The sequence below is a fragment of the Pseudomonas sp. genome, from assembly GCF_017744435.1.
In the GTDB taxonomy this organism is placed as follows: domain Bacteria; phylum Pseudomonadota; class Gammaproteobacteria; order Pseudomonadales; family Pseudomonadaceae; genus Aquipseudomonas.
Genome location: NZ_JAGIBG010000036.1, coordinates 51,805 through 106,314 on the forward strand (window position 1 = coordinate 51,805; position 54,510 = coordinate 106,314).

Below are 54,510 nucleotides of genomic sequence, written 5' to 3' on the forward strand. Positions count from 1 at the left end.
CCTGAAGTGGCCAACCATGCCCTTGAGGTCATTACCCAGCTGCGCCAGTTCGATACTGGACCGGGCATTGTCCTGCATCGCCAGCGCCGCCTGGTCGGCACTGCCCCGGATCTGCGTCACGCTACGGCTGATCTCTTCGGCCACCGAACTCTGCTGCTCCGCCGCCGCCGCAATCTGCTGGTTCATCTGCTGAATCAACGACACCGCCAGCGCAATGCTGCCCAGCGCGCTTTCGGTCTGCAGCGCATCGGCCACGGCCAGGCGCACCAGCTCGGTACTGCCGCGGATCTGCGCCACCGATTGCTGGGCATTGCCGCGCAGGCTGGCGACCAGGCGCTCGATTTCCTCGGTCGACTGCCGGGTACGCCGGGCCAGTGCCCGTACTTCGTCGGCCACCACCGCAAAACCCCGCCCCTGCTCACCCGCCCGGGCCGCTTCGATGGCTGCATTGAGCGCCAGCAGGTTGGTCTGCTCGGCGACGCTCTTGATCACCTCCAGCACATCGCCAATGGTGTGGATCTCGGCACTCAGGCTGTCGATGCCGGCGCTGGCCGTGTCCGCTGCCGTAGCCAATTGCTCGATACGCTGCATGCTCTCGCGCACCACGCGCTGCCCGGCGTCGACCTTGTCATCGGCAGCCTGCGCCGCCTGTGCGGCCTCTTCGGCATTGCGCGCCACGTCGTGCACGGTGGCGGTCATCTGCTGCATGGCGGTGGCCACCTGCTCGGTCTCTTCCTTCTGGCTGCCGACTTCGCGGTTGGTCTGCTCAGTCACCGCCGACAGCGCCTGGGCGCTGCCGGCCAGCTGCTCGATACCCTGCTGCAGGCCACTGACCACGCCGGACAACCCGGCGGCCATCTGCTGCATGGCCTGCATCAGCTGGCCAACTTCATCACTGCGCGCCGCCTCGTGTTCCAGGCTCAACTCTCCTGCGGCAATGCGCTGGGCACGGCCGATCACGCGCTTGAGCGGGCCAACCACGGCGCGGGTGATCAGCCAGGCGGCGAGCAGGCCCACCAGTAACGCCAGCCCGGTGGCGAAGGCGATGGCCAGGCTGTTGCGCGTCAGTTCTGCCTGCATGGCCTGCTGATCGACGGCATAGGCCTGGTCGACCCGGCCCGTGACTTGCTCGGCACGCGCCTGCAGCTGCGCCTTGATGCCTTGCTCCTTGCCCAGCAGGTCGGTGTATTCGTTGAGTTTGTCGGAGAAACTGGCAATGTGCCCGGCCACCTCGCCGAGCACACTCTGGTAGCCTGCATCACCGACGGCGGCCTTGAGCTGCTCGACCAGCTGCGCCGCCTCGACCGTCTGGGCGATGCGGCCTTGCTCCCCCTCCTCGCCCTTGCGGCTCTTGTCCAGGCGTACCCGCGCTTCGTCCATGGCCTGCAGCATCAGCCGCGACACTTGCGCCACCTGCCCGGCCTGTTCAAGAAACTCGCCACCTTGCTGGCCCTGGGACTGCTTGAGCGTGTAAGTGGCATCGTCGGCCAGGCCGGCCTGCAGTACATCAAGGTTGTTGGCCACGCTGGACACCGACCAACTGGCCATGTCCAGCGCCAGCTCCTTGGCCTGCACCGCTTCGACGAAGGCCTCGAAAGCCTGACCGTAAGCCGCCAGGTCAGCCTCGGCCGCCGTCAGCGCTGGCAGGCTGCGGGCGCGCTCGGCAAGGCTCTGCAGGCCGCTGCGCAAGGCCTCGGCCTCCTTGATGTCGGAGCGCAGGGCAAAGGCCTGCTCGTGCTGGCGCAGCCGCAGCAGGTCGGTATTGAGCTGGCCAAGCTGGCGCAGGCCGTCGAAGCGTTGGCCAACGCTGTGCAGCGCCGCGATGCCGATGGCCGCCACCGCGACAGTCAGCAGCAACACCAGGGCAAAACCCAGGCCCAATTTGCGGGCCATGCCCAGGTTGGCCAGAACACCGTGCCTGCTCGTCGCCATCGCCGATTCCCCTTCACCGTGCAAGGTTTTGCCAAGGGTCAAGCGTGGCAACGTTTTCGCCCTGCAAACAAGAGGTTGGCAGCAAAATGGTGTCAAATGGCTACGAGTGTGTCGCTATCAGCTAGCTGAAGGTCGCCCCGCGTGCTGAAGGAAGCCCTGGGCGCGGGTGTCCTGCCCGTAGGCGACGTTGATGCGCAGCCAATCGCTGCTGGCGCCTTGGTAGTCGAAGGCGCTGCCTGGGGTGAGTAACACCGCATGCTCCAGCGCCAGGCGTTCGAGGCTGGCGAAGTCACGCCCCGGCACTCGCGCCCAGACGAACATGCCGCCATACGGCTCGCAGAACACCTGCCAGCCGTACTGTTCCAGTTGCCCGAGCAATTTGGCCATGTGCTGCCCCAGCCGCACCCGCAGGCGCTGGACACTCTTGCGGTAGCTGCCGTTGGCCAGCATCTGCCCGACCACCTGTTCGGCGAAGCGCGAGGTGCCGATGCCGCTGACCATCTTCAGTTCGGCCAGGCGCGCCAGCAGGGGCGCGTCGGCCACCAGGTAGCCGACACGCAGCGAACTGCTCAGGGTTTTGGAGAAACTGGCCAGGTAGATCACCCGCTGCTCGCTGTCGAGGGTGGCCAGGCGGGTGGCAGGGCCTTCCTGGAAGTCGGCGTAGATATCGTCCTCGATGATGCGCAGGTCATGTTCGCGGGCCAGCTCCAGCAGACGATAGGCAACCTTGGGTGTGAGGCTGGTGCCGGTGGGGTTCTGGTACAGGCTGTTGGTGAACAGGCAACGCGGGTGGTGCTCGGCCAGCAGGCGTTCGAGCACTGCAAGGTCAGGGCCGGCCACCGTGCGCGGTACTGGCAGCATGCGCACCTGATGCTGGCGCAGCAGGTTGTACAGGTTGTAGTAGCCGGGGTTTTCTACCAACACGGTGTCGCCGGGGCGCAGCAAGGTACGCACCAGCAGGTCCAGGCCATGGCTGGCACCTTGTGTGGTGAGGATGCGCTCGGGCCCTGCAGCGATATCCACCCGTGCCAGGCGCTTGTGCAAGTGCTGGCGCAGGTTGGCCAGACCCAGCGGCGGGCAGTAGTCGAACAGGTCCTGCGGGTTGCCGCGGCTGACCTGGCGGATTGCCTGGGCCAGTTCGACGTCTGCGCGCCAGCTGTTCGGCAGCCAGCCGCAGCCGAGCTTGAGCAATTCGTCATGGCCTTCGCGGAACTGCCGCCAGTTGCCATCGCCCGCCTCGCCCCACACCGGTGGGTTGTCGGCGTCGAAAGTGGCTTTGCGTTCGGCAACGAAGAAACCGGTACCGTGGCGCGCCTCCAGCCAGCCGCTGGCGACCAGGCGGTCGTAGGCTTCGATCACGCAGGAGGCACTGACCGACTGATTATGGGCCAAGGTGCGGATCGACGGCAGACGGGCACCGGGGCGCAGGCGCTGCTGTTCGATCCAGGCTTGCAGGTGGTCGGTGAGTTGCTGCACCAGCGGGGTGGGGCTTCGGCGGTCGAGGGTGAAGTGCATGGCGATGGGTGTTTGCATATTTTGAGCGAACAGTTAAGCACAAATGGGGCTTGGGTGTGCCTTGTTGGGTGTAGGTGTGCAGGGCATTGTTTCCTGTACCGGCCCTTTCGCGGGCACGCCCGCTCCCACAGGTACAGCACAGGCCGTGAGCATTGTGGGTATCCTGTGGGAGCGGGCGTGCCCGCGAAAAGGCCGGTACTGACAATCCAAGAACCAGGACCGTACCCATGCCCTCGCGCCACTCCCCCGCCCTGCTGGCCTTCGCCCTGTGCCTGATCACCCTGGCGGTCAACCTGCAGGCCCCGCTCTACATCACCTACGCCGACCTCTCCGGCCAGGGCGCCGCTGCCACTGCGGTGGCCTTCTCCGGTTACGTGCTGGGCGTGCTGCCGGTGCTGCTGGCTCTGGGCGGGCTGGCCGACCGGGTCGGGCGACGGCCACTGATTCTCACCGCGCTTGTGCTGTCGATGGTTGCCACCCTGCTCATGCTGTTTGCACCGAGCCTGCAAACGCTGGGCGTGGCGCGTTTCTTCCTGGGCCTGGGCACCGGCCTGGCTTCGGCCACGGCAACCGCCTACATGGCTGAACTGATGGGCGCTAACAGCAGTGCCCGTGCCGCCAACTGGGTCACCGCCAGCACTTCGCTGGGCTTTGGCCTGGGCGCGGCGCTGACCAGCCTGTTCCTGCTGCGCGGCCCGAGCCTGACCCCCGGCAGCTTCCACTTGCAGTTGCTGCTTGGCGCAGTGGCTGTGCTGCTGGTGTGGCGCTTGCCCGACCCACGCCCGGCACAACGCAGCGCCATGCTACGCCTCCCCTTCTACCCTCGCGGCAGCGTGGTGTATGGCCTGGCCATTCTGCTGGCATGGGCCTGCGTCGGGCTGGTGATCGCCCTGCTGCCCGGGATTCTGCGCCAGCACGGTTTGAGCGCCTGGTCGGGGTTCTCGACGTTCTGCGTGATCAGCTGCGGCCTGCTGTTCCAGCCACTGGCCAGGCGCATGTCCAGCCGTGCGGCCACCTTGCTGGGCATGGCGATCCTGCCGTGCAGCTATGCCTTGCTGGCCTGGGGCGCCGACAGTGGCCGCCTGTGGGCGGTGCTGGCCGGCGCGGTGGCAGCCAGCAGCGCCTGTTATGGGTTCATCTACCTCGGCGGGCTGGCGGCGGTGAACGAACTGGCCGGGGCCGAGAAGACACGCGCCAGCGCGGGGTTCTTCCTGCTGGCCTACCTGGGTTTCAGCGTGCCGGTGATCCTGACCGGAGTCATGAGCGACCACCTGGGCTCGGGCATGGCCTTGCTGGGTTTTGGCGGGGTATTGCTGGTGGGCTGCGTGGCCGTTGCCGGGGCGTTGCAAGGCACAAGGCTAAGCATGCAACAAACCAACGGCCATTGAGCCGGCTCACCTCCGGACAGCGTCCTCCAGCAAGCGCTCCAGCAATCCCGTCGGGGTATGTTTGCGCAGGGCATCCGGCGCCACCGGTGGTGCCTTGCTGGCCAGAAACGCCTGAAGATCGCGCTGCTCATCCCCCAGCACATAGAAGCGGTCGGGATGATAGAAGGCAGTGTCCCTGACCCGCCAATTATCGGTGATCAGCTGCTTGTCGAAGAACGCAGCTTCCAGGGGACGCAAGGTCAGGCCGGTTTGACCCGCCTGATTGATCTCCACCAGCACATCGCAGGCCCTGGCCTTGGCCAGGTTGGCCTCGTAGGACAGCAACCTATCGATGTGGTAACTGCCCGGCGCCTGGGTAGTGCCGTCCTTCACGATCTGGAAATCAAGGTCGCAGCCGAGTCCGCCCAGCGCCTGCGCCAGGGCCTGCAGGCGCTGGGCGCGGCCCTTGTCGCGGCCCAGGAAGAAGCACAACGGCTTGTGCCTGACAGCCCCCTGTTCGGCTGTCGGCTGACAGGTGTTGACGGGGTCGAAAGGGAAAAACTGCTCCAGATGGAGCATGCCCAGACGCTCGCACTGCACAGGGTCGTAGCTGTAGATACGATCGAACAATGGCCGCATACGCTCGACGAAGGCGGCATCTACCAAGTCCCGCACCAGCAACACCCGCTGGCCGGGAAAGCCCAGCACCAGATGCAGCTGGCGCCTGCGCTTCAGTTGACCCTCATTACACACCAACAGGTCGCTGGCGGTGGCCCGGTTGGCGGCGCTGGCTCGCCTGCCAAGCCATTTCAATAATCCCGGAGCACCACCCAGCACTTGCGCCAGGCGCACAACCCTGCGCGCATAAGAAGGCAACTGGAACACCCGCACCGCGTGCGCCTGCGCCAGCTGCTCGATCATGATCTGTTCGTAGCGGGCTTGCCAGCCCAGGAAGTAGACAGTCACACGGGGTGGCTACACAAGAAAGCCTCAGGAACGCTGCCGAGGATTATCGCCTGGGCTTGGTCAAGGGTGACCTTGGGGATGACCGCACCCGGGATTCTCGACGTGGCAGACAGGTTGTAGACGGCAAAATGCTCGTCGACAACCTGTTCGGCCATCAGCTTCAGCGAGGGCAGGATGCGCCGCTCATAGGCTTCATCCAGGTGGCAGCGCGAAACCGCCTGGCCCGAGGTTTCATAAAAGCGCCCCACAGACTGGTCAAGGTCCACACCCACCAGGAAAACCTGATTGAAGCCCAGATGAAAGGCAATCTGCAGTGCCGCATAGGCTACCGTGCGCGCATCGAAAAAACCTTGCGAAAGGTCTTTGCTGAAACCCACCGAGCGTGAGCGGCTGCCCCAGAGTGCACGGCTGCGCACCACTTGCGGGTCGGGGTTGAAAAGCATGTCATACAGGCGCGAGCGGGCCGCCTTGGCCAGCGGGAAAATCTGCGCTTTGGTTGGCACCGGCAGAGACTCGATTTCATCCGGCCAGATTGCCAATCGCTGGCTGAGCCGCACCGCCTTTGCATAAAGGTCAGGCTGCTGGTGCGCAAACCCGGTGTCGGTGCACACGTAGAAGTAAGGACGCGGGCCTTGCTCCGGGAACATCGAGATCGCGCCGTTTAGCGTGATCATCGGCACATTCGCAAAGCGCTGCATGGGGAAGTCCTTTGCAGAGGCTCCCGACGCAATGATGAACACGGGCCCTTCGGCAATCCCCCGGCAGGCTGCGAAATCCATGATTGGGGCTTGCCGACCGGACTCGTTGACGATGACTGTTTCCACTGTTGCTCCCCAACACCTGAGAGCTGAATTATAGACAGCCGAGAATCAAATAGCCTATACACAACATAACTTTGAAGGTCAAGATTGAGCACTGCAACCGATTTTAGATCGCAGTAGCCCCGCCATCCACTGTCAGGCTGTGCCCGGTGGTGAACGCCGCGCCGTCACTGCACAGGTACAGCACCGCACTGGCAATTTCCTCGACCTTGCCGATGCGCCCGACCGGGTGCATCGCGGCGGCAAACTCAGCCTTGCGCGGGTCAGCCTCGTAGGCGCGGCGGAACATGTCGGTGTCGATCACCGCCGGGCACACGGCATTCACCCGGATACCCTTCTTGGCATACTCGATGGCGGCCGACTTGGTCAGGCCGATCACCGCATGCTTGGAGGCGGCGTAGATGCTCATCTTCGGTGCCGCGCCCAGGCCTGCCACCGAGGCTGTATTGACGATCGCACCGCCGCCCTGGGCCAGCAGCAGTGGTAACTGGTACTTCATGCACAGCCACACGCCCTTGACGTTGACGCCCATGATCGCGTCGAACTCGGCCTCGCTGCCCTCGGCCAGGCGTCCCTGTTCGATTTCGATGCCGGCATTGTTGTAGGCGTAGTCCAGCCGGCCATAGGCCTCGATGGCGCGCTCGTGCAGCTGGCGCACCTGGGCATCCTGGGTCACATCACAAGCCACGAACAGCGCGTTGCCACCCGATTCGCGAATCAAGGCCACCGTGGCCTCGCCGCCGACCGGGTCAAGATCGGCCACCACCACCTTCAGGCCTTCGCGGGCAAAGGCCAGTGCCGTCGCCCGGCCGATCCCTGCCGCACCGCCGGTGACCAGGGCTACCTGGCCGGAAAAGGTCATGCTCATCGTCTGCTCCTGAGGGTGATGAATTGGCCCTGAGTCTAGTCAGCCCACCGCCCGGCTGGGCAGCATCATCAAGGCAGCGGTTGGGCTACCATGCTTACCAGTGATTTTGCGGACCAACCTGCATCAGCGGGTTAAATTGACTGCTGTACCTCATCGCCCACAAGGACCTGCCATGACCCAGAGCAACCGCCGCTTCCTGCTTGCCAAACGACCGGTCGGCGCCGTGCGCCGTGACGACTTCACCTTCGAGACGGTCCCCGCCGAAGCCCCCGCCGCCGGCCAGATCCAGGTGCGCAACCTGTACCTGTCGCTGGACCCGGCCATGCGCGGCTGGATGAACGAAGGCAAGTCGTATATCCCGCCCGTCGCCCTTGGGCAGGTGATGCGCGCCCTAGGCGTCGGCGAAGTGGTCGCTTCCAACCATCCGGACTACAAGCCCGGCGACCAAGTCAGCGGCGCCCTCGGCGTGCAGGACTACTTCACCGGCGACCCCCAGGGCCTGCACAAGATCGACCCCAGGCTCGCCCCGCTGCCCCGCTACCTCTCGGCCCTGGGCATGACCGGCATGACCGCCTACTTCGCCCTGCTCGAGGTCGGCCAGCCGAAGGCCGGCGACACCGTGGTCATCTCCGGCGCGGCCGGCGCGGTGGGCAGCATCGTCGGCCAGATCGCCAAGCTCAAGGGCTGCCATGTGGTTGGCATCGCCGGTGGCGCGCAGAAGTGCCAGTACCTCAAGGACGAACTGGGCTTCGACGGCGTGATCGACTACAAGGCCGAGGACGTGTTGGCCGGCCTGAAGCGCGAATGCTCCAAGGGCGTCGACGTGTACTTCGACAACGTCGGCGGCGAAATCCTCGACGCCGTGCTCACCCGCATCAACTTCAAGGCGCGCATCGTCATCTGCGGCGCCATCAGCCAGTACAACAACAAGGAAGCTGTCAAAGGCCCGGCCAACTACCTGGCGCTGCTGGTAAACCGTGCACGCATGGAAGGTTTCGTGGTGATGGACCACGCCAAGGACTACGGCAAGGCCGCCCAGGAGATGGCCGGCTGGCTGGCCACAGGCAAGGTCAAGAGCAAGGAGGACGTGGTGGACGGGCTGGAGACGTTCCCCGAGACGCTGCTCAAGCTATTCAGCGGCGAGAACTTCGGCAAGTTGGTGTTGAAGGTTTGAGTCTGTAAGATTGGCTATCGCCACTGAAACCAGTGACTGGGATTTGCAGAGTAGACCATGATCAAGATCACCCCCACCATCGAGTGCTCCAACACCGCCCCGTTCGTCCTCTTCGGCGGCATCAACGTGCTCGAGTCCGAGGACCTGGCCCTGACCGCCTGCGCCGAGTACGTTCGGGTTACCGAGAAACTGGGCATCCCTTACGTGTTCAAGGCCAGCTTCGACAAGGCCAACCGCTCCTCGATCCACTCCTACCGTGGCCCGGGCATGGAAGAGGGCCTGCGCATCTTCGAGAAGGTAAAGGCCGAGTTCGGCGTCCCGATCATCACCGACGTGCATGAAATCCACCAGTGCGCGCCGGTGGCCGAAGTGGTCGACGTGCTGCAACTGCCAGCCTTCCTCGCCCGCCAGACCGACCTGGTGGTGGCCCTGGCCAAGACCGGCAAGCCGGTCAACATCAAGAAGCCACAGTTCCTCAGCCCCTCGCAGATGCAGAACATCGTGCACAAGTTCAAGGAAGCCGGTAACGACCAGCTGATCCTGTGCGACCGCGGCACCTGCATGGGCTACGACAACCTGGTGGTCGACATGCTGGGCTTTGGCGTGATGAAGCGCACCTGCGACAACCTGCCGATCATCTTCGACGTGACCCACGCCCTGCAGAACCGCGACCCGTCCGGCGCTGCCTCCGGTGGCCGCCGCGAGCAGGTCGTCGACCTCGCCCGCGCCGGCATGGCGGTTGGCCTGGCCGGGCTGTTTCTGGAGGCTCACCCGAACCCGGACCAGGCCAAGTGCGACGGCCCGAGTGCCCTGCCGCTGGATAAGCTAGAGCCTTTCCTTGCGCAGATCAAAGCGCTGGATGACCTGGTGAAAGGGTTTACGCCGCTGGTCATTGCCTGAGTCGATTTCGCGCCACGCAAAAAAGGCCGGCATGCACTGCATGCCGGCCTTTTTTCAGCTCCAAGGGTGTTGAGGAGCGTGGTCGAGCGTTAACTTCAGCGCATCACCGCTATGCAGCCTTTGCCCAAACCACATTGCCTAGGGCTTCTCGATCTTGACCACGTGACCGTTCGACCGGGTCAACTGGTCGACAGCTCAAGGCTGAACCACGACTCAAAAATGAAAAAGCGCAGCATCGCAGCCCTCTTGCCTGATCTGATTCAGCCGCGTATTTCAGCGACTACTGCCGCCAGTGCCTGCGCCGGGTCCGTCGCCTTGCTGATCGGGCGACCGATCACCAGATAATCCGAGCCGGCGTCCAGAGCCTGGCGCGGCGTAAGAATTCGACGCTGGTCATCCAGAGCGCTACCCGCCGGGCGAATTCCCGGGGTGACCAGTTGCAGGCCAGGGTGCGCAGCCTTCAATGCCGGCGCCTCAAGCGCCGAACATACCAACCCGTCCATGCCCGCCTTCTCGGCCAGCGCAGCGAGGCGCAGCACCTGCTCTTGTGGGGCAATATCCAGGCCAATGCCGGCCAGGTCCTCACGTTCCATGCTGGTCAGCACGGTCACGCCGATCAATAGTGGCTGCGGGCCGCTGCGCTTGGCCAGCTCTTCGCGGCAGGCCGACATCATGCGCAGGCCACCAGAGCAATGGACGTTGACCATCCACACCCCCATTTCGGCAGCCGCCTTGACGGCCATGGCGGTGGTGTTCGGAATATCGTGGAACTTCAGGTCGAGGAACACCTCGAAGCCCTTCTGGCACAGGCTTTCGACAATCCCCGAAGCGCTGCTGGTGAACAGCTCCTTGCCCACCTTTACCCGGCACAGGGCGGGATCGAGCTGGTCAGCCAGCTTCAGGGCAGCGTCACGAGTGGGAAAATCCAGGGCGACGATCAGGGGCGTCTGGCAGGCGGACATGGTCGAATTCTCTTGGCAAGTCGTAAACGGCGCGCATTGTAAACGAAGTGGCACAGGCTTTGGGGGCCGCGGGTCATCAGAATTGGCCCAGCAGGGAATGGCCCCTATAATTGAACCAATGGTCAAGGAAATCGCTCAACCGCTATACAAGCGAAACCCTCGACGCCACAGGAGAAAGACAATGCCCTGGTATGCTTGGCTGATACTCATCATAGCCCTCGGCTCGATCATTGGCGGGCTGATGCTGCTTCGAGATACGGCGAAGAAGCTGCCCCTGACCGAAGAGCAATTGCGTAAGGTGCATGAACGTAATGCCGAGGCGGATGCCAAGGATGCTCAGGACCGATAGCGCAGGTTGAATCTGCAGCGCCTGTGGGAACCGGCTTGTCGGCGATGAGGCCAGCACAGGCAAAAAGCCGGTTTGAGACCTGTCAACGGCACGCCGCTCCCACAGGACATGTCACTATTCCACCATCAGCCTGTCCCGATTGCGCTCCAGCAACGCGCTACCAATACCCCTGATTTCCAGCAGTTCGTCCACCGTGGCGAACGGCCCATTGGTATCTCGATACGCCACGATCGCTTCAGCCTTGGCCTTGCCGATCCCATTCAGTTTCTTTTGCAGCGTAGACGCATCGGCTGTGTTCAAATTCAACCGTTCGACCGGAGCCTGCACTTGGCTCACCAGCGGTACTGGCTCTGACGGCATCTTCGCAGCATCCGGCGCCGCGCTGAGGGAAAACGACAAGCCCGCGAACAGTGGCAGCAGCAGGTAATTGAGGACGGTATTGCGCATGAGGTCACTCCTGTGAGTTGAGGTTGCCGCAGCCAGTTTCATTGGCTGCCCCTACAACCTAGCGGGTTACAGGCAGTTGTTCCCAGTGGGCAATGGTTACCAAATCAGACGTCACAACATGTTGCACGCCTGCCGGCGAAGCTTCCTACGGCAGGGGTGCACAGGACTATCAGCCCTACAGGGCATGATCACGCAGCAAACGCAGCAAATACTGGCCATAGCCATTCTTGCGCATCGGCTCAGCCAGACTTTGGAGCTGCTCCGCATCGATCCACTTCTGGCGGAATGCCAGCTCCTCCGGGCAAGCGACCTTCAGGCCCTGCCGGCGCTCGAGCGTGGCGATGTAACCACTGGCTTCGAGCAGAGAATCATGGGTGCCGGTATCGAGCCAGGCATAGCCGCGGCCCATCACCTGAACCGACAATTGCCCACGCTCCAGATAGAGCCGGTTGATGTCGGTAATCTCCAGCTCACCACGCGCCGAGGGTTTGAGACCCTTGGCCATCTCAATTACGTCCAGGTCGTAGAAATACAGCCCTGTCACTGCATAGTTGGACTTAGGCTGCTGGGGTTTTTCCTCCAGGCTGACGGCCTTGCCACTGGCGTCGAACTCGACCACACCATAGCGCTCGGGGTCGGTCACATGGTAAGCGAACACACTCGCCCCTTCGTTGCGCGCCATTGCACCGACAAGCAAGTTGTGGAAGTCGTGGCCGTAGTAGATGTTGTCGCCCAGCACCAATGCCGACAAGTCGTTGCCGATGAAGCGCTCACCAATGATGAACGCCTGGGCCAGGCCATCCGGCGAAGGCTGCACCGCATAGCTGATGTTGATGCCCCACTGGTGGCCATCGCCCAGCAACTGCTCGAAGCGTGGCGTGTCCAGGGGTGTGGAGATGATCAGGATATCGCGGATACCCGCCAGCATCAGCGTGGTCAGCGGGTAGTAGATCATCGGTTTGTCGTACACCGGCAGCAGCTGCTTGGAGATCGCCAGTGTCGCCGGGTGCAGGCGCGTGCCCGAACCGCCTGCCAGAATGATGCCTTTGCGTTGCTTGAATGTGCTCATTTGTCGTGCTTCCCTGAACGGCAGCTGTAGTTTTTTTCAACCCATTCGCGATAACTGCCCGACTGCACACCCTCGACCCACGCAGCATTGTCCAGGTACCACTGCACTGTCTTGCGGATACCAGTCTCGAACGTTTCACTCGGTTTCCAGCCTAGTTCGCGCTCAAGCTTGCGGGCATCGATGGCGTAGCGTCTATCATGCCCCGGACGGTCGGCAACATAGGTGATCTGCGCCGCATAGGGCTTGCCGTCTGCCCGTGGGCGCAGCTCATCCAGCAGGGAGCAGACGCGCTCGACGATCTCCAGGTTCGGTTTCTCGTTCCAGCCACCGACGTTGTACACCTCACCTACCTTACCGGCTTCCAGTACCCGGCGAATGGCGCTGCAATGGTCCTTGACGTAAAGCCAGTCGCGAATCTGCTGACCATCGCCATACACCGGCAAGGCCTTGCCACTCAGCGCGTTGACGATCACCAGTGGAATGAGTTTTTCCGGAAAGTGCAGTGGCCCGTAATTGTTAGAGCAGTTGGTGGTCAGCACGGGCAAGCCGTAGGTGTGGTGATAGGAGCGCACCAAGTGATCGCTGCCCGCCTTGCTCGCCGAATAGGGGCTGTTGGGTTGGTACTGATGGGTTTCGGTGAACGCCGGCTCACCGGCCTTGAGCGAGCCGTACACCTCATCGGTGGATACATGCAGAAACCGGAATGCTTCCTGCCCTGCACCATCCAGGCCCTGCCAATAACTCCGAACCGCTTCGAGCAACTGGAAGGTGCCGACCACATTGGTTTCGACGAACGCCTGCGGGCCGTGGATGGAGCGGTCGACATGCGACTCGGCAGCAAAGTTGAGCACCGCGCGCGGCTGGTGCTCGGCCAGCAGCCGCTGCAACAGCGCAGTGTCACCGATATCCCCGTGCACAAACACATGCTGCGGGTTGCCTTGCAGGCTGGCCAAGCTTTGCAGATTGCCGGCGTAGGTCAGTTTGTCGAGGTTGATGAGGGTTTCGCCCGATTGGTTCACCCAATCCAGTACGAAGTTCGAACCGATAAAGCCGGCGCCGCCGGTAACCAGGATAGTCATTGGTTCAGGTAGATCTCATGCGGGTCGGTAGGAAAGATGCCGCTATTGTAAACGGGATTATAGGAAACGTATCGGCTGGGGTGGGGTTTGTCATTCGATGTTCGGGGGCTTGGCTTGAGAGTTTCTGCACTCATTGAGATCGAGCGCCACCTGCACTACGCATCGCGGGCAAGCCCGCTGCCATGTACGGACTCGCCTGCCTTGTCCAGGCCGGGTGCGCGGACGGTGCACAGCTCATCCTACTGACAACTCATGGAGCAGCGCGTAAAGTACCCGCCTTTTGAAACCTGGCGACTGAACCGTCCCCAACTGTCAAATTCGATAAGGAATTCAATGCCGTGAATGCACTGCTTCACCGAGCACCGATCGTAGCGTGCGCAATCGGTACATTCTTGTTACTAAGTTGGCTGCTCAAATTCAGCGCATACGGAGTCGATTTCACTGACGAAAGTTTCTATCTGGTTTGGATCTCCACGCCGTTTCTCTACAGCGGCTCCACTACCCAGTTCGGCTTTGTTTACCACCCGCTCTACCAACTGTTGGGAGGTGATATCACTGCCTTGCGGCAAGCGAACATTCTTATCACCTTTACCCTCGCCTGGGGGTTGTGCCAAACGTTCCTCAACTCGATCTCGCCAAAGCAGCCAGGGCAACGCTGGCCACAAGTGACCATGAGTGCTGGCCTGGCAACAGCCGCCTTGCTGATTTTCGATACCTGGTTGGTTACTCCAAGCTACAACAGCCTGAATCTGCAGGCACTACTGATCACGGCCATCGGCTTGTTGATGGCGGACAGACCCCTGCATCGCGCCAGCCTGGCAGGCTGGATGCTGATCGGTATCGGCGGTTGGCTCGCGTTCATGGCCAAACCGAGTAGCGCCCTGGCGCTGGCGCTAGCCGTGATCGTGTGGTTGCTGGCCTTGCGACGAGGCTCCGTGCGCTCGCTGGTGCTCACTGGCGTCAGTGCGCTTTTGCCATTGCTGGCCAGTGCCTGGCTGATCGACGGCTCTGTCGTCGCGTTCGCGGCACGCATTCAAAGGGGTATCCAGCTAACCCAGGACTTGGCCGGGGGACATACACTGCTTGATATCCTGAGGATCGACAGCGTTCCGCTGGACATACGACTCCTGAGTTTGCTGCTGGCGACGTCCTTCGCCATCGTCATCGCCACGGGATGCCAGGTGGCAAACAACATGCGCTGGTGGTACCTGAGCCTGCCATTGTCCCTCGCGTTTTTCGTCCTCACTGCAGCGCAGGTGCTCGGCCAGCACCTCTGGGTTGTCTATCTTGGACCGTACCAGAGCATATGGGTCTTCGCTGTGGTGCTGGCTGCACTGTTGGTTTGCCTCGCCACCGGACGCCTCAGGGCACTGGCCAGCATCACCCCGGCGCAATGGGTCATTGCCGGGCTGTTCATGGTCACTCCGCACATATACGCATTCGGCACCAATGGAAACTACTGGGATGCCGGAGGAAGCGCCGCGATCTTCTGGTTGCTCGCCGGGTTGACCTTGCTGGCACCGCTGATCCGACAACAGGCTTCGTGGTTCCCCCTGCTTCCCGCCACACTGGCCACCCAGGCGATGGTAGCCACCCTGCTGCAAAGTGGCTTTGAGCACCCTTACCGCCAGCCCCAGCCCCTGAGGCTCAACACCAGCATTCAATCTTTGGGTGCCGATGGGGCCAAGCTCCAGTTATCCGAAGATTACGCGCAGTACTTCTCCAACGCGATCAAGGTTGCTCAAACGGCGGGGTTGCAGCCAGGCACGCCGATGATCGATCTGTCTGGCCAGTCGCCAGGCATCCTTTATGCGCTAGGCGCCAAAAATATCGGTCAGGCGTGGCTGATGGGCGGCTACCCCGGCAGCCTCAAGCGCGCCACCGATGCGCTTTCGCTGGTGAATTGCCAGACGATCGCAGCTTCGTGGGTGCTCTGGGAGCCAAACGGCCCGCGCAGCCTGCCCACTGAAACGTTATTGCAGCAAGGCGCTCGATTCCCAGACGACTATCGCCAAGTAGGCACCTGGCGAACCGCGCCTGGTGCTGGCGGATTTGCCTTTGTACGGGAACAGGTCCTCTATGCTCCCGTCAACGTCGCAGGCACTACACGTGCTTGCCAGGCCAAGAGAGAACAATGATGCCAACCACTGAGAACCTTTCGACTCCCAACGACCATCGCTCGGGCATTAGTGTGGTGGTGCCGGTCTATCGCAGCAAAGATACCCTGCACACTTTCCACGAGCGGATCTCACGACAACTGGATGCCCTCACCGATGATTGGGAATTGATCCTGGTTGACGACGCCAGCCCGGACGAAACCTGGAGCATCGCGTGCGAGCTACATGACAAGGATGCCCGTGTCAGGTGCATTCGCCTGGCGCGCAACTTTGGGCAGCAACACGCTACCTTGTGTGGCTTGAACTATGCCAGCAAGGGCTACGTATTCACCATCGATGACGACCTGCAGTGCTTCCCTGAAGACTTGCCGCTGTTCACCGAACAGCTTGATGCCGGAAAGCGAGTCGTCATTGGCAAGATCAACACCTCCGAGAAACAGCACCACTGGTGGCGCAATCTCGGCTCACGGCTCAACCAGCACCTCGCGGGCAAGATCATCGGAAAACCCAAGGCGATGGGCCTGTCCAGCTTCCGTGCCATGACCCTGGATGTGGCTCGCAAGCTGACCGCCTACAAAGGCGCACATCCGCATATCGCCGCGATGCTGTTCAAAACGGTGCCGCACTCGCTGATCTGTAACGTGCCCATCCGCCATGCCTCTCGTCTGGATGGGCAGAAAACCACTTACTCAGTGGCCAAACTGATCAAGACGTTGTCATATCTGGTCATTAACCACTCCTATCTGCCGTTGCGCTTCATGATCGGCTGGGGGGGGGTGGTCAGCGTACTGAGTATCGCCTATGCCATCTGGGTCATCATCCAATCCATATTTGCCGAGCATTCCGCACCCGGCTGGGCGTCTCTGGCTGTGCTGGTGTCATTCCTGAGCGGCAACATACTGCTGGCACTGGGTGTACTCGGGGAATACCTTGGCCGCCTGGTGGAAGAAGCCAGCAACGTTGAACAGTTTTCGGTTTTTGAAGAGAAGCTCTGATGATCCCTCGCCACGACCACGCTCACCGCTTCAACATAAGTGATCACTTCGCCGCCGAAGACATCGTCCAGGACGGCGGCTTCGCCACTCTCGATGAAGTCGACACCATCACATTGGGTAGCCTGGTGTACTGCCAGGCCCTGCATTACCTGCTAAAGGCTGCAAACAACCCAAATGTCTCTGCGGTTGTCTGCCCGCCCGCGCTGGTTGACGAACTGACCGGCACCGGCAAGGCAATCGTCGCCGCCGAAGACCCGCGCCGCGCATTCTTCGAACTGTATCTGCGGCTCAAGGCCAGCGGTGACATCCTCCCTCAAATGACCTACGGAATCGGTGAGGGCTGCAACATCCATCCCAGCGCGGTGGTATCGCCCAAAGCTAAACTGGGCAAACGTGTGGTGGTTGGTGCCCACAGCGTGATCGAAGATTATTGCGAGCTCGGCGACGACGTCGAGATTGGAGCCAATGTGATCATCGGTGCCGAAGGCCTGCTGACCCTTCGCCAGGCTGACGGCCGGCTCGTGCGAGTCGGCCATGCCGGCGGCGTCACGATCAGTGAGGGCTGTCAGATCCTATCGGGCGCGGTCATTGCCAAGTCATTGTTTCGCGGCTTCACGTTCATTGGTCCGCACAGCCAGGTCGGCATCATGACCAACATCGGCCATGGCGCCTATGTGGGTGAGGCCTGTGTCATCTCGGGCAATTCCGTCATTGCTGGGCGCAGCCGCCTGGAGGATCGAGTGTGGGTAGGCACTTCGGCATCGATCGCGCAGGGCTTGGTAGTGGGCCGAGGCGCGCAAATCAAGATGGGCGCAGTGGTGGTGGCCGATGTTCCGGCCGGCGCGGTGATGTCGGGTAACTTTGCCGTCAATCACCGAGTGAACATGGCCCGCTACCTGAAAGGAACCGTCTGATGGATCGCTATCTGCTCAATATTGGCTTCAAAGGTGAACGCAGCTATATCCAGGGGGCGGATATGCTTGATCGCGCGATGCAAGTTATTCGACAACATCAGTTGATCGAAATCCGTGATATCGAATTCATTATCCAGCGCATGACCCACCAGAACTTGCAGCTTGAAATAGAACGTGCAACAGACGCCCGAAAAGTTGCTGCCGATGATATCGCCGTCATTAAATTCACGGTTGGCGAAGAACGGCTATTGGCGCGGATAACGACAGCATCGGGCTCACCGCAGGTTCGCGTGCCGTATGACGAATCGCCAGTCACCCGGCACTGCCAGATCGATAGCGTCAGCAGGAGCATACGATTGGCCGAGGACAGCTCCGGCCACAGCAGCATCGAAAGGCTGGTGTCGATGAACAAGGCCTTGCACCTGGCCGTGCTTGAGAAGCCCGCCGACACGCAATGGGTATTTTGCCGCTGGGACAGTCCAAAATGGCCGCTGCCCGAGGACTTGAATCACGCCACAATCATCTTGAGACAAACGCTGGGATCACGCTTGACCCGTGCCGACGTCATGTTGAATGACTGCCAGCTGGGGCAAATCTATTTCAGCGCCAAGCCGGCATCGTGATAGCATCCGCCGCAGAAAAGCAACCGCATGACCTGAACCTGCGCCGTCTCGACCCAAGCTGTGCGCAGCAGCAATGTGCATCAAAAGATAAGGAACATGAAATGCCTGTCACCCGTGAAGATATTGTCGACGTGATCCGCAAGGCAAAGGCGATCGAAGCACCGGAAAGCCTGCGACCGGAGATGAACATTACCGAACAGGGGGTTGACTCTCTGGGCCTGTTCAGCATCGTCCTGGCCGTACAGGATGCCTATGGCATCGCGAACAACGACGCTGAGGTAGACCAGCTGCACACCCTCGACGATCTCGTGGCTTACGCCAATACTCACCGCACGTGAAACCCATGAGTGCGAGTCAAGGGCGCCTCGTCGACTTATTTCGAAAAGGCACCCGCTACCCGATTGTTCGGTATGGAATCGTTGGGGTGCTCAATAACCTGCGCGGCTACTTGATCTACCTGTTGTTGACGTGGCTCTGGCTCGAGCCCAAGACAGCGGTAACTATCATGTATCCCGTGAGCGCTGCCATGGCTTATTTCGGGCATGCGCGCTATTCGTTTTCGTATCAGGGGAGCGCGCGGTACGGGGCACTTCGTTACTGTATTGCCCATGTGATCGGCTACACTGCAAGCATCGGCATCCTTTACGTGCTTTCCGACAAGTTGGGATTTGCTCACCAACTGGTGCGAATTTTCGCCATTTTCGCAGTGGCCGGGATCCTTTACATACTTTACCGTTATTTCGTGTTCCCCAATCGCCCAACGTCGCCCTGAGCTAACCATGCTTCTATTCCCTTCGTGCGATAAACAGCATGTCAATGCTGAACTAGCCTGCCCTCAGCGCCAGTTCGCACCTGCGCGGATCGATGGTGTCCTGGCTTGGGCGCCTGAGCTTGCAAAGCAGAACGACAGCGTTCCCGAGTCAAGCTTCGAAGGGCTAGCTCGCGTAGAAGCCGGCGGCTTTTGGTTCAGATTACGCAATGCGATCGTGCACGGGGACTGAACCTCCCCGCAAGCGGTCCCGCCTGCTGGTCGCTATCAAGAACACTTAGTCGGCATACCCCAACCACCTCTCGAGCATCGAAGCTGCACCGTCATCCCTCACAATCGAACGCTGATGATCCGTATCGCACTTATCGACAGACGTCGTAAGTTAATAGGTACCAACCCATGACTGAAAAGATTCCGTTCAACCGTCCTTACATGACCGGTAAAGAGCTGTACTACATCGCCGAAGCCAAGTTCGGGAACAAACTGGCTGGCGATGGCCCCTTTACTATGCGTTGCCACGACTGGCTGGAACATAAAAGCGGCTGCAACAAGGCGTTGCTCACCCACTCCTGCACCGCCGCGCTGGAAATGGCGGCCCTGCTGCTGGACATTCAGCCAGGCGACGAAGTCATCATGCCTTCGTACACCTTCGTATCCACAGCCAATGCCTTCGTACTGCGGGGAGGCGTGCCGGTTTTCGTGGACATTCGCGAGGACACGCTGAACCTTGACGAGCGCCTGATCGAAGCCGCCATCACGCCACGCACCCGCGCCATCGTGCCGGTGCACTATGCAGGCATTGCCTGCGACATGGACGCCATCATGGCAATCGCCGCACGTCATGGGTTGAAAGTGGTGGAGGATGCAGCCCAAGGCGTTATGGCCACCTACAAAGGTCGCCCACTGGGTAGCATCGGCGATCTGGGCGCCTACAGCTTCCATGAAACCAAGAACGTCATCTCGGGCGAAGGCGGCGCGCTGCTGATCAACGATCCGGCACTGAAGCTGCGCGCAGAAATCATTCGTGAGAAAGGCACCGACCGCAGCCGCTTCTTCCGCGGCGAAGTGGACAAATACACTTGGCAGGAAGTGGGCTCGTCGTTCCTGCCAGGCGAACTCATCGCAGCGTTTCTCTGGGCACAGCTGGAGGAAGCCGAGCAGATCACCGAAGACCGCTTGGCGATCTGGCAACGCTACCATGACCTGGTACAGCCCCTGGAACAACAAGGCCTCTTGCGTCGGCCCATCATTCCAGCAGACTGCCAGCATAATGCCCATATGTACTACGTACTGCTAGCGCCCGGGATCGACCGCCAGCACGTGCTGGCTGAACTGAAGAAAAACGACATAAACGCCGTATTCCACTATGTTCCGCTGCATGGATCCCCAGCCGGGCGGCGCTACGGGCGCACCCATGGCGACCTGACGGTTACCGAGAGGCAATCGGAGCGTCTGTTGCGACTGCCGCTGTGGCACGGCCTGTCGCTGCAACAGCAGGAGCGAATCGTACAGACACTTCACAAAGCCGTGATCTGATCGTCTGCCCGCACTTTTCGTGCTCCAGCCCCGCGCCAATCGCCGAACGCCGTTCGGTAAATGGTACGGGGCCTGGGCTTTTCCAGACAACGACAACACCTCGATTGAGTGCAGGCCTAAGGTTCAAGCCGGCGCTGCTGGTAGATCCAGTCAACGATATCCCCCTCAGGGGCATAGCCAATCACGGTTTCACGCAGCGACTGGCGGACCCGCACAAAGTCATCGCGCGATGCCGCGTCCAGCAACTGCGCCAACGCGTCTTTAAGTGCGTCCCACTGAATGAAGTCTTCATTGGCACTCATGATCATCGGGTGCCGCGTGGCAAGTACGTTGTCTCCAATCAGGAGCTCTTCGTACAACTTCTCTCCCGGACGCAGCCCGGTGAATTCGATGGCGATGTCACCCATGGGATTGCGTTCGTTGCGCACGCTGAATCCAGAGAGGTGGATCATTTTTTCCGCCAACTCGACAATGCGCACCGGCTCCCCCATGTCGAGCACAAAAACATCGCCGCCCTTACCCATCGAGCCGGCCTGAATCACCAACTGCGCGGCCTCGGGAATAGTCATGAAGTAGCGTGTGATCTTCGGATGGGTGACCGTCAGCGGACCGCCTGCCTTGATCTGCTTGTGGAACAGGGGAATTACCGACCCCGAAGAGCCAAGTACGTTACCAAACCGGACCATGGTGAATCGGGTTTTGTTGACCTGCGAAACGTTACCAGAATCGCCGAACAGGACTGGGGCCAACTCTCGGCTCAGTGCCTGCAGCGTCATCTCGGCCAGGCGCTTGGTACTGCCCATCACATTGGTAGGCCGCACCGCCTTGTCGGTGGAGATCAGCACAAAGTTGGCCACTCCCGCCTGCAACGCGGCCTGGGCGGTGTGCAAAGTCCCGATCACATTGTTCAGCAGGCCCTCAGTGATGTTGTGCTCGACCATGGGCACGTGCTTGTAGGCGGCCGCGTGGTAAACCGTGTCGACACGCCAGGTTTTCATGATGTCGAACATCTGTGCCTGATTACGCACTGAACCCAGGATCGGGATCAGGCAAACCGGAAGGGACTCGCGGGCTACACGCTGCTCCAGTTCCGAGAGGATGCTGTAGAGATTGAACTCGCTGTGATCGACAAGCAGCAGAGTGCGAGGCGCCTGGCCGAGAATCTGACGGCACAGTTCGGAACCGATCGAGCCGCCAGCGCCAGTAACCAAAACAATCTGATCGACAATGCAGCGCTCCAGCAGATCATGTTGCGCTGGCACAGCATCGCGGCCAAGCAAGTCGGCAATGTCGACTTCCTGGATGTCATCAACCTTGACCTTGCCGCTGGCCAGGTCCATGAAACCAGGCACACTGCGCACATGCAGCGGGAAAGGCTCAAGATAGTTGAGAATCTCCCGGCGACGGGTTCGCGGTGCCGATGGGATCGCCAACAGGATCTCCTGGGCCCCAGTAACATCGATCATCTGTTGCAACTGATCGGGATGATAAACCTGAAGCCCTGCAATGACACGGTCAGTGATGCTGCCGTCATCATCGATGAATGCAACAGGACGCATGGCTTTATCCATACGCAGCGCAGCGACCAGTTGGTTGCCGGCAGCACCGGCGCCGTAGATGGCCACTTTGGGTAGACCATCGTCACGATTGGCAAACGGAACATGCTGAACGGCTGCGGAAAACCAGTCGCCGAGGAAGTATTGACGCATGGCCAGACGCAATCCGCCGACCATGATCAGGCTGAGCCACCAGTAGTTGAATGTGATTGAACGCGGCACGACGTTCTGGTGACTGCCTGACCAATAGATGATGAAACCGAGTATCAAGGCAGACAGCGAGACAGCCTTGATGATGGTAATCAACGCGTCGTTGCCAAAATAGCGCATGACCGCACGATACAAGCCAAAGCGAATGAACAGCGGGATCGAGACCGCGGGCGCACACAGGAAAAGCCACGTGTGATCAACCATGGGATTTGCCAGATCATCGAGGCCGAGGCGGACTACAAAAGCCATCCACAGCGCTATCCATACCAGCACGATATCGGTCATGACCTGCAGTAGTCGCTTATGCCGCCGTGGCAGAGCCAGCAGTTTTGTACGCACGTTATCCATAAATCCTCTTGGGCTTTCCTCGCTCCCCTGACACTACATTGCCTATTTGGCTCTAGTGCCGATTTTCCAATTCGCCAGCACGGTAGCGTACCGCCAAAGCGACCAGGGGAATGTAGGCGACAATCACGCCCAGCAATCCATCCAATCCAAATTGCACCACGCACAAGGCTACCGGCAGCAGCCAGCCGAGATTCAGCGCTATCACCGCCAACGTAACGGGTAAATGCCTGCCGTACTGACGGGAGGCAAACTGATAAGCATGGCTGCGATGAGCCTCATAGACCTTATCGCCGCGTAACAACCGCCTGGCCAGTGTGTAGGTTGCATCAACGATGAAAACACCGAGAAGAATCAACCAGCACCAGAACATCGTCGGCGATATCCACGCCGCCTGCAGCGACAAGCCCCCCAGGATGATGCCAATGAAACCGCTACCCGCATCCCCCATGAAGATCTTTGCGGGCGGAAAGTTCCAGTACAGGAATCCGGCAACGGCTGCGGCCAACATCAACGGCAATACGGCCAACCCGTCGAAACCAGTTAACCAGTACAGAAATGCAGCGCTCAGGCATGCAGTGATCGCCTCGACGCTCGCAATCCCGTCAATCCCATCCATGAAGTTGTACAGGTTGAGTAACCATACCAGGTAAATCGCAGCCACCAGGCTACCCAGCATGCCCAGGTCCAACGTCCAGCTCAAGACCTGCAGCGGTGGCAGGCCGCCCATCCACACGAGGATCCAGCCCGCAGCAAAAAAATGCCCAAGGAGCCGCCAACGTGCGGCAATGTGCCCGTGATCATCCATGAATCCGATAATCGCAATCAAAGCCCCGCCACCGCCGAGCGCGACGAGTGTATTGATATGCTCGGCGCCCGAAAGCATCAGGGCCGCAATGGACAGCAGGAATGTCAGGACAATCGCTACACCACCACCCCTGGGGGTTGGTACCGTATGAGAACTGCGAGCGTTGGGCACATCGATGACACTGCGCGCCAATGCGTATCGACGCAAGCCCGCTGTCATCAGCAGTGACATAACCACCACCGCGGGAATAGACCACAAAAGCATCATTTCTTATTCTGTTCCTGATAGCGCCTGGCAGCGGCAAGCAGTGCCGCATCCACATTGACGGGCGGGTGCCAGCCAAGCAGTTCGCGCGTCTTGAGTATGTCCACTTGTAATGACCCGCATAACCGCTGAGACAGGGCCGCCTTCCCGAGAGATTTGGCACCCGCACTCAACACCCAAGCCGGTACCGGCAGCAGACGCGCCGACTTGCCCAACGCCTGCGCCATGCGGCGCAACAACGCGGTGGTCGACAAATCTTCGCCATCGCTGACCAGGAAGGTCTGATTGCGCGCAGCGGGGTGTTCAATGCAGGTCACGATGAGGTCGACAAGATTATCCAAGGCAACCAGGCTGCGTCGATTGTCGATTGCTCCAAATGGCAAGGGCACTCCACGATCGAGCCATCGCATCATGTTCAAGAAATTGGCTTTTACGCCCGGGCCATAAACCAGGACAGGGCGAATAATCACAACTTCCAGGCCCGACTCCGCCGCCAGCTTGCGCAGTGCCTCCTCGGCCTCCATTTTAGACACGCCATACGGGTCCTGAGGCATCGGCACGTCATCAGCGGTGTAGGGCTTGCCTGGCTTGGTGCCCTCGCCATTGACCTTGATCGAACTAATGAACACGAACCGCTTCACACCGGCTGAAATCGCCTGCCGTGCCAGCGCAACCGTCCCCTGCACATTGACCCTGCGAAAAGCCGCCAAAGGATCGGTCTCGGTATCATTCATCACATGAACACGGGCCGCACTGTGCACCACCACATCACATTCAGATAACGCACCTTCCCAATCATTGTCGTGTTCGAACGATGTAAACGACACGCTCCGTACGGACGCGGGCAGTTCGGCGCCCCCCTTGCGTACGGCAGCAATCACCTCGCGCCCTTCAACCTGGAGCCTGCGCATAACAGCATTGCCAACGAAGCCAGTGGCTCCGGTGAGAAAAACCTTTCGGCTCATCGTCCTGACCTTCTCAAAGTGGCGCTGCTAAACAGCTGTTCCAGACGTGACAAAAGTGCAGGCCTGGCGAACTCCTTCTCATAGTACCGCCGACCTGAGTCACCCATTGCCTTGCGCTGCTGACCCGACAAGCCTGCCAGCTGCTCGGTGATACTTGCCAGTGCAGAACCATCGCCCGATGCGCAGGCAAAGCCGGCACCCGAGGCCTCAATCACCCGCGCGGCTTCGCCGTTGATCATGGCGAGAACCGGACGACCCGAAGCCAGATAGGCCTGAACCTTGCCTGGAATTGTCTTTTCGAAAACATCGTTGGTGCGCAGCGATACCAGCAGCGCGTCGGCCTGGGCGAACAAGGGCGGCATGGCGTCGAGCGGATGACGCCCTAGCAGCAAAACATTGTCTAGCGAACGGCTACGCACCTGCTCCTCGAGCCAGGCACTCATGCGGCCATCACCGACGATCACCCAACGAACCGACACCTTGCCGCGCAGTGTTTCGGCGGCATCCAGAATCGCAGGAAAGTCTTGCGCCTCCCCGACGTTCCCTGCGAACACCACAGTGAACATCGAGCTATCACGCATCACAAGCTTCGAGGGCGCAACGGAAGGCGCGGAAAAGTCATCCTCTGCCCAACTCGGGAAGTACACCAGTCGTTCGGCGTCGATAGGTCGCGTGCAATATCGACGGACGTTGTCGAAGAAACCATGCGACTGCAACAGGAGGTAATCAGTACGGTTGTAGATCCAGGACACCACCTTGCCCACCAGGCCCAACAACCTGGGGTCATGTATCACATTGACCGCGCGGAGTGTTTCTGGCCATAAGTCGAGTACCCAGATAAACACGGGAGCTCGCTTGAGCCTGCCCAGGACAAGCGCCGGGATCGCCGAGAGGATCGGCGACACGGCATAGACGAACACTGCATCGAAGCGACGCCCCCTCAGTTTGAATGCCCCCAATACCGTCCCCGAAACAAGGAACGACAGATAGTTCAGCACCAACTGTATGCTGCGCTTGCCACGCGGCACCAGGGGGACCCGCACGATCTCGGCCCCCTCATAGCTGGAGAACGCCTGTGGGTCATCCTTGTACCGCTGGAAAACCTGACCTTCGGGGTAGTTTGGCAACCCCGTTAGCACAGTGACTTCGTGACCTTTTTCAGCAAAGTCCCGGACCATATCGTTGATCCGCATGTTTTCTGGCCAGAAGTACTGAGTGACCACCAATACTCTGAGCTTCTTTTGCGATATGCCTTCCACGGATCAGTACCGCTTCCAGACCGTACGGTTCACGTAATCGGTATAGCTGTGAACAATACGCACCACCTTATCGGAAACATTCGGCATGCTGTAGTCTGCCACCAGTCGCAAGCTGCGCTCGTCACCGCGTGACTGGCTGTCGAGGATGCTCAGCCCCTGCAGGACACGTTCGGTATCAAGCCCGACCATCATTGCTGCGGCCTCCTCCATACCTTCGGGCCGCTCGTGCGCTTCGCGGATGTTCAAGGCCGGGAAGTTGAGAATCGAGGCTTCCTCGTTGATGGTGCCACTGTCGGACAACACCGCTTTGGACGTGAGCTGCAGCTTGTTGTAGTCCTTGAAACCCAGCGGCTTCAGCAGGCGCACGTTGGCATGGAATTTAACGCCCATGGTATCGACGCGCTTCTGCGTGCGCGGATGGGTCGACACGATTACCGGCAGCGTGAACTGTTCGGCGACGGTGTTGAGCATGTCCACCAGCTTGAGGAAGTTCTTGTCCGAATCGATATTCTCCTCACGGTGTGCACTGACCACGAAGAACTTGCCCGCTTCGAGACCAAGACGCTCCAGCACATCCGAGGCGTCAATACCGTCACGGTAATGGTTGAGGACTTCGAACATCGGGCTACCCGTCTTGATCACACGGTCGGCAGGCAGGCCCTCACGCAACAGGTAGTCGCGGGCGATGGTGCTGTAAGTCAGGTTGATGTCGGCGGTGTGGTCGACAATGCGGCGGTTGATCTCCTCTGGAACGCGCATGTCGAAACAGCGGTTGCCAGCTTCCATGTGGAACGTCGGGATCTTGCGACGCTTGGCCGGGATGACCGCCATGCAGCTGTTGGTATCGCCGAGCACCAGCATGGCTTCAGGCTCGACAGCGGCCAGTACCTTATCCACCGCAATAATCACGTTGCCGATGGTTTCAGCGCCCGAGGCGCCGGCAGCATTGAGGAAATGATCCGGTTTGCGAATGCCCAGGTCCTGGAAGAAGATCTCGTTGAGCTCGTAGTCGTAGTTCTGGCCGGTGTGGACCAGTACATGATCACAGTATTGATCCAGCGCGCTCATCACGCGTGACAAGCGAATGATTTCGGGGCGTGTCCCAACGACGGTGACGATTTTCAGCTTTTTCATACAATCCTCATGACATGAGCCAGCCGGGTCATGGACAAACCGGCAGCGCATAGGTATCCGGGTGCTCGCGGTCGAAAATTTCATTGGCCCAGAGCATGACGATCATCTCGTCGTCACCAACATTGGTGATGTCATGGGTCCAGCCTGGCACCGTTTCGACGATGCGGGGCGAATCGCCACTGGTTTGCAGCTCATAGAACTCGCCAGTGACCACGTGGCGGAAGCGGAAGTTGGCCTTGCCTTTAATGACCAGGAACTTCTCGGTCTTGGAATGGTGATAGTGGCCGCCGCGAGTGATGCCCGGGTGGGCAGTGAAGTACGAAAACTGGCCGGCATCGGGGGTTTTGAGCATCTCCACGAATACTCCACGCGGATCGCCATACTTGGGCACTTCGTAGGTAAACGACTCCGGCGGCAGGTAACTCAAGTATGTGGAATAAAGCGCACGAACCAAACCATGGCCGACGTTCTCGGTGATCAGGGTCGAGCGACTGACGCGAAAACGCCGCAGATGCTCCGCCAGGGCACCGACTGTGGTGCTATACACCGGATCGACCTCGACCATGCCAGGCGCTACGGCTGCACCATCCATGATGGCGATGAAGCGGCCAACGACATCGTCCACATAGACCAGGTTCAACGCGGCGGATGAGTCGTTGATCTGTATGGGCAAGTCACGCGCGATGTTATGGCAAAACGTTGCCACCGCCGAGTTGTAGTTGGGGCGCGCCCATTTTCCAAACACGTTGGGCAACCGGAAGATGTAAACCGGGCTGCCATGCTCTTCAGCCAGTGCGGTCAGCGCTTGCTCAGCGGCCAGCTTGCTGAGTCCGTAGGCGTTATCGCGCTCGGCCTGGATCGACGAGGTGTACAACACTGCCGGCTTGCGGCCGGACGCTATCACCGCACGGCACAGTTGCTGAGTGAGCTCATTGTTGCCGCTGTCGAACTCTGCTGGGTCTTGAGGACGGTTTACACCCGCCAGATGGAAAATGCAGTCGGCCTCGGCCACCTTTTCCTGCAGTGTACGCTCATCATCGCCGCGAGCGAACAGACTCACCTGTACATCGCTGCGCTCACGCAAGTGCACAAGCAAATTGCGGGCAATGAAACCGTTGCTGCCGGTAACCAGAACTTTCATTCGTCACTCCTCAGGCGTTGCGTGCTCGCCACGCTGTATAGCCTGGATGAATTCGAGCTTGAGCAGCAACGCCTGCATGCCTGCTACGTCCAATCGTTGGGTGTTGTGCGAATTGTAATCTTCGGTGTGTGAGATTTTCTCTTCGCCCTGCTCGACGAATTTGCTGTAGTTCAGGTCACGCAGATCCGGTGGCACACGGAAATACTCGCCCATGTCTTCGGCACATGCCATCTCCTCGCGGCTCAGCAACGCTTCGTAGAGCTTTTCACCGTGCCGCGTACCGATGATCTGAATGGGATGCTCGGGTTGCCCCAACAACGCAGTCAAGGCTTGGGCAAGCGTCTGAACGGTTGCCGCCGGCGCCTTCTGTACAAACAGATCGCCGTTGTTCCCATGCTCGAAGGCGTAGAGTACGAGGTCCACCGCATCGGCCAGGGTCATCATGAAGCGGGTCATGTTGGGGTCAGTGATCGACAGCGGTTTGCCTGCACGAATCTGCTCGATAAACAGTGGGATTACCGATCCGCGGGATGCCATGACGTTACCATAGCGAGTACCGCAGATGACGGTTTTGGTCTCGTCGACATTGCGCGACTTGGCGACCATGACCTTTTCCATCATCGCCTTGGAAATACCCATGGCGTTGATCGGATACACCGCCTTATCGGTGCTCAGGCAGACGACACGACGCACTTCGTTCTGGATGGCAGCCTCCAGTACGTTCTCAGTGCCGATGACGTTGGTCTTGACCGCTTCCATCGGATGAAACTCGCAGGAAGGCACCTGCTTCAACGCCGCGGCGTGGAAGATATAGTCGACACCCCGAGTGGCATTCAAAACACTTCGATAATCGCGGACATCACCGATGTAGAACTTGAGCTTCGCGCTGCCATAGCGCTTGCGCATGTCGTCCTGCTTCTTTTCGTCACGGCTGAAAATGCGCACTTCGGCGATGTCGCTATCGAGGAACCGCTTGAGGACCGCGTTACCGAAAGATCCGGTACCGCCGGTGATGAGGAGTTTTTTACCCTTGAACATATGATCTGACCCTTGCGACGCGTCCGAGTGGTTATCGGGCGCGTAGAGCTGAATAAATGATGTCGTCTTTCTGCTGGGCACTTGGATAGCTGATTAGCACCGCTCGATAGGCACCCTTGAACACGAAGAAGCTGCCCGCCGCCACGCCAACCACGCCGCATGCCTTGACCACGCTTGCCATGTCCTCGAGCGAACCGCCGCCGCCCAAGATGGTGATCGGGATGCGCACCGACGCCCGAAGCCTGGTCGCCAGGTCCAGGTCGTAGCCCTTCATTTTTCCATCATTTTCGATCGAGTTCAGTACTATTTCGCCAACGCCGAGCTGTTCCAGTTCCTGAGCGACTTCCAGCACGCTTCGCTTGGTATTACGCGTGCCATTGTGTGTCCAGACTTCCTGATTCTTGCTCAGCAGGCGCGACTTGTGATCCAGCACCACCACCACGCTCTGGCTGCCAATTTCTTCGGCAATTTGCGTGACGAGCTGGGGGTTCTCCAGGGCAGCCGAGCTGATGGCGACCTTCTCGACTCCCAACTGGATGATCTTCTTGGCTTGCGCTGCGGTGCGTATGCCACCGCCATAGCACAAGGGCATACGACATTCGGCGGCGAGCTTGGCAATCTGCGTATAGTTGGGTTCGACACCATGCGCCGTGGCGTCGATGTCGATCACGATCAGTTCATCGGCTTCCTTCTCGTTGAAGATCTTCACCGCGTTTATGGGATCTCCGACGTATTTCGGATCCTTGAATTTGACCGTCTTGACCAGCCCACCATCTTGGATGAGCAGGCATGGAATGATCCGGGGTCTTAGCATTGTCAGTTTCCGTTCACAGTTCTGCGAAGTTTTTCAACAGGCCGACGCCAAAGTGGTGGCTTTTCTCGGGATGAAACTGAACACCGTAGACATTTCCTGCCTGAACGGCGCAGCTGAACTCCAGGCCATACGATGACATCGCCGCTCGGTGCTGGTGCTGTTCGCAGTCAAAGAAGAACGAGTGAAGGAAATAGAACCGAGCTTCTTCCTCGAAGCCCCTGAACAGCGGGTTATCGTTCAGCGATGCGACATCGTTCCAGCCCATGTGAGGGAGCGGCAGGTCCTTGAGGTTGGGCACAGACTTGAACGAGCGTACGCAACCCGGCACCCATCCAAGACCCGCCAGGCAGCCCTCTTCGCTGCTGTTGGCGAGAATCTGCATCCCAACACAGATACCCAGCACCGGCACTTTGTGCTGCTGCACCATTGTCTCCAGGGTCGGACGCATGCCCGATGCGTCCAGCCTTTCGATAGCATGATCGAAGGCCCCTACCCCTGGCAGAATCAGCTTGCTTGCGCCGTCCAACTGCTCAGCGGTCTGGGCGACCGCCACAGGGATGTGCAAGCGCCGATAAACGTTTACGAAGGCCTGGATGTTGCCCAGACCATAGTCAATGATGGTGATCATCTGAACAGCCTTCTTTCCAGTCCGATCGCACTGAGCACCCGTGCCCCTATGCCGATCAAGAAACGCTTGTTTTTGTAGTCATGGAAGGTCTTGTTCTGACCCTCGAAAATGCCTTGAAGCTCAGGGACAGTGAAGTCTAGCTTGTGGGCTACGTATTCGAATTCGGAGGTGAGGAAGTTTTCGTCCATCTCTGGTTTGGCAATGCGCTCCAGAGCGGCCTCGCGTGTCATCTGGCCCGTCATGATGAGGCTGGAAAAATGCGCACGCCGCTTCTCATAGCCAAATTTACGCGGCATCCAGTAGTCTTCATAAAAGCGGGTGAAGCGCGACTCGTGGTGCTTGTGCTTGAATCGCTTCCAGCCGAACAGGCGTTCCAACGTGGTTTCTGCATCGGCCTTGATATAAGGCACGAGATTGAGAGGCTTGACAATTTTCATGCCAAGAATACGTTGATAGTAGACTTTATACGTTAAAATATCAACCAGCGGGAAGGTTTTCAGCGTTCGCTTGCCGAACCGCCCATGAATGTCGTTAAACAACGTTTTGTCGATACCGGGATAACCGCCCCACTCCTCAGGTTCACGGCAGCACTCGGTTGAATAGTTTCCGCCCGTCAGTACATATTTGATTTTGTGCTTGCGCGCAAATTTGTAGAGCGAGGAAAAGAAGGCTGCATCTTGCGGCAGATCTTGGTCCGAGATCTGCGAGCGCAGGAACGCCACCTGCAAATCCTTCATTTCTTCCCAGTTGATTACATCGGTGTACAGATCGAGACCGAGGCCATCGACAAGCCGCTCGATATTGCCAACTGCCTGGTCTGTGTTCCAGCCCGCGTCAACATGAAAGAGCAAGGGCCTAAGCCCCATAACTTTGGTAGCAATGTAGGCAGCATACGAACTGTCCAAGCCACCGCTCAATCCGATGATGCAGTCAAAATCCTTGCCTTTTCCATGCGCCTTGATTTTGGCCGCCAACGCCATCAGTTCCGACTCGCCGCGCGCGCCTGTATCCCAATGGGGTTTAATAGCGCTATCGAAGTTCGCGCAGTATTCGCAAACACCATGCTGATCGAAGCGAATATTTGGATCACTGGTATCCATGATGCAGCGCGTACAGATTTTGTAATCTTTCATAAATGCTTCCAGCAATTAGGTCAACAGGCGTTCGGCCATGCAACGATAGTCCAAAAGACTCGAAGCAATCTCAAATGATCGCTTCGAGTAAGTATCCAGCAATTCAGGGTTGGCCTCAATTGTTGTGAAGGCCGTAATCAAATCAGTCTCGGTGCGAACAACCCACCCGTTCCCTTGCACAAACGGAACGTGACTTGGCACATCTGCGACAATCACTGGGCGTCGTGCGCAGAGGCTCATCTGCATCGTTGCCGATTGGCTTCCGGGCTGGACATAGACATCAGCCCCGCACAGCAGGCGATAGAGCTCGTCGGCAGGCTTCCACCCTAAAAAAACGACTCGTGGATCGCTCGCAATCAGCCCGTTCACTTCCGCCGCAATGGAGTCCTGCAACTGCCCAACAATCAAAAATCTGAAGTGCTCGGATCGCGTCTGCGAGAATGCCCGCAGACTTTGAGCAAGTTTCTTCTTCCCATCGAACTTGCCAGACTGAATAAATACTGTCTGATGAGGCTCGATACTTAAGGCCCTACGTGCTTCCAACCTGAGCTGCGAATAGCTAACATCGTCAGCAATATTACCGCCCAGAGGGAAAAATTCCATAAGCCGATCATCGATGCCATATTGTCGACGACAAAACTCCAGCGTTTCCTGAGAAATACAGAGTACCTTGTCAATAGCCGGCAATGCCGCCCTGATAATGGGACGATAATAAAATTTATGCAGCAACTTCGACAGGTGACTCACGGCGCTATTGTTAGCATCTTCGTGACTGTCGACGTAGAGTTTCACATGGGGATGTTCGCGCTTGTACCGTGCAGCGGTGCGCAACTCCCAACCACACAGACCATGAAACATGATGACGTCTGGACCGAACGCCTCCAGAATTTCCGAAACCTCCTTATGCATGCGAAGCTTTTTTTTCAGGAAAAAGGGCCCGGCGCCGCTATAGGGCAAGCGGATAACACGTGCACCATCTGTCCCCATATAGTCACCTGGCGTCGTGTACCCCAACGTCAAGTTATCCAAATATGTTTCTGTCGATGCCACCACCAGCACATCGTGGCCGGTCGATACGTGCTCACGCACTAGCTCATTTTCCTGATATCGATAACCATCGATATAAAAGCAGGACACGCAAAGATGAATGATTTTCATAGAAAATTCTGACTTTTCAAAAAAGCTTCTGGATCGGTAAAGTGCTCAGCCGCAGCACGCAATTGGTCTTCCGAATATTCCCACCATTTACTATTCAAAAGCCCTTCAATTATCGGCTTGGAGAACCTGTAGCGTATCAATCGTGCTGGATTGCCAGCATAGATAGCATAAGGAGGCACGTCTTTGGTAACCACGCTGCCCATTCCAATCACCGCTCCGGTCCCGATCGTCACCCCACCCTTGATCAAGACGCCTTCACCAATCCAGACATCATGCCCAATTACAGTACTTGGCTCCCAACGATAATCATGCTTTGCAAACTTCTTTTTTATACTCTCTTTGTGCGCCAGAAACACCGGACTGGTCGACACATACTCAATCGGGTGCCGCGCCCCGCCAACAACAACATTACTGGCTATCGAGCAAAATGAACCAACGGAAGTCTTTATGAAAGTGCAGTCATAGCCGCAAAAGCTATGCGCTCCGAAGGTAGTGGAGAACAGGGTACTGCCCGATTCGACCTTTGAACTACGCGGGACCTCTGAATCGATCAGCGCGGACCCTCGCGCCTTCTTCAGCACTCGGGAGATGAGATATCCAATCATAGCCGGTGGCCCCCAAATTTTGTTTTAAACTTATCAAACCACAGCTTTGTGATCCATAGCCCTCCGCCAAAGGACGCCGACTGAGTGAAAATAGGTCCGCTACCAGTCTCAACGGCAAGAGGGTAAAGCGCTGCAAGCAACAGCTTCTTGCTCCGCTGTTGAGAAGCCCACCCAAATGCAACCAACCAGACGGTGCAAAGCACAACGATGATCAGCCCCCCCGGCTCACCGACAGCAGAGACCCCATCTGTCGCGACAAAACCGGTATTGGATTGGTTCTGCACTCCCAGCACACATCCAGCAAGAAATTTGCCAAGGAACGGCCAGGCCTCACCCCCTGCGAACGCTGCTGGAACATCAGCCAATTGCCCGATTGCAGACACGTGGGAGCCGGCTGTAAAAGCATGAGCAGCCATTGCAAAGGGCATTAGAAATGCAGTTCGCTCTGCAGTAATCATCAATACAAAAAAAACCAAAGCCGACAATAAAGTTGTACGAGGCGAATCGAAAACCACAAGAGCGCTCGACAAGACTGAACTCACCCGTCCCTGATAACGACTCGTAGCTTCATTATCTGTCATGTTTTATCGCTCTTGGTTAGCCAGCGAACCATCAACTCGCCGCGTACAATTACTCGAAAATCAATGTAAACCCACATCGCGGGTTTGACCTTTCAATTGGCCATCAATTTCTATCCGCCATCGATGCATTTTCCCTGACCGCATGTGCAATTAAAAACCTTGCAAAGAATAGATCAACAAGATAGACAAGCGAAACCTGAACCACATACAGTATCAAGAAGCCTTTGAAATCAAGAGTGTAATGCTGAGCGATCATGAGCATTATCCCTGTGGCGAGCAGTCTGAGCACGTGCAGCGTTGGCATGTACCAATTGAATCGGAGCACCAACGAGACACGGTCCAAAGGCGTACTGATGAATGCACAGAGCGCAGCAACAACTAGAAATTGCGCATAAAGCCCTGCGTCATGCCATTGACTGCCTAACACGAGCGGGTACAGCCAGGGGGACAAAACTCCAGCGCACAAATAGATTGGCACACCGAACAGTGCCAATTTCCGCACGGTCATGCTCCACAGACCTTTGATGAGCTGTGGCTCCTCTGAGTGCGAAGCTGCGCGTTGATAGAAAACCTGGCCAATGGCAGTACCTATCAATCCAGAAGGCAGGAAAATCGTTGCCATGACCATCGAAAACTGTCCGAGTATTTCGGTGCCGTATACCGCTGATATGAAGAAAATAGGTGCAGCGCTACTGAATGTAACCAAGACGTGTGACATCACAAGTGCGTGAGCACCACTAGCGTGTTTCTTTAGTGGACTTACCGCGTCAGATGCCGATGCTCGAGGCCCCGAAATCAGATTTTTCGAATATGGCAAGAGGGCACCCATTTTACCCAGCGCACTAAACAATGTGGTAAAAACGAGACCACTCGTAGTGACTGCCGCCAATAGCGCACCGGACGCGATATAGGCCGACTTGCCAAATACTTCTGACATTGCAGAAACCTTGAACGCGCCGGCACGCTGGGAGTTGTGCTGAAATGCCAATGCCAGAGACACCAAAAATGCGCTCAGCGGGGCAAAAGCCAGAAAACTGGCGCCACGCGCCACCGACAGCAATTGAGCAATATCCGCCGAGAAGGCATACATCAAAACGGTAAGCGGCACGCCTGTAATTACACCAAGTTTCACGACCCCAGAAAGAAGCCAGCGTGCTTGCGTATCATCTTTTAGCATTTGAAAAAAATATTCATATCTCCAGGTCATTATCCCAGCAAAGAACATGACCAGTTGGATAAAAATATTCTGCACCGCAAATTCTTGCGGCGCATACAATCGAGCTAACACGGGGATGCCCAGCACCCCAATCACTTGAGCGACGGTATTCCCTGAGGCTTGAAAGAAGACGTCTCGCCAATAGGACGAGATGTATTGCAAAATCCTCATTTAGAAGAACCGCACACCGTAGCCACGGCTTCTGCTACGGTTTTTACCTCGGCATCATCCAGATAGGGATGCATCGGCAAGCTCAATACCCGGGTCGCCAGTGAGTCCCCAACTGGAAGATAAGCATCAGAAGCAACGGCCGTCTGCTTATTGAGCGGCACGGGGTAATGAACCACGCTTGGGACGCCAAGTGCTTTCAGTTCAGCCTGAACCCTATCACGTCCATCTACCTGGATAGTGAATTGAGCGAACACCGAAGTATTGTCCGCAGCCACGTAAGGGAGTTTAATTGAGTCCAGCGCCCCCATCATTTCACGGTAACGATTCGCTACCTGATCACGAAGCTGTATTTCGTTATCGAAAATTTCGAGTTTTGCCAACAGTATGGCGGCCTGCAGGGTATCAAGCCGACTATTCACGCCTACTCTGACATGGTGATAACGTTTTTCCTGGCCGTGACGCGCAATTTGACGAATAACAAGAGCAAGGTCTGGATCATTGGTGAATATAGCGCCTCCATCACCGTACCCACCCAGCGGCTTGCTTGGGAAGAAACTGGTGCACGCGATATCGGTCAATCCACCGGAGCGCCGCCCCTTGTATGTAGCCCCAAAGCTCTGAGCAGCGTCCTCGATAACGGGAATATTGTATTTTTTTGCAATCATATTGATCGCATCAAAATCGGCACATTGCCCGTAAAGGGACACGGGCACGATCGCTTTCGTACGCGGTGTAATAGCCGCCTCTAGTTTCGCCACGTCGAGGTTGCATGTCCGCTCATCAACATCCACATAAACAGGCTTCGCACCAAGCAACGCTACCGTTTCTGCCGTCGCAATATACGTAAAGCCCGGCGTGATGACTTCGTCGCCAGGCCCTATACCGAGCGCCATCTGAGCGATCTGTAATGCGTCAGTGCCATTGGCACAGGTGATGCAGTGGCTCACCCCGACATAAGCAGCCAAGCGCTCTTCTAACTCAGAGACCTCTGGCCCCAGAATATATTGACCATGATTCAATACGCGCTGAATACGGGCATCAATATTTTCCTTGATGCGTGCCTGCTGCTTTTTCAGATCAATAAACTCAATCATGATCAAACTTCCAATTTGTCAAGGGAGTTTCCACGCACTCTATACCGAGCCCCCGTATGGGAGCAGACGGCTTCGCCATTTCCATTTACATCCAACTGCTCGCCAAATTCACTCATCCAGCCGATCTGTTTAGCCGGAACACCGACCATGAGCGCGTAGGCTGGCACATCTTTATTGACGACTGCACCGGCACCTATAAATGCGAACTCACCGATGGTTACACCACACACAATCGTGCAGTTGGCACCCAAGGTAGCGCCCTTTTTCACCAAGGTGTCCCGATACTGATCTTTGCGCTCGATGAGCGAGCGCGGATTGTAGACGTTGGTAAATACCATGCTTGGCCCACAGAACACGCCCTCTTCTAAGGTGACGTTGTCATACACCGAGACATTGTTTTGAATCTTGCAGCGGTCACCGATGACGACCTTATTACCGACGAAGACGTTTTGTCCAAGGGAGACACCCTGGCCAATCCGGGCGCCTCCGCACACATGGACAAAATGCCAGATCCGGGAATCCTTGCCGATCTGCGCACCTTCATCGACGATTGCACTGGGATGCTGATAGTGATTCATTGTTTGAGACTCACCGTGGATTGAGTTGGCTCGAACAGCTGCCGTAGCTGTCCACCTGCAAAGTATCCGTAGCGACACGCCCCGACCTCATTCAGATGATGGTTATCCTGATGGATAAGCTCACCCTTCTCGCCGGGAGCGTCTGTGAAAGAGCTTGAGTTGGAAGTTTCCACATAATGCACGCCGGGGACGACCGAGGCGACCAATGCCCTCAGCAGCCACACCCTGCTGAGTTCATATTGCCCCAGGTAGTAGCGAAAAAACGCCAAGATCGGCCAGTGCCATAAGTACAGCGGATAGGAAACACCACCGACCCAGACCAAGAACGCGGGCATGCGGGCAATCAACGATAAATACTCGCGACCGTGCTCACCGCTCGAAATCTTGATACTGGCCCACATGACCCATGCAGCTGCAAGCAGAGACAGCCCTGGCAGCCCACAGGATCGCGCCAGGATAGAAAAGAAAAGAGAGAACTGCATATCGATCGCCATCGACCAAACAGACAGCAACAGCAGTTCATCTGTTTGAGGGGCAAAACAGCTGCCAAAATCCGCAGCGTACTGATTGGCTGAACCAAGCGCAGCTGATTTCAATCCCTGACGGAAAAACTCGACATCGGGGATCAGAAACAAATCGACGCCAACATACTCCGACTGAGGCCAAACATTACCCTTATTGTAAACAAGCACTGCGAGCACTACTACCGCTTTCAGCCCCTGAACATCCAGGCGCATATCCTTGCTCACTGATAGCGAGCCCGGTATTTTCGGCGATGTTTCGTTATTGTCAGACACGCAACACAATACCTTGAAAACAATGCACCACGAGTAATTGGGCGTCCTTCCGGGCGCCCGGCATCACATCGTTTCAGCGAGACAGACTCAACACAAACGGATGTGCCTCGTTGTCTTTCGGCTGGGCCATTGGAGCGCTGCGAATGACGTTTACAGTCTCAACGCAATGGCGTGCGTCCGCAATGCCATAACCCCGCCCTGCGAGGATTTCCTCATAGCTGGTGGTGTGCAGGTCGGTAAAACCTTCGGAAAATTCCATTTCTTCGCCATCCACCGTAATTGAACGATAGGTCGGCTTCTTGCCCTTGACAGACTCGGGCAGATCATTTGCATCAACGGAAAGGAACCAACGCACGCGCGCTTTTTCGTACTCGAGGTAGCCGGCCGCCTTGTGCTCCGAAGAGTAATGCACCACGTTGCGCTGCAGCTTGCCGAAGATGAAATGCAGCATGTCGTAAAAATGCACGCCGATGTTGGTGGCAACACCAAATGACTTGCGAGGGTCACCTTTCCAGCTCTTTAGGTACCACTTGCCTCGCGAAGTGATATAGGTCAGATCAACCTCGTGTTTGTGGGCACGATCCTCGGCAGCCACTTTTTCTTTCAGGTTGATGATTGCCTGGTGGTGTCGCAACTGCAGGATGTTGTACAGGCGCTTGCCGGTTTCCTCTTCAATGAGAGAAAGCTGATCGAGCATTTCCGGAGTTGGGACCAGTGGCTTTTCGCAGATGACATCGCAGCCCAGACGCAGGCCTGCAGCAATGTGCGGATAGTGCAAGTAGTTTGGGGAGCAAATGGATACATAATCCAGCGCGGTCGCGGCATCGCGCTTGAGGCTGTGGGCATGCTCGAGGAAAAACTCGAACTCAGTGAAAAATTCACTTTGCGGTGAAATGCTATCAATGATTCCCACCGAGTCATTGATATCGTAAGCGGACACCAGACGGTTGCCAGTGTCCTTGATGGCGCGCATGTGCCGAGGGGCAATGTAACCAGCAGCACCGATCAGAGCGAAATTTTTCATGATTCTTCCTTCGAAGACAGTGAATCCGCCCGGTCACTACCCGGGCGGAACGTCAAAGCTATCTGTGGGCTCAAGCCTTAATGATATGAGCTGCTGGAGTGCGGTACTTGCCACGGCAGTCGACGATTAACTTTGCCTTCGCCTCGATCAATGCGTAATCGAACCTGTCATGATCTGTGGCAAGCACCACGGCATCGAAGGAAGCCAGGTTAGCGTCGGTCAGTGGCTCGCTGTCAAGATCGAAATGGTGCTCGCGCATACGAGGGAAGACAGGCACATGCGGATCGCTGTAAGCAACGACACCACCTTTCGCCTGGATCAACTCCATGATCTCTACCGAAGGCGATTCACGCATATCGTCTACGTTCTTCTTGTACGCAATACCCAGCACAAGGACTCGACTCCCTTTCAGTGCTTTGCCCGAGTTGTTCAGCCCATCCATGAGCTTGCCCAGAACGTATTCTGGCATCGCCTGATTGACCTCACCCGACAGCTCGATGAAACGGGTATTGACACCATATTCACGAGCTTTCCAAGTCAGGTAGAACGGATCGATTGGAATGCAATGCCCCCCGAGCCCCGGGCCAGGGTAATAGGGTGTGAAACCGAATGGCTTGGTAGCCGCTGCGTCAACGACTTCAAAGATATCGATGCCCATACGGTCGGCGACGATTTTCATCTCGTTGACCAAGCCGATATTCACCGCTCGGTGAATATTTTCAAGCAGCTTGGTCATCTCGGCAGCTTTGGTTGAACTGACCGGAACGACGCAGTCAATAGCTTGGTCGTAGAGGGCAATACCTACTTCCAGACAGCCTGGGGTATGACCACCAATGACCTTAGGGATCGTACGCGTCTCAAAATTCACATTCCCCGGGTCTTCACGCTCGGGCGAATAGACCAGGAAGATATTTTCGCCGACTTTCAAGCCGTTCTCCTGCACGCGCGGCAGAAGCTCTTCTTCGGTGGTGCCAGGGTACGTGGTACTTTCCAACGAGACGACTTGCCCGGCACGCAGATATGGCTTGATAGCGTTCGTCGTATTGATGACGAAGCTCATGTCCGGCTCGCGATACTTGTTAAGCGGCGTAGGAACACACAGAATTAGCGCATCGCATTCAGTAGCGCGACTGAAGTCTGTAGTTGCTTCAAAGCCCGACTTGCGCGCTTCCGCAATTTTTTCAGCATGGATGTGTTCGATATAGCTTTGACCCGCATTAAGCCGATCAACTTTTGCTTCATCGATGTCAATACCCAACACCCTGAACCCAATAGCATTGTAACGCAGCATCAGTGGCAGGCCGACATAGCCGAGTCCGACAATACCGATCAAGGCTGCTTTGCCCTTGAGTTTTTCAACCGCCTGCTTTTTGATATCTGTCATACCGCGCAACTCACCCTTTTATATAACCCGCCTGCGCGCATGGCAGGAGACGGGGTGCAAAAAATGTCCATGTCACCCAATGACTGGATAAGCTCCAGCCGAGAAAAGTGCGAATTCTTGCGCCTGAAGCGCTATGCCCTGTGCCCACCAGCTAAGACAGCCGACCGCATTCCAAGCTTTCACGAAGCTTTGCCGCGTAACAGTACACCGTCTCAGCTATCTGAGCTACCGGCGATTGTGTCAGCCCAGCAGCATCAAGCACTGGGCATAAAAACAATGTTTACCCGGCAAATTAGATCTTAGGCGCACCACGCCTGCTCCAAAAATCCTTGACAATCCCTATGAAAAATCCAGCACCAAGCCCCAGCACCAAGCTTAGCAATACGATAAACGACTTCTTCGGTCTGATCGGCTGACCTGGCAATTCGACCGCATCGCCCTTGCCAAACACCCGAATTGCCGACGGGTCAAGCTTGAGATCACGATAAAACTTTACTTCCTCTTGCTTCTCTCGCAACCCTTTGATGAACGGCTCATCTGATGAGCGAGCTTCGAGCGTGGCGATTTCAGCTTCAAGTGCTTTACTGCCGCGCAAGTAGGTTAAAGCCCCCCCCATTGCCGAGCACACTTGACCTGACAGCCCCTCCGAAATCAGCGGAGGCTTATCAAGCCCGACAGACTTGGCAACAACCAATGCCTCTTTCAACTGAGCAATGCGATCCTCTCGCTCTTCACGTGCGCTACTTTTCGCACTGTTGATCTGGCTTTCCAGGTTGCCTGCCTTGATCAACATGTCACTGCGACTGCTTTCAATCACCTCAAGCTTTGCGCTTTCGGCAGCGAGCTCGTTAAACGCTACGAGCCACTTCGTAGCCTGCTGAGGGTCTGAAACCACTGCAGAGATTGCGTAACGAGCAGAGCCCCCCTTGTTGCCTACAGACGCAACCGTAAGCGCTTTGTTGAAGCCGCCATACAGCGCATCGCGCGAACTGCGACGCTGCTCTTCGCTCAAGCTGGGCAAATACACATCACGGAAAAACGTGTTACGCACAGCCTCCGACTGCAAAGCCTGCAGGTGGGTTTCGTATACCTCTTTTACGGTAACAGGACTCAGGCCAGATTCACGGCCACGCCCAATGTTCAGCTGCGCGATATCATTTTGTGTCGGCGGCTCGACAAACAATTTGACTTCGTAGACTGGCGTGGCCATCAAGGCATAAGCAACACCCGCTGCCACGATGGGCGCTGCCACCAGCCCAACCCACACCTTCTGGCGCCAGATGCCTCGCACCAAGTCAACAAGTTCAATTTCATCGTCACGTCGAGGGCGCTGTCGTTCATTGAGCATTTGTTCTGATTATCCTAAGGTCCGTCTAACATTATCAAAGCTTTGAACGCCGCATGCGCCGCACTGATCCCCAGAAACGGTGCGGCATTTTAACAGCTATCTGTACACGAATGCTCCCCCCCAAGCAAACCCGCCGAGGCGAAATACGCAGACGTGAACTGAGCCTTGATGATGCCAGATGTTCCCCCGGCCGCGCGCCCCAGCCTGATGCGAGACGCTGAACGGTCAGGAAGGTATCAACATGCGCACCCTCTCTCCTTTCCGAGCAAACGCTTGCTCCAGTGCGCGTCTTAACATTTTCTTTGCACTGACATCCCCATGAACAAGCCGCACCTCGGCAGGTACGCTTGCCATTGCAGCGGCAAACGCAACGAGCCCATTCTGGTCAGCATGGGCTGAATATCCGTCCAGGCTCATCACCTTAGCCCTGACCTCACGCATACGCCCATCCAGGTCAATCTGTACGAACCCCTGCACCCCCTCACTGGCCTGGATTACCGCACCAGGCGTTCCCTTCGCCTGGTAGCCAACGAACACCACCTCATGCCGCGGATCCCCCAGCATCGCCTTGAGGTAATTGACGATCCGCCCACCCGAGCACATGCCGTTACCGGCAATCACGATCGCCGGCCGCCCGGTGCTCTTGAGATAATTGACCACTTTCTGATGCTTGGCATGGGCATCCACGCACACCAGCTGGGCAAACCCCAGCGGCGCCCTACCCTCGCTCAGGCGCTGCCGAGCCTCGTAGTTCCAGTACTCATGCAGTTCAAGGTAGGCCTGAGTGATACGCTGGGCCAGCGGCGAGTCCAGGATGATCGGCAAACGCGACCAGTCGATAGCCTCCAACGGATCGTCGCCCAACCCCTGACAACCCTCACTGACTAGCGACTTGCGATGGAGGATATCTTCGATCTCGTACAGCAGCTCCTGGGTGCGCCCCAGACTGAAAGCCGGTATCAGGACAGTGCCGTTATCGACCAGCGCCCGATCGATAACAGCCTCAAGCCGCTGCTGCCGGCCGCCACGGCCCGCGTGCAACCGGTCACCGTAGGTGCTCTCCAGCACCAGGATGTCGGCCCGCTCCGGCGACCGAACAGGCCGCAACAGCGGATTGCCGGGCGCTCCGAGATCGCCCGAAAAAACGATGCGTGAACTCGCTTCGTCGGCCTCAACGCGCACATCGCATTCCACATAGGCCGAGCCGAGCAGGTGACCGGCACGCTGCAGGCGAATGGAACAGGTCACATTGCCCTGCTCAACAACGCAATGCCACTGCTCGAATGGAAGGGGTACGATGAGACGCTGTAGTAGCGCCAGGTACCGGTCGAGCTGGACTGGATCAGCACTTATACCCAGCTTGTACGCATCTTCCAGCACGAGCGGCAAAAGCCTGGCCGATGGCCCGCTGCACAGGATAGGCCCACGGAATCCGGCAGCCAGCAGCGCCGGAATACGGCCGACATGATCCATATGGACGTGGGTGATGACGAGCGCCTGGATACCAGCGATATCAAAGCCGATAGGCGCTAACCCCACCCCCGCAGAGGCCTCACCCCCTTGCTCCAGACCACAATCGATCAACAGGCTTGTTGACGGGCTGAGATGAAGCTGATGGCACGAACCGGTTACGCTTCGGGTACCACCATGATGGGAAAGGGCGGGAAATTCCATACTGCTGCACGCTCGCCAAGGCCAGAAATGAAGCCCCTATTACTCCATTTCGGTGGGCGCACGAATAGGTGAGACATTCCTACATTGGTGTAGGAGCCTTCATCATCTGCCGCTCGGAGCGGCCTGGCGTTCCGATGCGCGTATCTTGCGCTTGCTGCGCTGCACGCCATAAGCGCCGAGCACCGGACCAACGGCCAAGCCGACAACCAGGGCAGCCAGCACAGGCACCGCCACCGGCATGGCCGGGGCCGACCAGCCAAACAGCACCAGCGATACGACCTGTTGATTCTCCAGCACGAAGAACAGCACCACCGCCGCCAGCAGCAGCACGAACAACACCGCCAAGGCGCGCTTGAAGTTACGCATCAGATTGCTCCTTCTTTATAACTCAAGGGTGCTCGTGCTCTTCTTCGTTGACCCGGTCACGCAGCTCTTTACCCGGCTTGAAATGCGGCACGAACTTGCCTTCGAGCTCCACCGACTGGCCGGTCTTGGGATTGCGGCCGACCCGCGGTGCGCGATAGTGCAAGGAAAAACTGCCAAAACCACGGATCTCGATGCGATCGCCAGTGGCCAGGCATTGGGACATCTGTTCAAGCATGGTCTTGATGGCCAGCTCCACGTCCTTGGACGAGAGCAGCCCCTGATGGGTGACAATACGTTCGATCAGCTCCGACTTCGTCATATTTTTCCCTTCGTTATCAAGCAGCTAGATCATTGCTTAATCAGTTTGTAGCACGCTCGGAAGGATTTGAACAGGGCGGTTCTTGACTTAATAAAAAAATTCAAGATTGGCGTGTTAGGAAATAAGCCATTCAACCCGCTGCCGCCTGACCACCAGGCAGAAGGGTCGCGCAAGCCTGAGAAGGAAATACAGGCATAAAAAAAGGGTGGCCCGAAGGCCACCCCTTTTTACCGATCAAACAGAACTCAGTTCTGCTTGGCCATAGCTTCGCGCAGCAGCGCAGCCATGGTGGTGTCGGCTGCCGCTTCCGGAGCGTTTTTCAGGCTCTGGATGGCTTCACGCTCTTCAGCGTCGTCTTTCGACTTGATCGACAGGCTGATGACGCGCGATTTGCGGTCAACGCTGATGATCTTGGCTTCGATCTCTTCGCCTTCCTTCAGGACGTTACGCGCGTCTTCAACGCGGTCACGGCTGATTTCGGAAGCTTTCAGAGTGGCTTCGATGTCGTCGGCCAGGGTGATGATGGCGCCTTTGGCGTCAACTTCTTTCACGATGCCCTTGACGATAGCGCCCTTGTCATTGACAGCAACGAAGTTGGAGAACGGATCGTCTTCCAGCTGCTTGATGCCCAGGGAGATGCGCTCGCGCTCTGGATCAACCGACAGGATGACGGTTTCCAGCTCGTCGCCCTTCTTGAAACGACGTACGGCTTCTTCGCCGGTTTCGTTCCAGGAGATGTCGGACAGGTGAACCAGGCCGTCGATGCCGCCGTCCAGACCGATGAAGATACCGAAGTCGGTGATCGACTTGATGGTACCGGTGATCTTGTCACCCTTGTTGAACTGGCCGGAGAAGTCTTCCCATGGGTTGGACTTGCACTGCTTGATGCCCAGGGAGATACGACGACGCTCTTCGTCGATGTCCAGAACCATGACTTCCACTTCGTCGCCAACCTGAACGACTTTCGACGGGTGGATGTTCTTGTTGGTCCAGTCCATTTCGGAAACGTGTACCAGACCTTCAACGCCTTCTTCCAGCTCAGCGAAGCAGCCGTAGTCGGTCAGGTTGGTAACGCGAGCCTGTACACGAGTACCTTCTGGGTAACGTGCAGTGATAGCGACCCACGGATCTTCGCCCATCTGCTTCAGACCCAGGGAAACGCGGTTGCGCTCACGGTCGAACTTCAGAACGCGTACGTCGACTTCGTCGCCAACGTTAACGATTTCCGATGGGTGCTTGATGCGCTTCCAAGCCATGTCGGTGATGTGCAGCAGGCCGTCGATACCGCCCAGGTCCACGAATGCGCCGTAGTCGGTGAGGTTCTTGACGATACCTTTGACTTGCTGGCCTTCCTGCAGGGTTTCCAGCAGGGCTTCGCGCTCGGCGGAGTTCTCGGCTTCCAGCACGCTGCGACGGGAAACGACAACGTTGTTGCGCTTCTGGTCCAGCTTGATGACCTTGAATTCCAGCTCTTTGCCTTCCAGGTGGGTGGTGTCGCGCACTGGGCGGACATCAACCAGGGAGCCCGGCAGGAACGCACGGATGCCGTTAACGTCGACAGTGAAGCCGCCCTTAACCTTACCGTTGATAACGCCCTTGACCACTTCTTCGGCGGCGAAAGCTGCTTCCAGAACAATCCAGCACTCGGCGCGCTTGGCTTTTTCACGGGACAGTTTGGTTTCGCCAAAGCCGTCTTCGACCGCGTCCAGCGCAACGTGAACTTCGTCACCGACCTTGATGGTCAGCTCGCCAGCTTCGTTGTAGAACTGCTCGAGCGGGATGACGCCCTCGGACTTCAGGCCAGCGTGTACGGTAACCCAGTCGCCGTCGATGTCGACAACGATACCGGAGATGATGGCACCCGGCTGAAGATTGAGGGTTTTCAGGCTTTCTTCAAAGAGTTCTGCAAAGCTTTCGCTCATTTTAATTCCTGTAAATTCGGGCGAAACAGACGCCCCTCGCCACATTCCAGACAATGTGGGTTTGTTTTAAGTAAAGGAAAGCCGGCAGGACGTTGACTGGTGCCCCTGCCTGCTCTCCTGGCTATCAGACCAAGTCGCGCTGGGCGAGCTCGCTCCTGATACGTTGCAGCACCTGCTCGATGGACAACTCGGTAGAATCCAGCTGAATGGCATCGGCCGCTGGTTTCAGCGGGGCCACTGCACGCTGGGTGTCACGTTCATCACGCGCACGAATCTCATCTAGCAGACTCGACAGACTAACATCTTCACCCTTGCCCTTCAACTGCAGGTAGCGGCGACGGGCGCGCTCCTCGGCACTGGCGGTGAGGAAGACTTTCAACGGCGCGTCCGGGAACACCACGGTGCCCATGTCGCGACCGTCTGCGATCAGGCCCGGCATTTCGCGGAACGCCCGCTGGCGCTCCAGCAGCGCATCACGCACCGCTGGCAGCGAGGCGACCATCGAAGCACCGGCACCGACGGTTTCAGTACGGATGACCTGGCTGACGTCCTCACCTTCGAGGATGGTCTGTTGAAGCTTACCGGGCTGGGCGGCGATGAACTGCACATCCAGATGGGCGGCAAGCTTGGTCAGCAGCTCCTCGTTGGTCAGGTCGACGCCGTGATTGCTGGCGTTGAAGGCCAGCAAACGGTAGAGCGCGCCAGAATCCAGCAGATGCCAGCCGAGCTCGCGGGCCAGCAACCCGGCGACCGTACCTTTACCGGAGCCGCTTGGGCCGTCGATGGTGATGACCGGTGCCTGGCTATTCACGCTTTGCCCTCTTCGGCGACGCGGATACCGACATCGGCGCACAGCTTGAGGAAGTTCGGGAACGACGTGGCGACGTTGGCGCAGTCATGGATGCGAATCGGCGCACTGGCACGCAGCGAAGCAACGCTGAAGGCCATGGCGATACGGTGGTCACCGTGACCGTGCACTTCGCCACCGCCGAGCTGGCCGCCATCGATGATGATGCCATCCGGGGTCGGCTCGCATTTGATACCCAAGGTGATCAGGCCGTCGGCCATGACCTGGATGCGGTCGGATTCCTTCACCCGCAGCTCTTCGGCGCCACGCAGCACGGTACGCCCTTCGGCGCAGGCAGCGGCCACGAACAACACCGGGAATTCATCGATCGCCAGCGGCACCAGCTCTTCAGGGATGTCGATACCCTTGAGCTTGGCACCCCGTACGCGCAGGTCGGCCACTGGCTCGCCACCGACTTCACGCTGGTTTTCCAGGGTGATGTCGCCGCCCATCAGGCGCAGGATGTCGATAACGCCGGTACGGGTCGGATTGATGCCGACGTGCTCGAGCACCAGCTCGGAGCCTTCGGCGATCGAGGCGGCCACCAGGAAGAAGGCTGCAGACGAGATGTCTGCTGGCACTTCGATACGGGTGGCGGTGAGCTTGCCACCGGACTGCAACGAGGCAACCGGGCCGTTGCTTTCGACCGAGTAGCCGAAGCCGCGCAGCATGCGCTCGGTGTGGTCACGGGTCGGTGCTGGCTCGGTGACAGTGGTCTTGCCTTCGGCGTACAGGCCCGCCAGCAGCAGGCAGGATTTGACCTGGGCACTGGCCATCGGCAGCGTGTAGGTCAGCGCTTTCAGCTTGCTGCCACCGCGGATGGTCAGCGGCGGACGGCCGTCCGGCCCTGTCTCGACCACGGCGCCCATTTCACGCAGCGGGTTGGCCACGCGGTTCATCGGGCGCTTGGACAGCGAGGCGTCGCCAGTCATGGTGACATCGAACGGCTGACCGGCCAGCAGGCCGGAGAGCAGGCGCATCGAAGTGCCGGAGTTGCCGACGTACAGTGGGCCGGGTGGCGGCTTGAGGCCATGCAGGCCGACGCCATGGATGGTCACGCGGCCGTGGTTCGGGCCTTCGATGACCACACCCATGTCACGGAATGCCTGCAGGGTCGCCAGGGCGTCCTCGCCCTCGAGGAAACCTTCGACTTCGGTCGTGCCTTCGGCCAGCGAGCCGAGCATGATCGAACGGTGGGAAATCGACTTGTCGCCCGGTACGCGGATTCGCCCGGTCAGGCGGCCACCCGGTTGGGCCAGGAAAATCAGATCGTTGGCGTTCATAGCGTCCACATAGGCCCGGCGGGCCAGGATTTTACTGAAATGCTCGCGGGCAACGCGTGCACGGGTGAAAACACCCAGCAGCTGGTGCCCGTCCCCAGCATCAACCGCGTCGCGCAAGGCGTCGAGGTCGCTGCGAAATGTGTCCAGGGTGCGCAGGACAGCCTCGCGGTTGGCGAGGAAGATGTCGTGCCACATGGTCGGGTCGCTACCGGCGATTCGCGTGAAATCGCGGAAACCTCCCGCAGCGTACCGGAAGATGTCGAGGTTTTCATTGCGCTTGGCAAGCGAATCGACCAGGCCAAAGGCCAGCAGGTGCGGCAAGTGACTGGTGGCAGCCAGCACTTCGTCGTGGCGCTCCACCGGCATGTGCTCGACATCGGCATCCAGCGCGCGCCACAGGCGATCGACCAGGGCCAGGGCGGCCGGATCGGTCTCTTCCAGCGGCGTGAGAATAACCTTGTGCCGGCGGAACAGGGTGGCGTTGGAGGCCTCCACCCCGCTCTGCTCGGAACCGGCGATCGGATGGCCAGGCACAAAGCGTGGCAGGCGCTCGCCGAAGACGGCACGCGCCTCACGCACGACATTGCCCTTGGCGCTGCCGACGTCAGTGATCACGGCATTGCCGAGCCCAAGTTGAGCCAGGCGAGCCAGGACCTTTTCCATGGCCAGAATCGGCACAGCGAGCTGAATGACATCGGCGCCGACGCAGGCGGCAGCGAGGTCTTCTTCGCAACGATCGACCACGCCCAGCTCGACAGCCAGCTTGCGCGACGGGGCATCCAGATCGACGCCGACCACTTCGCGGCACAGGCCGCTTTCACGCAGGCCCTTGGCAAAGGAGCCACCGATCAGGCCGAGGCCGACCACGACCAGGCGATTGATGATTGGCGCGGGTTTGGTTTTTGCTGCATTTACCACTGGTGCGAACCCTGTTCAGAAATCTAGGCAGCCTGTAAGACCGCAGGGGCCTGCTTTGCAGGCCATCGCCGGCAAGCGCGGCCCCCACAGGGGGCGCGAATCGGCCCCCGACAATCTCAAATCAAAGCACTGCCTTTGGATAGGAACCCAGCACCTTCAGCGCCACGGCCTCCTGGCTGATCTTCTCCAGCACCGCCTTGATCAGCGGGTCGCGGTGGTGGCCGACGAAGTCGATGAAGAACACGTAGGTCCACTTGCCGCTGCGCGACGGACGGGTTTCGATACGGGTCAGGTCGATGCCGTTCTCGTGGAACGGCACCAGCAGCTCGTGCAGCGCACCGGGCTTGTTGCTCATCGAGACGATGATCGAGGTCTTGTCGTCGCCGGTCGGCGGCACTTCCTGCTGGCCGATCATCAGGAAGCGCGTGGAGTTGTCCGGGCGGTCTTCGATCTTCTCGGCCAGGCGAGTCAGGCCATACAGGTTGGCCGCCATGTCGCCGGCGATCGCCGCCGAGTTCCACTCGCCCTTGACCCGCTTGGCCGCCTCGGCGTTGCTCGAAACGGCAACGCGCTCGACGTTCGGGTAATGCGCGTCCAGCCACTTGCGGCACTGGGCCAGCGACTGGGCGTGGGAGTAGATGCGGGTGATGCTGTTGGTCTTGGTGTTCTCGCCCACCAGCAGGTGATGGTGAATGCGCAGCTCGACTTCACCGCAGATCACCATGTCGTGCTCGAGGAAGCTGTCCAGGGTGTGGCTGACCGCACCCTCGGTGGAGTTTTCCACCGGCACCACGCCGAAGTTGACGGCACCGGCCGCCACTTCGCGGAACACTTCGTCGATGGCCGCCATCGGGCGGCTGACCACGGCGTGGCCGAAGTGTTTCATGGCCGCAGCCTGGGTGAAGGTGCCTTCAGGGCCGAGGTAGGCGACCTTGAGCGGCTCTTCCAGGGCCAGGCAGGACGACATGATTTCGCGGAACAGCCGCGCCATCTCTTCGTTGCCCAGCGGGCCCTTGTTGCGCTCCATCACGCGCTTGAGCACGGCGGCTTCGCGCTCGGGGCGGTAGAAGACCGGCTTTTCGCCTTCGGCCAGGGAGGCAGTCTTGACCCGCGCCACTTCTTCGGCGCAGCGGGCGCGATCGCTGATCAGCTCGAGGATTTTCTCGTCGAGGCTGTCGATGCGAACGCGCAGGGCTTTGAGTTCCTGCTCGGACATCAGCCGTGCTCCTTCTCGAATTCGGCCATGTAGGCCACCAGGCCTTCAACGGCCTCCAGGCCCAGGGCGTTGTAGATCGAGGCGCGCATGCCGCCGACCGAGCGGTGGCCCTTGAGGTTGAGCAGGCCACGGGCGTCGGCGCCGGCCAGGAAGGCCTTGTCCAGGCGCTCGTCAGCCAGGCGGAACGGCACGTTCATCCACGAACGGGCGTTGTGGGCGATCGGGTTGGTGTAGAACTCGCTGGCGTCGATGAAACCGTACAGGCGGTCCTTCTTGGCGCGGTTGCGCTGCTCCATGGCCTCGACGCCACCCTGCTCCTTGAGCCACTCGAACACCAGGCCCGAGAGGTACCAGGAGTAGGTGGCCGGGGTGTTGTACATCGAGCCGTTGTCAGCCGCGACCTTGTAGTCGAGCATGGTCGGGCAGCTGCTGCGGGCGCGGCCGATCAGGTCTTCACGAACGATAACCACCACCAGGCCGCTCGGGCCGATGTTCTTCTGCGCACCGGCGTAGATCATGCCGTACTGCGAGACGTCGATCGGGCGCGAGAGAATGTCGGAAGACATGTCGACCACCAGCGGGACGTCACCGGTTTCGGGAACCCAGTCGAACTGCAGACCACCGATGGTCTCGTTGGACGCATAGTGGACGTAGGCAGCGTTCTTGGTCAGCTTCCACTCGTTCTGGCCAGGGATGGCCAGGTAATCGTAGGGCTTGGCGCTGGCGGCGACGTTGACGGTGCCGAAGCGACGCGCTTCCTCAATGGCCTTTTTCGACCAGATACCGGTTTCGACGTAGTCGGCAGTGCCGTTTTCCGGCAGCAGGTTCAGCGGAATTTCGGCGAACTGCTGGCTGGCACCGCCCTGCAGGAACAGGACCTTGTAGTTGGAGGGGACGGACAGCAGGTCACGCAGGTCCTGCTCGGCCTTTTCGGCGATGGCCACGTAGTCATCGCTGCGATGGCTCATCTCCATCACCGACAAGCCCTTGCCGTTCCAGTCCAGCATCTCGGCCTGGGCACGCTGCAATACAGCGTCAGGAAGCGCGGCAGGGCCTGCGCAGAAGTTAAAGGCTCGTTTGCTCACATCCACTCTCGCTCTGCTCTTATCAGTCAAACGGGGCGACCTTGGTCGCCCCGCTCGGGTTTACGCTTGCTTATTCCTGCGGTGCCTCTTCAGCGCCTGCAGCTTCATCGTCCGGCGCATCGGCCTCGACGCCTTCCTCGTCCGTCTCGATCACATCATCGAGTTCGTCCTCGGATGGCTCCTGGATACGCTCCAGGCCCACCAGCGTTTCGTCGGTGGCCAGCTTGATCAGGGTCACGCCCTGGGTGTTACGACCCAGGCTCGACACTTCACCGACCCGCGTGCGCACCAGGGTGCCCTGGTCGGAAATCAGCATGATCTCCTCGCCTTCCTGCACCTGGATGGCGCCGATCAGCAGACCGTTGCGCCCCTTGGTACCCATGGCGATCACGCCCTGGCCGCCACGCCCGCGACGCGGGAACTTGGACAGCGGGGTGCGCTTGCCGAAGCCACGCTCGGAAGCGGTGAGGATCTGCGCACCGGATTCCGGGATCAGCATCGAAATGATCCGCTGGCCCTTGCCCAGCTTCATGCCACGTACGCCACGGGCGGTACGGCCCATTTCGCGAACCACGCTCTCGGCGAAGCGGATCACCTTGCCGGCGTCGGAGAACATCATGACTTCCTTGGCGCCGTCGGTGATTGCCGCAGCGATCAGGGTGTCGCCTTCCTTCAGCTTCAGGGCGATCAGGCCGCTGGAGCGTGGGCGGGCGAACTGTGCCAGCGGGGTCTTCTTGACGGTACCGGAGGCAGTGGCCATGAAGATGTAGGCGCCAGTCGGCTCGGCCACCCATTCAGGGGTGTCGCCGTCTTCCTCGTCGATTTCTTCCGCCTCGACGATTTCGCCCTCGATGACACCGTCGTCACCGTCTTCCAGCTCTTCTTCAGGGTCGGCGTTCTGCTGCAGGGCCTCGAGGTCGATCTGCAGCATGGCGGTGATGCGTTCACCTTCTTCCAGCGGCAGCAGGTTGACCAGCGGGCGACCACGGGCGGCGCGCGACGCTTCAGGGATGTCGTAGGTCTTCAGCCAGTACACCTTGCCCTTGCTGGAGAACAGCAACAGGGTGGCGTGGCTGTTGGCGACCAGCAGGTGCTCGATGTAGTCCTCGTCCTTCACGCCGGTGGCCGACTTGCCCTTGCCGCCGCGGCGCTGGGCCTGGTAGGCGGACAGCGGCTGGGTCTTGGCATAGCCGCCGTGGGAGATGGTCACCACGCGCTCTTCTTCCGGGATCATGTCGCCGTAGTTGAGGTCGTGACGGGCATCGAGGATTTCGGTGCGACGGGCATCGCCGTATTCGGCACGGATCGCTTCGAGCTCTTCGCGGATCACTTCCATCAGGCGCTGGGCGCTGCTGAGGATGCGGATCAGCTCGCCGATCTGCTCGAGAATTTCCTGGTACTCGGCCAGCAGCTTTTCGTGCTCCAGGCCGGTCAGGCGGTGCAGGCGCAGGTCGAGAATGGCCTGGGCCTGTTCCGGCGACAGGTAATACTTGCCTTCACGCAGGCCGTACTGCTCCGGCAGGTCTTCAGGGCGGCAGGAGTCGGCGCCAGCGCGCTCGACCATGACCTGCACGGCACTGGATTCCCACGGCGTGGAAACCAGGGCTTCCTTGGCTTCGGACGGCGTCGGCGAGGCCTTGATCAGGGCGATGACCGGGTCGATGTTGGACAGCGCGACCGCCTGGCCTTCAAGGATGTGGCCACGCTCGCGAGCCTTGCGCAGCTCGAACACGGTACGGCGGGTCACCACTTCGCGGCGGTGACGGACGAACGCTTCGAGCAGGTCCTTGAGGTTGAGCAGGCGCGGGCGACCGTCGACCAGGGCGACCACGTTGATGCCGAACACGCTTTGCAACTGGGTCTGCTGATAGAGGTTGTTGAGCACCACCTCCGGCACCTCGCCGCGGCGCAGCTCGATGACGATGCGCATGCCGTCCTTGTCGGACTCGTCGCGCAGCTCGGTGATGCCTTCGATCTTCTTCTCTTTGACCAGCTCGGCGATCTTCTCGATCAGGCGGGCCTTGTTCAGCTGGTACGGCAGCTCGGTGACGACGATCTGCTGGCGGCCACCGACCTTGTCGATGTCCTCGATCTCGGAGCGGGCGCGCATGTAGATGCGGCCACGGCCGGTACGGTAGGCCTCGATGATGCCCTGGCGGCCGTTGATGATGCCGGCAGTCGGGAAGTCCGGGCCCGGGATGAACTGCATCAGTTCATCGATGGTGACTTCAGGGTTGTCGATCAGCGCCAGGCAACCGTCGATCACTTCACCGAGGTTGTGCGGCGGGATGTTGGTCGCCATGCCCACTGCGATACCGCTGGAACCGTTGACCAGCAGGTTGGGGATGCGCGTCGGCATGACCGCCGGGATCTGCTCGGTGCCATCGTAGTTGGGCACCCAGTCGACCGTCTCTTTGTGCAGGTCGGACAGCAGCTCGTGGGCCAGCTTGGTCATGCGCACTTCGGTGTATCGCATGGCTGCGGCATTGTCGCCGTCGACCGAACCGAAGTTGCCCTGGCCGTCGACCAGCAGGTAACGCAGCGAGAATGGCTGGGCCATACGCACGATGGTGTCGTAGACCGCAGTGTCGCCGTGCGGGTGGTACTTACCGATCACGTCACCGACCACACGGGCGGATTTCTTGTACGGCTTGTTCCAGTCGTTGCCCAGTTCGCTCATCGCATAGAGAACGCGACGATGCACGGGCTTCAAGCCATCACGCGCATCGGGCAGCGCTCGCCCGACAATCACGCTCATCGCGTAGTCGAGGTAAGACTGTCTCAGTTCGTCTTCGATATTGACCGGGAGGATTTCTTTGGCCAGTTCGCCCATGAGAAGCCTGATTCCTTTTTCTGGTGAAACTTCGCAGCTCCATCAAGGGCCGAACGAAGCTCGCCGCCGCAGCGCATAGGGGTGCGACGACTTACGACAAATCAATGAGTTGTTGCATGGATCTGCGCAATGAAGGCCGCCTTCGTGGGCGGTCTTGGAAACTGCCGGATGTTATCACAAAGGCGGGGCGGTGGGGAGATCTGTACAGGCGTTGCGCGGTCTATGTGGGAGCGGCCTTGTGTCGCGAAAGGGCTGCGCAGCAGCCCCGGCGACTCTTGCTTCCTTGCTGGAATCCCGGGGGCCGCTGCGCGGCCCTTTCGCGACACAAGGCCGCTCCCACATAGACCGCGCAACGCCTGTACAGATCTCCCCACCGCCCCGCCTTTGTGATAA

Annotated in this window: 49 protein-coding genes; 11 read left to right on the plus strand and 38 right to left on the minus strand. The window is 58.7% G+C overall.

Going from position 1 to position 54,510, the window contains the following annotated elements:
* Together J7573_RS21360 and J7573_RS21365 are read right to left on the minus strand one after the other, a co-directional pair.
* Nucleotides 1-1,932 (minus strand): methyl-accepting chemotaxis protein (locus J7573_RS21360; RefSeq protein WP_294340108.1); only part of this gene is annotated, 1,932 nt, incomplete at its 3' end.
* 117 nt (nucleotides 1,933-2,049) lie between these two features.
* Nucleotides 2,050-3,447 (minus strand): PLP-dependent aminotransferase family protein, encoded by a 1,398-nt coding sequence (locus J7573_RS21365; RefSeq protein WP_294340175.1) that lies wholly within the window; start codon nucleotides 3,445-3,447, stop codon nucleotides 2,050-2,052.
* A 227-nt stretch (nucleotides 3,448-3,674) separates the two neighbouring features.
* Here J7573_RS21365 and J7573_RS21370 point away from each other — a divergent pair, with 227 nt between their 5' ends.
* Nucleotides 3,675-4,835 (plus strand): MFS transporter, encoded by a 1,161-nt coding sequence (locus tag J7573_RS21370; protein WP_294340110.1) that lies wholly within the window; start codon nucleotides 3,675-3,677, stop codon nucleotides 4,833-4,835.
* 6 nt (nucleotides 4,836-4,841) lie between these two features.
* Here J7573_RS21370 and J7573_RS21375 read toward each other — a convergent pair whose 3' ends face one another.
* The 3 genes from J7573_RS21375 to J7573_RS21385 all read right to left on the minus strand — a co-directional run bounded on the left by J7573_RS21375 (nucleotide 4,842) and on the right by J7573_RS21385 (nucleotide 7,469).
* On the minus strand, nucleotides 4,842-5,780 hold the full coding sequence (locus tag J7573_RS21375) for a hypothetical protein (RefSeq protein WP_294340112.1): 939 nt from the start codon (nucleotides 5,778-5,780) through the stop codon (nucleotides 4,842-4,844).
* Nucleotides 5,777-6,559 carry a lipopolysaccharide biosynthesis protein gene (locus J7573_RS21380; protein ID WP_294340176.1) on the minus strand — a complete coding sequence of 261 codons (783 nt, stop codon included), beginning with the start codon at nucleotides 6,557-6,559 and terminating at the stop codon, nucleotides 5,777-5,779. The genes J7573_RS21375 and J7573_RS21380 overlap by 4 nt, the downstream gene beginning before the upstream one ends.
* A 148-nt stretch (nucleotides 6,560-6,707) precedes the next feature.
* Nucleotides 6,708-7,469: an SDR family oxidoreductase gene (locus J7573_RS21385; protein ID WP_294340113.1), complete on the minus strand. Its 762-nt coding sequence runs from the start codon at nucleotides 7,467-7,469 to the stop codon at nucleotides 6,708-6,710.
* A gap of 172 nt (nucleotides 7,470-7,641) precedes the next feature.
* On the opposite strand from J7573_RS21385, the gene J7573_RS21390 reads away from it, so the two are divergent.
* Together J7573_RS21390 and kdsA are read left to right on the plus strand one after the other, a co-directional pair.
* Complete coding sequence (locus tag J7573_RS21390) at nucleotides 7,642-8,643, plus strand: NADP-dependent oxidoreductase (protein WP_294340115.1); 1,002 nt, start codon at nucleotides 7,642-7,644, stop codon at nucleotides 8,641-8,643.
* Between the two features lie 57 nt (nucleotides 8,644-8,700).
* On the plus strand, nucleotides 8,701-9,543 hold the full coding sequence (gene kdsA, locus J7573_RS21395) for a 3-deoxy-8-phosphooctulonate synthase (protein WP_294340116.1): 843 nt from the start codon (nucleotides 8,701-8,703) through the stop codon (nucleotides 9,541-9,543).
* Nucleotides 9,544-9,803: 260 nt separating this feature from the next.
* Here kdsA and pyrF read toward each other — a convergent pair whose 3' ends face one another.
* Nucleotides 9,804-10,505, minus strand: coding sequence for an orotidine-5'-phosphate decarboxylase (gene pyrF, locus J7573_RS21400; protein ID WP_294340118.1), 702 nt, complete (start codon nucleotides 10,503-10,505; stop codon nucleotides 9,804-9,806).
* 181 nt (nucleotides 10,506-10,686) lie between these two features.
* Here pyrF and J7573_RS21405 point away from each other — a divergent pair, with 181 nt between their 5' ends.
* Nucleotides 10,687-10,854 carry a DUF2897 family protein gene (locus J7573_RS21405; RefSeq protein WP_186688940.1) on the plus strand — a complete coding sequence of 56 codons (168 nt, stop codon included), beginning with the start codon at nucleotides 10,687-10,689 and terminating at the stop codon, nucleotides 10,852-10,854.
* Between the two features lie 114 nt (nucleotides 10,855-10,968).
* Here J7573_RS21405 and J7573_RS21410 read toward each other — a convergent pair whose 3' ends face one another.
* The 3 genes from J7573_RS21410 to rfbB all read right to left on the minus strand — a co-directional run bounded on the left by J7573_RS21410 (nucleotide 10,969) and on the right by rfbB (nucleotide 13,449).
* Nucleotides 10,969-11,301, minus strand: coding sequence for a ComEA family DNA-binding protein (locus J7573_RS21410; protein ID WP_294340122.1), 333 nt, complete (start codon nucleotides 11,299-11,301; stop codon nucleotides 10,969-10,971).
* A gap of 175 nt (nucleotides 11,302-11,476) precedes the next feature.
* Complete coding sequence (rfbA, locus tag J7573_RS21415; protein WP_294340125.1) at nucleotides 11,477-12,370, minus strand: glucose-1-phosphate thymidylyltransferase RfbA; 894 nt, start codon at nucleotides 12,368-12,370, stop codon at nucleotides 11,477-11,479.
* Complete coding sequence (gene rfbB / locus J7573_RS21420) at nucleotides 12,367-13,449, minus strand: dTDP-glucose 4,6-dehydratase (protein ID WP_294340126.1); 1,083 nt, start codon at nucleotides 13,447-13,449, stop codon at nucleotides 12,367-12,369. Before rfbB ends, rfbA begins: the two co-directional genes overlap by 4 nt.
* Before the next feature lie 338 nt (nucleotides 13,450-13,787).
* Here rfbB and J7573_RS21425 point away from each other — a divergent pair, with 338 nt between their 5' ends.
* The 7 genes from J7573_RS21425 (at nucleotide 13,788) to rffA (ending at nucleotide 20,403) form a co-directional block, all read left to right on the plus strand.
* Nucleotides 13,788-15,587, plus strand: coding sequence for a hypothetical protein (locus J7573_RS21425; RefSeq protein ID WP_294340128.1), 1,800 nt, complete (start codon nucleotides 13,788-13,790; stop codon nucleotides 15,585-15,587).
* On the plus strand, nucleotides 15,584-16,561 hold the full coding sequence (locus tag J7573_RS21430) for a glycosyltransferase family 2 protein (protein ID WP_294340130.1): 978 nt from the start codon (nucleotides 15,584-15,586) through the stop codon (nucleotides 16,559-16,561). The genes J7573_RS21425 and J7573_RS21430 overlap by 4 nt, the downstream gene beginning before the upstream one ends.
* Nucleotides 16,561-17,475 (plus strand): hypothetical protein, encoded by a 915-nt coding sequence (locus tag J7573_RS21435; RefSeq protein ID WP_294340131.1) that lies wholly within the window; start codon nucleotides 16,561-16,563, stop codon nucleotides 17,473-17,475. Before J7573_RS21430 ends, J7573_RS21435 begins: the two co-directional genes overlap by 1 nt.
* Nucleotides 17,475-18,098: a hypothetical protein gene (locus tag J7573_RS21440; RefSeq protein WP_294340133.1), complete on the plus strand. Its 624-nt coding sequence runs from the start codon at nucleotides 17,475-17,477 to the stop codon at nucleotides 18,096-18,098. Before J7573_RS21435 ends, J7573_RS21440 begins: the two co-directional genes overlap by 1 nt.
* Before the next feature lie 101 nt (nucleotides 18,099-18,199).
* The gene (locus J7573_RS21445) at nucleotides 18,200-18,436 is read left to right on the plus strand and encodes an acyl carrier protein (RefSeq protein ID WP_294340134.1); all 237 of its coding nucleotides are present in this window, start codon (nucleotides 18,200-18,202) and stop codon (nucleotides 18,434-18,436) included.
* Between the two features lie 5 nt (nucleotides 18,437-18,441).
* Nucleotides 18,442-18,870, plus strand: coding sequence for a GtrA family protein (locus J7573_RS21450; protein WP_294340135.1), 429 nt, complete (start codon nucleotides 18,442-18,444; stop codon nucleotides 18,868-18,870).
* A 396-nt stretch (nucleotides 18,871-19,266) separates the two neighbouring features.
* The gene (gene rffA / locus J7573_RS21455; protein ID WP_294340137.1) at nucleotides 19,267-20,403 is read left to right on the plus strand and encodes a dTDP-4-amino-4,6-dideoxygalactose transaminase; all 1,137 of its coding nucleotides are present in this window, start codon (nucleotides 19,267-19,269) and stop codon (nucleotides 20,401-20,403) included.
* A 116-nt stretch (nucleotides 20,404-20,519) separates the two neighbouring features.
* Here the strand turns inward: rffA and J7573_RS21460 are convergent, their stop codons facing one another.
* From J7573_RS21460 to gyrA, 29 genes are all read right to left on the minus strand, one after another.
* Nucleotides 20,520-22,517 (minus strand): nucleoside-diphosphate sugar epimerase/dehydratase, encoded by a 1,998-nt coding sequence (locus J7573_RS21460; protein WP_294340139.1) that lies wholly within the window; start codon nucleotides 22,515-22,517, stop codon nucleotides 20,520-20,522.
* 52 nt (nucleotides 22,518-22,569) lie between these two features.
* Nucleotides 22,570-23,589 (minus strand): glycosyltransferase family 4 protein, encoded by a 1,020-nt coding sequence (locus J7573_RS21465; protein ID WP_294340140.1) that lies wholly within the window; start codon nucleotides 23,587-23,589, stop codon nucleotides 22,570-22,572.
* Entirely contained in the window at nucleotides 23,586-24,551 is a 966-nt protein-coding gene (locus J7573_RS21470; RefSeq protein ID WP_294340142.1) for an SDR family oxidoreductase, read from the minus strand. Before J7573_RS21470 ends, J7573_RS21465 begins: the two co-directional genes overlap by 4 nt.
* Nucleotides 24,548-25,801 carry a glycosyltransferase family 4 protein gene (locus J7573_RS21475; protein ID WP_294340177.1) on the minus strand — a complete coding sequence of 418 codons (1,254 nt, stop codon included), beginning with the start codon at nucleotides 25,799-25,801 and terminating at the stop codon, nucleotides 24,548-24,550. The genes J7573_RS21470 and J7573_RS21475 overlap by 4 nt, the downstream gene beginning before the upstream one ends.
* Before the next feature lie 12 nt (nucleotides 25,802-25,813).
* Nucleotides 25,814-26,944 carry a UDP-N-acetylglucosamine 2-epimerase (non-hydrolyzing) gene (gene wecB / locus J7573_RS21480; protein WP_294340144.1) on the minus strand — a complete coding sequence of 377 codons (1,131 nt, stop codon included), beginning with the start codon at nucleotides 26,942-26,944 and terminating at the stop codon, nucleotides 25,814-25,816.
* Between the two features lie 28 nt (nucleotides 26,945-26,972).
* Nucleotides 26,973-28,085, minus strand: coding sequence for a capsular polysaccharide biosynthesis protein CapF (locus tag J7573_RS21485; RefSeq protein ID WP_294340146.1), 1,113 nt, complete (start codon nucleotides 28,083-28,085; stop codon nucleotides 26,973-26,975).
* 3 nt (nucleotides 28,086-28,088) lie between these two features.
* Complete coding sequence (locus tag J7573_RS21490; protein ID WP_294340147.1) at nucleotides 28,089-29,123, minus strand: polysaccharide biosynthesis protein; 1,035 nt, start codon at nucleotides 29,121-29,123, stop codon at nucleotides 28,089-28,091.
* A gap of 31 nt (nucleotides 29,124-29,154) precedes the next feature.
* Nucleotides 29,155-29,937, minus strand: coding sequence for an AglZ/HisF2 family acetamidino modification protein (locus tag J7573_RS21495; RefSeq protein WP_294340148.1), 783 nt, complete (start codon nucleotides 29,935-29,937; stop codon nucleotides 29,155-29,157).
* A gap of 13 nt (nucleotides 29,938-29,950) precedes the next feature.
* Nucleotides 29,951-30,565 carry an imidazole glycerol phosphate synthase subunit HisH gene (gene hisH, locus J7573_RS21500; RefSeq protein WP_294340149.1) on the minus strand — a complete coding sequence of 205 codons (615 nt, stop codon included), beginning with the start codon at nucleotides 30,563-30,565 and terminating at the stop codon, nucleotides 29,951-29,953.
* Nucleotides 30,562-31,698: an N-acetyl sugar amidotransferase gene (locus J7573_RS21505; RefSeq protein WP_294340150.1), complete on the minus strand. Its 1,137-nt coding sequence runs from the start codon at nucleotides 31,696-31,698 to the stop codon at nucleotides 30,562-30,564. The genes hisH and J7573_RS21505 overlap by 4 nt, the downstream gene beginning before the upstream one ends.
* A 15-nt stretch (nucleotides 31,699-31,713) precedes the next feature.
* On the minus strand, nucleotides 31,714-32,856 hold the full coding sequence (locus J7573_RS21510) for a glycosyltransferase family 4 protein (protein WP_294340152.1): 1,143 nt from the start codon (nucleotides 32,854-32,856) through the stop codon (nucleotides 31,714-31,716).
* On the minus strand, nucleotides 32,853-33,461 hold the full coding sequence (locus J7573_RS21515) for a CatB-related O-acetyltransferase (protein WP_294340154.1): 609 nt from the start codon (nucleotides 33,459-33,461) through the stop codon (nucleotides 32,853-32,855). Before J7573_RS21515 ends, J7573_RS21510 begins: the two co-directional genes overlap by 4 nt.
* Nucleotides 33,458-34,042: a hypothetical protein gene (locus J7573_RS21520; protein WP_294340156.1), complete on the minus strand. Its 585-nt coding sequence runs from the start codon at nucleotides 34,040-34,042 to the stop codon at nucleotides 33,458-33,460. The genes J7573_RS21515 and J7573_RS21520 overlap by 4 nt, the downstream gene beginning before the upstream one ends.
* 103 nt (nucleotides 34,043-34,145) lie before the next feature.
* Complete coding sequence (locus J7573_RS21525; RefSeq protein ID WP_294340157.1) at nucleotides 34,146-35,429, minus strand: oligosaccharide flippase family protein; 1,284 nt, start codon at nucleotides 35,427-35,429, stop codon at nucleotides 34,146-34,148.
* Entirely contained in the window at nucleotides 35,426-36,523 is a 1,098-nt protein-coding gene (locus J7573_RS21530) for a DegT/DnrJ/EryC1/StrS family aminotransferase (protein ID WP_294340159.1), read from the minus strand. The genes J7573_RS21525 and J7573_RS21530 overlap by 4 nt, the downstream gene beginning before the upstream one ends.
* Before the next feature lie 2 nt (nucleotides 36,524-36,525).
* Nucleotides 36,526-37,101: a UDP-2-acetamido-3-amino-2,3-dideoxy-D-glucuronate N-acetyltransferase gene (wbpD, locus tag J7573_RS21535; RefSeq protein WP_294340160.1), complete on the minus strand. Its 576-nt coding sequence runs from the start codon at nucleotides 37,099-37,101 to the stop codon at nucleotides 36,526-36,528.
* Nucleotides 37,098-37,898 (minus strand): hypothetical protein, encoded by an 801-nt coding sequence (locus tag J7573_RS21540; RefSeq protein ID WP_294340162.1) that lies wholly within the window; start codon nucleotides 37,896-37,898, stop codon nucleotides 37,098-37,100. Before J7573_RS21540 ends, wbpD begins: the two co-directional genes overlap by 4 nt.
* A 73-nt stretch (nucleotides 37,899-37,971) precedes the next feature.
* On the minus strand, nucleotides 37,972-38,922 hold the full coding sequence (gene wbpB, locus J7573_RS21545) for a UDP-N-acetyl-2-amino-2-deoxy-D-glucuronate oxidase (RefSeq protein ID WP_294340164.1): 951 nt from the start codon (nucleotides 38,920-38,922) through the stop codon (nucleotides 37,972-37,974).
* A gap of 70 nt (nucleotides 38,923-38,992) precedes the next feature.
* Entirely contained in the window at nucleotides 38,993-40,306 is a 1,314-nt protein-coding gene (gene wbpA, locus J7573_RS21550) for a UDP-N-acetyl-D-glucosamine 6-dehydrogenase (protein WP_294340165.1), read from the minus strand.
* A gap of 292 nt (nucleotides 40,307-40,598) precedes the next feature.
* Nucleotides 40,599-41,654 carry a Wzz/FepE/Etk N-terminal domain-containing protein gene (locus J7573_RS21555; RefSeq protein ID WP_294340166.1) on the minus strand — a complete coding sequence of 352 codons (1,056 nt, stop codon included), beginning with the start codon at nucleotides 41,652-41,654 and terminating at the stop codon, nucleotides 40,599-40,601.
* Between the two features lie 225 nt (nucleotides 41,655-41,879).
* Nucleotides 41,880-43,328 carry an MBL fold metallo-hydrolase gene (locus tag J7573_RS21560; protein ID WP_294340168.1) on the minus strand — a complete coding sequence of 483 codons (1,449 nt, stop codon included), beginning with the start codon at nucleotides 43,326-43,328 and terminating at the stop codon, nucleotides 41,880-41,882.
* Nucleotides 43,329-43,430: 102 nt separating this feature from the next.
* Nucleotides 43,431-43,694, minus strand: a complete 264-nt coding sequence (locus J7573_RS21565; protein WP_294340169.1) for a lipopolysaccharide assembly protein LapA domain-containing protein — start codon at nucleotides 43,692-43,694, stop codon at nucleotides 43,431-43,433.
* A gap of 22 nt (nucleotides 43,695-43,716) precedes the next feature.
* Nucleotides 43,717-44,013, minus strand: coding sequence for an integration host factor subunit beta (ihfB, locus tag J7573_RS21570; protein WP_012313292.1), 297 nt, complete (start codon nucleotides 44,011-44,013; stop codon nucleotides 43,717-43,719).
* Between the two features lie 245 nt (nucleotides 44,014-44,258).
* Nucleotides 44,259-45,935 carry a 30S ribosomal protein S1 gene (gene rpsA / locus J7573_RS21575; protein ID WP_027918186.1) on the minus strand — a complete coding sequence of 559 codons (1,677 nt, stop codon included), beginning with the start codon at nucleotides 45,933-45,935 and terminating at the stop codon, nucleotides 44,259-44,261.
* A 124-nt stretch (nucleotides 45,936-46,059) separates the two neighbouring features.
* Nucleotides 46,060-46,746, minus strand: a complete 687-nt coding sequence (cmk, locus tag J7573_RS21580) for a (d)CMP kinase (RefSeq protein ID WP_294340171.1) — start codon at nucleotides 46,744-46,746, stop codon at nucleotides 46,060-46,062.
* Nucleotides 46,743-48,950: a bifunctional prephenate dehydrogenase/3-phosphoshikimate 1-carboxyvinyltransferase gene (locus J7573_RS21585; RefSeq protein ID WP_294340179.1), complete on the minus strand. Its 2,208-nt coding sequence runs from the start codon at nucleotides 48,948-48,950 to the stop codon at nucleotides 46,743-46,745. The genes cmk and J7573_RS21585 overlap by 4 nt, the downstream gene beginning before the upstream one ends.
* Nucleotides 48,951-49,104: 154 nt before the next feature.
* Nucleotides 49,105-50,199 (minus strand): prephenate dehydratase, encoded by a 1,095-nt coding sequence (pheA, locus tag J7573_RS21590; RefSeq protein ID WP_085675434.1) that lies wholly within the window; start codon nucleotides 50,197-50,199, stop codon nucleotides 49,105-49,107.
* Nucleotides 50,199-51,284: a 3-phosphoserine/phosphohydroxythreonine transaminase gene (gene serC / locus J7573_RS21595; RefSeq protein WP_110639602.1), complete on the minus strand. Its 1,086-nt coding sequence runs from the start codon at nucleotides 51,282-51,284 to the stop codon at nucleotides 50,199-50,201. The genes pheA and serC overlap by 1 nt, the downstream gene beginning before the upstream one ends.
* Before the next feature lie 70 nt (nucleotides 51,285-51,354).
* The gene (gyrA, locus tag J7573_RS21600; protein ID WP_294340172.1) at nucleotides 51,355-54,117 is read right to left on the minus strand and encodes a DNA gyrase subunit A; all 2,763 of its coding nucleotides are present in this window, start codon (nucleotides 54,115-54,117) and stop codon (nucleotides 51,355-51,357) included.
* Nucleotides 54,118-54,510 lie beyond the last annotated feature (393 nt).

Bases quoted from the DNA above. Each gene is read 5' to 3' on its own strand.
- J7573_RS21435 (WP_294340131.1), top strand. From the start codon at position 16,561: ATGATCCCTCGCCACGACCACGCTCACCGCTTCAACATAAGTGATCAC.
- kdsA (WP_294340116.1), top strand. From the start codon at position 8,701: ATGATCAAGATCACCCCCACCATCGAGTGCTCCAACACCGCCCCGTTC.
- rpsA (WP_027918186.1), bottom strand. From the start codon at position 45,935: ATGAGCGAAAGCTTTGCAGAACTCTTTGAAGAAAGCCTGAAAACCCTC.
- J7573_RS21525 (WP_294340157.1), bottom strand. From the start codon at position 35,429: ATGAGGATTTTGCAATACATCTCGTCCTATTGGCGAGACGTCTTCTTT.
- rfbB (WP_294340126.1), bottom strand. From the start codon at position 13,449: ATGACTATCCTGGTTACCGGCGGCGCCGGCTTTATCGGTTCGAACTTC.
- J7573_RS21445 (WP_294340134.1), top strand. From the start codon at position 18,200: ATGCCTGTCACCCGTGAAGATATTGTCGACGTGATCCGCAAGGCAAAG.
- J7573_RS21390 (WP_294340115.1), top strand. From the start codon at position 7,642: ATGACCCAGAGCAACCGCCGCTTCCTGCTTGCCAAACGACCGGTCGGC.
- J7573_RS21405 (WP_186688940.1), top strand. From the start codon at position 10,687: ATGCCCTGGTATGCTTGGCTGATACTCATCATAGCCCTCGGCTCGATC.
- J7573_RS21510 (WP_294340152.1), bottom strand. From the start codon at position 32,856: ATGAAAATCATTCATCTTTGCGTGTCCTGCTTTTATATCGATGGTTAT.
- J7573_RS21460 (WP_294340139.1), bottom strand. From the start codon at position 22,517: ATGGATAACGTGCGTACAAAACTGCTGGCTCTGCCACGGCGGCATAAG.
- hisH (WP_294340149.1), bottom strand. From the start codon at position 30,565: ATGATCACCATCATTGACTATGGTCTGGGCAACATCCAGGCCTTCGTA.
- wbpA (WP_294340165.1), bottom strand. From the start codon at position 40,306: ATGACAGATATCAAAAAGCAGGCGGTTGAAAAACTCAAGGGCAAAGCA.
- J7573_RS21560 (WP_294340168.1), bottom strand. From the start codon at position 43,328: ATGGAATTTCCCGCCCTTTCCCATCATGGTGGTACCCGAAGCGTAACC.
- J7573_RS21430 (WP_294340130.1), top strand. From the start codon at position 15,584: ATGATGCCAACCACTGAGAACCTTTCGACTCCCAACGACCATCGCTCG.
- J7573_RS21495 (WP_294340148.1), bottom strand. From the start codon at position 29,937: ATGCTAAGACCCCGGATCATTCCATGCCTGCTCATCCAAGATGGTGGG.
- ihfB (WP_012313292.1), bottom strand. From the start codon at position 44,013: ATGACGAAGTCGGAGCTGATCGAACGTATTGTCACCCATCAGGGGCTG.
- J7573_RS21450 (WP_294340135.1), top strand. From the start codon at position 18,442: ATGAGTGCGAGTCAAGGGCGCCTCGTCGACTTATTTCGAAAAGGCACC.
- pheA (WP_085675434.1), bottom strand. From the start codon at position 50,199: ATGTCCGAGCAGGAACTCAAAGCCCTGCGCGTTCGCATCGACAGCCTC.
- gyrA (WP_294340172.1), bottom strand. From the start codon at position 54,117: ATGGGCGAACTGGCCAAAGAAATCCTCCCGGTCAATATCGAAGACGAA.
- J7573_RS21470 (WP_294340142.1), bottom strand. From the start codon at position 24,551: ATGAGCCGAAAGGTTTTTCTCACCGGAGCCACTGGCTTCGTTGGCAAT.
- J7573_RS21385 (WP_294340113.1), bottom strand. From the start codon at position 7,469: ATGAGCATGACCTTTTCCGGCCAGGTAGCCCTGGTCACCGGCGGTGCG.
- rfbA (WP_294340125.1), bottom strand. From the start codon at position 12,370: ATGAGCACATTCAAGCAACGCAAAGGCATCATTCTGGCAGGCGGTTCG.
- J7573_RS21410 (WP_294340122.1), bottom strand. From the start codon at position 11,301: ATGCGCAATACCGTCCTCAATTACCTGCTGCTGCCACTGTTCGCGGGC.
- J7573_RS21490 (WP_294340147.1), bottom strand. From the start codon at position 29,123: ATGTTCAAGGGTAAAAAACTCCTCATCACCGGCGGTACCGGATCTTTC.
- J7573_RS21465 (WP_294340140.1), bottom strand. From the start codon at position 23,589: ATGATGCTTTTGTGGTCTATTCCCGCGGTGGTGGTTATGTCACTGCTG.
- wbpD (WP_294340160.1), bottom strand. From the start codon at position 37,101: ATGAATCACTATCAGCATCCCAGTGCAATCGTCGATGAAGGTGCGCAG.
- J7573_RS21530 (WP_294340159.1), bottom strand. From the start codon at position 36,523: ATGATTGAGTTTATTGATCTGAAAAAGCAGCAGGCACGCATCAAGGAA.
- rffA (WP_294340137.1), top strand. From the start codon at position 19,267: ATGACTGAAAAGATTCCGTTCAACCGTCCTTACATGACCGGTAAAGAG.
- J7573_RS21485 (WP_294340146.1), bottom strand. From the start codon at position 28,085: ATGAAAGTTCTGGTTACCGGCAGCAACGGTTTCATTGCCCGCAATTTG.
- pyrF (WP_294340118.1), bottom strand. From the start codon at position 10,505: ATGTCCGCCTGCCAGACGCCCCTGATCGTCGCCCTGGATTTTCCCACT.
- J7573_RS21520 (WP_294340156.1), bottom strand. From the start codon at position 34,042: ATGACAGATAATGAAGCTACGAGTCGTTATCAGGGACGGGTGAGTTCA.
- J7573_RS21440 (WP_294340133.1), top strand. From the start codon at position 17,475: ATGGATCGCTATCTGCTCAATATTGGCTTCAAAGGTGAACGCAGCTAT.
- J7573_RS21370 (WP_294340110.1), top strand. From the start codon at position 3,675: ATGCCCTCGCGCCACTCCCCCGCCCTGCTGGCCTTCGCCCTGTGCCTG.
- J7573_RS21365 (WP_294340175.1), bottom strand. From the start codon at position 3,447: ATGCACTTCACCCTCGACCGCCGAAGCCCCACCCCGCTGGTGCAGCAA.
- J7573_RS21515 (WP_294340154.1), bottom strand. From the start codon at position 33,461: ATGATTGGATATCTCATCTCCCGAGTGCTGAAGAAGGCGCGAGGGTCC.
- wbpB (WP_294340164.1), bottom strand. From the start codon at position 38,922: ATGAAAAATTTCGCTCTGATCGGTGCTGCTGGTTACATTGCCCCTCGG.
- J7573_RS21505 (WP_294340150.1), bottom strand. From the start codon at position 31,698: ATGAAAGATTACAAAATCTGTACGCGCTGCATCATGGATACCAGTGAT.
- J7573_RS21555 (WP_294340166.1), bottom strand. From the start codon at position 41,654: ATGCTCAATGAACGACAGCGCCCTCGACGTGACGATGAAATTGAACTT.
- wecB (WP_294340144.1), bottom strand. From the start codon at position 26,944: ATGAAAAAGCTGAAAATCGTCACCGTCGTTGGGACACGCCCCGAAATC.
- J7573_RS21565 (WP_294340169.1), bottom strand. From the start codon at position 43,694: ATGCGTAACTTCAAGCGCGCCTTGGCGGTGTTGTTCGTGCTGCTGCTG.
- J7573_RS21380 (WP_294340176.1), bottom strand. From the start codon at position 6,559: ATGGATTTCGCAGCCTGCCGGGGGATTGCCGAAGGGCCCGTGTTCATC.